The 57,340-nt window shown below is 65.0% G+C and carries 50 protein-coding genes and 1 pseudogene; 33 read left to right on the top strand and 18 right to left on the bottom strand.

Translation table 11 applies throughout. From position 1 onward, the window contains the following. A partial coding sequence (locus tag LU671_RS05415) for a retention module-containing protein (protein WP_232854962.1) occupies positions 1–1,692 on the bottom strand: 1,692 nt, incomplete at its 3' end. 350 nt (positions 1,693–2,042) lie between these two features. On the opposite strand from LU671_RS05415, the gene LU671_RS05420 reads away from it, so the two are divergent. The 7 genes from LU671_RS05420 (at position 2,043) to LU671_RS05450 (ending at position 10,972) form a co-directional block, all read left to right on the top strand. After that, positions 2,043–3,380, top strand: a complete 1,338-nt coding sequence (locus LU671_RS05420) for a TolC family outer membrane protein (RefSeq protein ID WP_110735609.1) — start codon at positions 2,043–2,045, stop codon at positions 3,378–3,380. A 45-nt stretch (positions 3,381–3,425) separates the two neighbouring features. After that, on the top strand, positions 3,426–5,582 hold the full coding sequence (locus tag LU671_RS05425) for a type I secretion system permease/ATPase (protein ID WP_203649469.1): 2,157 nt from the start codon (positions 3,426–3,428) through the stop codon (positions 5,580–5,582). Next, positions 5,572–6,948, top strand: coding sequence for an HlyD family type I secretion periplasmic adaptor subunit (locus tag LU671_RS05430; protein WP_186734130.1), 1,377 nt, complete (start codon positions 5,572–5,574; stop codon positions 6,946–6,948). The genes LU671_RS05425 and LU671_RS05430 overlap by 11 nt, the downstream gene beginning before the upstream one ends. A 339-nt stretch (positions 6,949–7,287) precedes the next feature. After that, positions 7,288–8,187 (top strand): TauD/TfdA dioxygenase family protein, encoded by a 900-nt coding sequence (locus LU671_RS05435; protein ID WP_232854963.1) that lies wholly within the window; start codon positions 7,288–7,290, stop codon positions 8,185–8,187. A gap of 18 nt (positions 8,188–8,205) precedes the next feature. Beyond that, entirely contained in the window at positions 8,206–9,225 is a 1,020-nt protein-coding gene (locus LU671_RS05440; protein ID WP_232854964.1) for an ABC transporter substrate-binding protein, read from the top strand. A 6-nt stretch (positions 9,226–9,231) separates the two neighbouring features. Continuing rightward, entirely contained in the window at positions 9,232–10,095 is an 864-nt protein-coding gene (locus LU671_RS05445) for an ABC transporter ATP-binding protein (RefSeq protein ID WP_028689252.1), read from the top strand. A 13-nt stretch (positions 10,096–10,108) separates the two neighbouring features. Then, the gene (locus tag LU671_RS05450; RefSeq protein WP_203649476.1) at positions 10,109–10,972 is read left to right on the top strand and encodes an ABC transporter permease; all 864 of its coding nucleotides are present in this window, start codon (positions 10,109–10,111) and stop codon (positions 10,970–10,972) included. 104 nt (positions 10,973–11,076) lie between these two features. On the opposite strand, the gene LU671_RS05455 is transcribed toward LU671_RS05450, so the two are convergent. Continuing rightward, positions 11,077–11,634 (bottom strand): WYL domain-containing protein, encoded by a 558-nt coding sequence (locus LU671_RS05455; protein ID WP_203649485.1) that lies wholly within the window; start codon positions 11,632–11,634, stop codon positions 11,077–11,079. Between the two features lie 206 nt (positions 11,635–11,840). Here LU671_RS05455 and LU671_RS05460 point away from each other — a divergent pair, with 206 nt between their 5' ends. The 6 genes from LU671_RS05460 to LU671_RS05485 all read left to right on the top strand — a co-directional run bounded on the left by LU671_RS05460 (position 11,841) and on the right by LU671_RS05485 (position 17,934). Continuing rightward, positions 11,841–12,653: a tetratricopeptide repeat protein gene (locus LU671_RS05460; RefSeq protein ID WP_203649487.1), complete on the top strand. Its 813-nt coding sequence runs from the start codon at positions 11,841–11,843 to the stop codon at positions 12,651–12,653. Between the two features lie 263 nt (positions 12,654–12,916). Next, positions 12,917–13,354: a MarR family winged helix-turn-helix transcriptional regulator gene (locus LU671_RS05465; RefSeq protein ID WP_028689248.1), complete on the top strand. Its 438-nt coding sequence runs from the start codon at positions 12,917–12,919 to the stop codon at positions 13,352–13,354. Next, the gene (locus LU671_RS05470) at positions 13,351–15,438 is read left to right on the top strand and encodes an FUSC family protein (protein WP_232854965.1); all 2,088 of its coding nucleotides are present in this window, start codon (positions 13,351–13,353) and stop codon (positions 15,436–15,438) included. Before LU671_RS05465 ends, LU671_RS05470 begins: the two co-directional genes overlap by 4 nt. Continuing rightward, positions 15,435–15,647 (top strand): DUF1656 domain-containing protein, encoded by a 213-nt coding sequence (locus LU671_RS05475; RefSeq protein WP_016392395.1) that lies wholly within the window; start codon positions 15,435–15,437, stop codon positions 15,645–15,647. The genes LU671_RS05470 and LU671_RS05475 overlap by 4 nt, the downstream gene beginning before the upstream one ends. Further along, entirely contained in the window at positions 15,644–16,519 is an 876-nt protein-coding gene (locus LU671_RS05480) for an efflux RND transporter periplasmic adaptor subunit (RefSeq protein WP_232854966.1), read from the top strand. The genes LU671_RS05475 and LU671_RS05480 overlap by 4 nt, the downstream gene beginning before the upstream one ends. After that, positions 16,516–17,934 carry an efflux transporter outer membrane subunit gene (locus LU671_RS05485; RefSeq protein WP_232854967.1) on the top strand — a complete coding sequence of 473 codons (1,419 nt, stop codon included), beginning with the start codon at positions 16,516–16,518 and terminating at the stop codon, positions 17,932–17,934. The genes LU671_RS05480 and LU671_RS05485 overlap by 4 nt, the downstream gene beginning before the upstream one ends. Before the next feature lie 136 nt (positions 17,935–18,070). Here the strand turns inward: LU671_RS05485 and LU671_RS05490 are convergent, their stop codons facing one another. Genes LU671_RS05490 through LU671_RS05505 form a run of 4 tightly spaced genes read right to left on the bottom strand, consistent with a single transcriptional unit; the run spans position 18,071 to position 21,201 of the window. Beyond that, a complete protein-coding gene (locus tag LU671_RS05490; RefSeq protein ID WP_232854968.1) occupies positions 18,071–18,814 on the bottom strand; it encodes a penicillin-binding protein activator LpoB in 744 nt (247 codons plus the stop codon). Between the two features lie 3 nt (positions 18,815–18,817). After that, the gene (lpoB, locus tag LU671_RS05495) at positions 18,818–19,405 is read right to left on the bottom strand and encodes a penicillin-binding protein activator LpoB (RefSeq protein ID WP_110735582.1); all 588 of its coding nucleotides are present in this window, start codon (positions 19,403–19,405) and stop codon (positions 18,818–18,820) included. A 21-nt stretch (positions 19,406–19,426) separates the two neighbouring features. After that, positions 19,427–19,795 carry a YcfL family protein gene (locus tag LU671_RS05500; protein WP_186716015.1) on the bottom strand — a complete coding sequence of 123 codons (369 nt, stop codon included), beginning with the start codon at positions 19,793–19,795 and terminating at the stop codon, positions 19,427–19,429. 14 nt (positions 19,796–19,809) lie between these two features. Then, entirely contained in the window at positions 19,810–21,201 is a 1,392-nt protein-coding gene (locus LU671_RS05505; RefSeq protein WP_203649491.1) for a COG3014 family protein, read from the bottom strand. A 289-nt stretch (positions 21,202–21,490) separates the two neighbouring features. On the opposite strand from LU671_RS05505, the gene LU671_RS05510 reads away from it, so the two are divergent. Together LU671_RS05510 and LU671_RS05515 are read left to right on the top strand one after the other, a co-directional pair. Beyond that, a complete protein-coding gene (locus LU671_RS05510) occupies positions 21,491–23,434 on the top strand; it encodes a cytochrome c/FTR1 family iron permease (RefSeq protein WP_232854969.1) in 1,944 nt (647 codons plus the stop codon). Between the two features lie 133 nt (positions 23,435–23,567). Continuing rightward, positions 23,568–24,020, top strand: a complete 453-nt coding sequence (locus LU671_RS05515) for a YaiI/YqxD family protein (protein WP_203649495.1) — start codon at positions 23,568–23,570, stop codon at positions 24,018–24,020. Between the two features lie 115 nt (positions 24,021–24,135). On the opposite strand, the gene elbB is transcribed toward LU671_RS05515, so the two are convergent. Next, complete coding sequence (gene elbB / locus LU671_RS05520) at positions 24,136–24,804, bottom strand: isoprenoid biosynthesis glyoxalase ElbB (RefSeq protein WP_232854970.1); 669 nt, start codon at positions 24,802–24,804, stop codon at positions 24,136–24,138. Positions 24,805–24,917: 113 nt separating this feature from the next. On the opposite strand from elbB, the pseudogene LU671_RS05525 reads away from it, so the two are divergent. Then, a pseudogene (locus LU671_RS05525) lies at positions 24,918–25,544 on the top strand (sterol desaturase family protein); the annotation flags it as partial. 501 nt (positions 25,545–26,045) lie between these two features. On the opposite strand, the gene LU671_RS05530 reads toward LU671_RS05525, so the two are convergent. Next, positions 26,046–26,690, bottom strand: coding sequence for a DedA family protein (locus tag LU671_RS05530; protein WP_203649500.1), 645 nt, complete (start codon positions 26,688–26,690; stop codon positions 26,046–26,048). Between the two features lie 207 nt (positions 26,691–26,897). On the opposite strand from LU671_RS05530, the gene hemB reads away from it, so the two are divergent. Together hemB and ppk1 are read left to right on the top strand one after the other, a co-directional pair. Continuing rightward, positions 26,898–27,908 (top strand): porphobilinogen synthase, encoded by a 1,011-nt coding sequence (hemB, locus tag LU671_RS05535; protein WP_198745209.1) that lies wholly within the window; start codon positions 26,898–26,900, stop codon positions 27,906–27,908. Between the two features lie 19 nt (positions 27,909–27,927). Beyond that, positions 27,928–30,168 carry a polyphosphate kinase 1 gene (gene ppk1 / locus LU671_RS05540; protein WP_203649509.1) on the top strand — a complete coding sequence of 747 codons (2,241 nt, stop codon included), beginning with the start codon at positions 27,928–27,930 and terminating at the stop codon, positions 30,166–30,168. A gap of 125 nt (positions 30,169–30,293) precedes the next feature. On the opposite strand, the gene ppx is transcribed toward ppk1, so the two are convergent. Next, positions 30,294–31,796 (bottom strand): exopolyphosphatase, encoded by a 1,503-nt coding sequence (gene ppx / locus LU671_RS05545; protein ID WP_203652575.1) that lies wholly within the window; start codon positions 31,794–31,796, stop codon positions 30,294–30,296. 244 nt (positions 31,797–32,040) lie between these two features. Here ppx and trxA point away from each other — a divergent pair, with 244 nt between their 5' ends. From trxA to LU671_RS05570, 5 genes are all read left to right on the top strand, one after another. Beyond that, positions 32,041–32,370, top strand: a complete 330-nt coding sequence (gene trxA, locus LU671_RS05550) for a thioredoxin TrxA (RefSeq protein ID WP_217867619.1) — start codon at positions 32,041–32,043, stop codon at positions 32,368–32,370. A 309-nt stretch (positions 32,371–32,679) separates the two neighbouring features. Then, positions 32,680–33,939: a transcription termination factor Rho gene (gene rho, locus LU671_RS05555; protein ID WP_011536308.1), complete on the top strand. Its 1,260-nt coding sequence runs from the start codon at positions 32,680–32,682 to the stop codon at positions 33,937–33,939. Positions 33,940–34,144: 205 nt separating this feature from the next. Further along, the gene (gene ubiD, locus LU671_RS05560; RefSeq protein WP_186660587.1) at positions 34,145–35,611 is read left to right on the top strand and encodes a 4-hydroxy-3-polyprenylbenzoate decarboxylase; all 1,467 of its coding nucleotides are present in this window, start codon (positions 34,145–34,147) and stop codon (positions 35,609–35,611) included. Continuing rightward, on the top strand, positions 35,611–36,579 hold the full coding sequence (locus tag LU671_RS05565) for a CDP-6-deoxy-delta-3,4-glucoseen reductase (protein WP_203649512.1): 969 nt from the start codon (positions 35,611–35,613) through the stop codon (positions 36,577–36,579). The genes ubiD and LU671_RS05565 overlap by 1 nt, the downstream gene beginning before the upstream one ends. A gap of 344 nt (positions 36,580–36,923) precedes the next feature. Continuing rightward, complete coding sequence (locus LU671_RS05570) at positions 36,924–37,574, top strand: gamma-glutamylcyclotransferase (RefSeq protein ID WP_232854971.1); 651 nt, start codon at positions 36,924–36,926, stop codon at positions 37,572–37,574. 16 nt (positions 37,575–37,590) lie between these two features. Here LU671_RS05570 and tcyN read toward each other — a convergent pair whose 3' ends face one another. The 3 genes from tcyN to tcyJ are packed head-to-tail and all read right to left on the bottom strand — an operon-like array spanning position 37,591 to position 39,825. Beyond that, the gene (tcyN, locus tag LU671_RS05575) at positions 37,591–38,352 is read right to left on the bottom strand and encodes an L-cystine ABC transporter ATP-binding protein TcyN (RefSeq protein ID WP_203649522.1); all 762 of its coding nucleotides are present in this window, start codon (positions 38,350–38,352) and stop codon (positions 37,591–37,593) included. Between the two features lies 1 nt (position 38,353). After that, entirely contained in the window at positions 38,354–39,022 is a 669-nt protein-coding gene (gene tcyL, locus LU671_RS05580; RefSeq protein ID WP_203649523.1) for a cystine ABC transporter permease, read from the bottom strand. Then, positions 39,019–39,825 carry a cystine ABC transporter substrate-binding protein gene (gene tcyJ, locus LU671_RS05585; protein WP_203649525.1) on the bottom strand — a complete coding sequence of 269 codons (807 nt, stop codon included), beginning with the start codon at positions 39,823–39,825 and terminating at the stop codon, positions 39,019–39,021. The genes tcyL and tcyJ overlap by 4 nt, the downstream gene beginning before the upstream one ends. 346 nt (positions 39,826–40,171) lie before the next feature. Here tcyJ and epsC point away from each other — a divergent pair, with 346 nt between their 5' ends. Then, positions 40,172–41,110: a serine O-acetyltransferase EpsC gene (gene epsC, locus LU671_RS05590; RefSeq protein WP_232854972.1), complete on the top strand. Its 939-nt coding sequence runs from the start codon at positions 40,172–40,174 to the stop codon at positions 41,108–41,110. A gap of 311 nt (positions 41,111–41,421) precedes the next feature. Beyond that, on the top strand, positions 41,422–43,383 hold the full coding sequence (gene betT, locus LU671_RS05595) for a choline transporter BetT (RefSeq protein WP_162232990.1): 1,962 nt from the start codon (positions 41,422–41,424) through the stop codon (positions 43,381–43,383). Positions 43,384–43,500: 117 nt separating this feature from the next. Here the strand turns inward: betT and tauD are convergent, their stop codons facing one another. The 4 genes from tauD to tauA all read right to left on the bottom strand — a co-directional run bounded on the left by tauD (position 43,501) and on the right by tauA (position 47,059). Beyond that, positions 43,501–44,334 (bottom strand): taurine dioxygenase, encoded by an 834-nt coding sequence (gene tauD / locus LU671_RS05600; RefSeq protein ID WP_232854973.1) that lies wholly within the window; start codon positions 44,332–44,334, stop codon positions 43,501–43,503. A gap of 124 nt (positions 44,335–44,458) precedes the next feature. After that, a complete protein-coding gene (gene tauC / locus LU671_RS05605; RefSeq protein ID WP_203649538.1) occupies positions 44,459–45,298 on the bottom strand; it encodes a taurine ABC transporter permease TauC in 840 nt (279 codons plus the stop codon). Then, the gene (tauB, locus tag LU671_RS05610; RefSeq protein ID WP_203649540.1) at positions 45,295–46,074 is read right to left on the bottom strand and encodes a taurine ABC transporter ATP-binding subunit; all 780 of its coding nucleotides are present in this window, start codon (positions 46,072–46,074) and stop codon (positions 45,295–45,297) included. The genes tauC and tauB overlap by 4 nt, the downstream gene beginning before the upstream one ends. A 13-nt stretch (positions 46,075–46,087) precedes the next feature. Next, entirely contained in the window at positions 46,088–47,059 is a 972-nt protein-coding gene (gene tauA / locus LU671_RS05615) for a taurine ABC transporter substrate-binding protein (RefSeq protein ID WP_232854974.1), read from the bottom strand. A 516-nt stretch (positions 47,060–47,575) separates the two neighbouring features. Here tauA and LU671_RS05620 point away from each other — a divergent pair. The 8 genes from LU671_RS05620 (at position 47,576) to LU671_RS05655 (ending at position 54,817) form a co-directional block, all read left to right on the top strand. After that, the gene (locus tag LU671_RS05620; protein ID WP_203649544.1) at positions 47,576–48,940 is read left to right on the top strand and encodes an OprD family porin; all 1,365 of its coding nucleotides are present in this window, start codon (positions 47,576–47,578) and stop codon (positions 48,938–48,940) included. 164 nt (positions 48,941–49,104) lie between these two features. Further along, a complete protein-coding gene (locus LU671_RS05625; RefSeq protein ID WP_028689219.1) occupies positions 49,105–49,743 on the top strand; it encodes a peroxiredoxin in 639 nt (212 codons plus the stop codon). A 344-nt stretch (positions 49,744–50,087) separates the two neighbouring features. After that, positions 50,088–50,681, top strand: a complete 594-nt coding sequence (gene ssuE, locus LU671_RS05630) for an NADPH-dependent FMN reductase (RefSeq protein ID WP_203649547.1) — start codon at positions 50,088–50,090, stop codon at positions 50,679–50,681. Between the two features lie 95 nt (positions 50,682–50,776). Beyond that, positions 50,777–51,742 carry a sulfonate ABC transporter substrate-binding protein gene (locus LU671_RS05635; RefSeq protein WP_232854975.1) on the top strand — a complete coding sequence of 322 codons (966 nt, stop codon included), beginning with the start codon at positions 50,777–50,779 and terminating at the stop codon, positions 51,740–51,742. Between the two features lie 60 nt (positions 51,743–51,802). After that, positions 51,803–52,951, top strand: a complete 1,149-nt coding sequence (gene ssuD / locus LU671_RS05640) for an FMNH2-dependent alkanesulfonate monooxygenase (protein ID WP_203649551.1) — start codon at positions 51,803–51,805, stop codon at positions 52,949–52,951. Between the two features lie 11 nt (positions 52,952–52,962). Then, positions 52,963–53,760, top strand: coding sequence for an aliphatic sulfonate ABC transporter permease SsuC (gene ssuC, locus LU671_RS05645; protein ID WP_232854976.1), 798 nt, complete (start codon positions 52,963–52,965; stop codon positions 53,758–53,760). Continuing rightward, positions 53,760–54,572 (top strand): aliphatic sulfonates ABC transporter ATP-binding protein, encoded by an 813-nt coding sequence (ssuB, locus tag LU671_RS05650; protein ID WP_203652577.1) that lies wholly within the window; start codon positions 53,760–53,762, stop codon positions 54,570–54,572. The genes ssuC and ssuB overlap by 1 nt, the downstream gene beginning before the upstream one ends. Before the next feature lie 29 nt (positions 54,573–54,601). Continuing rightward, positions 54,602–54,817 (top strand): TOBE domain-containing protein, encoded by a 216-nt coding sequence (locus LU671_RS05655; protein WP_008095172.1) that lies wholly within the window; start codon positions 54,602–54,604, stop codon positions 54,815–54,817. A 124-nt stretch (positions 54,818–54,941) separates the two neighbouring features. Here the strand turns inward: LU671_RS05655 and LU671_RS05660 are convergent, their stop codons facing one another. Next, positions 54,942–55,574, bottom strand: coding sequence for a TetR/AcrR family transcriptional regulator (locus tag LU671_RS05660; RefSeq protein WP_232854977.1), 633 nt, complete (start codon positions 55,572–55,574; stop codon positions 54,942–54,944). Further along, positions 55,574–57,151, bottom strand: coding sequence for a glutamate--cysteine ligase (gene gshA / locus LU671_RS05665; protein WP_232854978.1), 1,578 nt, complete (start codon positions 57,149–57,151; stop codon positions 55,574–55,576). The genes LU671_RS05660 and gshA overlap by 1 nt, the downstream gene beginning before the upstream one ends. Positions 57,152–57,340 lie beyond the last annotated feature (189 nt).

Here is a 57,340-nt window from a genome sequence, read left to right on the forward strand (position 1 = left end):
CGGGTTCGGCTCCAGTTTCTCGAAGTTGCCGCCCGTTGCCCCCGTGATCGTGGTGCTGACGGTGCTGCCATTGTTATAGACGTCATTGGCCGGGGTCTGGAAGTCGACACTGCCGGACGACTTGCCGGCCTCGATAGTGACGGTCTGGCCATTGGACAGGGTGACGGTGACCGGGGTCTGGGCCGGGTTGGTCAGGGTCACGGTGTAGGTGATCACACCGCCTTCGGTGACACTCGGGGTCGCGGTCAGGGTGGCGGTGGTGGTGTCGACCGAGTCGTTGATCACCGTTTCCGCTGGTGTCGGGTTCGGCTCCAGTTTCTCGAAGTTGCCGCCCGTTGCCCCCGTGATCGTGGTGCTGACGGTGCTGCCATTGTTATAGACGTCATTGGCCGGGGTCTGGAAGTCGACGCTGCCGGACGACTTGCCGGCCTCGATGGTGACGGTCTGGCCATTGGACAGGGTGACGGTGACCGGGGTCTGGGCCGGGTTGGTCAGGGTCACGGTGTAGGTGATCACGCCGCCTTCGGTGACGCTAGGGGTCGCGGTCAAGGTCGCCGTGGTGGTATCGACCGAGTCATTGATGACGGTCTGCGCTGGCGTCGGGTTCGGTACCAGATTCTCGAAGTTGCCGCCCGTTGCCTCCGTGATCGTGGTGCTGACGGTGCTGCCGTTGTTATAGACGTCGTTGGCCGGGGTCTGGAAGTCGACGCTGCCGGACGACTTGCCGGCCTCGATGGTGACGGTCTGGCCATTGGACAGAGTGACGGTGACCGGGGTCTGGGCCGGGTTGTTCAAGGTCACGGTGTAGGTGATCACACCACCTTCGGTCACGCTCGGGGTCGCGGTGAGCGTGGCGGTGGTGGTGTCGATGGTGTCGGTGACCTGGGTCACCGCCGGGGTAGTGCTTGGCGTGACGATCAGGCCGTTACCGCCAGTCGTGCCGGTAATGGTCGCGGAGATCTGGCCGCCATCGATGTAGGGCGTGTCGTTGGCCGGGATGTCGACGTTGACGGTGCCGGTGGTCTGGCCGGCCGGGATCACGATGACGGCGCCGTTGGACAGGGTCACGGTCAGGTTGGTCAGCGGTGGTTGGCCGACGGTGGCGGTATAGACGATGACGCCACCCGCCTCGGTGATCGTGGGGGTGGCGCTCAGGGTCAGCCCTGTGGTGAGCGGGACGTTGGTCGTGTTGGTGCTGCCAGCGTTGCCGTCCAGCCCGCCCAGCTCCTCGACCGCCAGGCCGTTGGCGAAGCCTATCGGGCCAGTGGGGAAGCCGATGCTCGGGTCGACCACCCCGGCGGTCTCCTCGAGCAGGACAAAGCTGTGTCCGCCGCCGACCGAGCCGCCGCCTGCCGCGGCCGGGCCGGCTGCGGTGGCTTCCAGCTCGGTGGTCGGGTCGACACCGGCGGCGATGGCCTGTTGCAGTTCTTCGACCGAGGGCGCTGCCTGGGCGGTGGCCTGGCTCAGGTCGGTGCTGCTGTCGGGCGCGTCGGCGCTCCACTGGGTGTCGCGGCCCAGGTCGAGCACACGGCCGTCGGCCAGCTCCAGGGTGACCGCGCCGCCCGCGCCGGTGTCTACCTGTTCACCTGCCAGCAGGCGATCGCCTTCGATCAGTACGCGCCGGATGCCTTCTGGGGAAACTGCGATGACTTGGCCAACAATGCTTTTGACGATGGCGACAACAGTGCTCATTGGACTCTCCGGGCTACCTGTTCAGTTGGCTTCCATGCCTGGCCGGCGTTCGAGGGCGGCGACTGATGGAATGTTTCAAATAATGTTTTTGACGCTGATTTGCGTCAATTTTACGTCTATAATTTCTGGCTATTAAGTTTATGCCAAACTATTGACCTTCTGGCTGCCATCCTAAACAATCGCCAAGGTAATGTCACATTGATATTTGGCCAGCTAAGCCCTTTCTTTTGTATTAATCGCACTGCCTATTCGGAAGCTTCCTACATACAGGATCAGGGTTTGCCATTTTCCAGGGCAGGCACGGCTTCGGCTGTGATTTGGGACAACAGCTCTCTCGGGAACCAGTAAAAATGCGTGCGTCACTGTTCACCGCTCTTCCTTTCGCTCTCGCCGCCACATTCGTTCAAGCACAAACCTTGCCCGAAGCCATGCAGAAGGCCCTCGAGGTCCATCCGGAAATCCAGGCCGGCGTGAACGCCCGCACGGCTGCGGACTATCAGCTGCGCGCTGCCCAGGGTGGCTATTTGCCGCGGGTCGACGTGACCGCCGGCTATGGTCGTGAGGGCACCGACAGCCCGAGCACCCGCAACCGCTGGGAGACCCTGAACCGTGGCGAGTCGGCTATCCGCCTGCGGCAGATGGTCTTCGACGGCTTCGCCACCTCCAGCGAGGTTGGCCGTCAACAGGCCACTGTCAACGCCCGCGCCTACTCCCTGCTGGGGACCTCCGAGCGCACCGCGCTGACCGTCGCCCAGGTCTACCTGGACGTGCTGTCGCGCCGCGAGATGGTGCGCCTGGCCGAAGACAACCTGCGCAACCACGAGCGCATCCTCGACCAGATCAAGCTGCGCACCAGCCGCGGCGTCGGTCGCCTGGCCGACCTCGACCAGGCCGAGGCGCGCCTGGCCCAGGCCCGCAACAACCTGATCACCGAGCAGACCAACCTGGCCGACGCCAACACCAACTACCTGAGCGTCGTCGGCCAAATGCCCGACGAGTTAAGCACGCCCGCGCCATTTGTCGACCTGCTGCCGGCCACCCTCGACGAGGCTCGCCACCAGTTGGTCGAGGAAAGCCCGATCCTGCGCTCGGCCGAGTCGGACATCGCCGCCGCCGAGAAGCAATACGAAGCGGCAAAGTCTACGTTCTATCCACGTTTCGATGCCGAACTCGGACGAACGGCCGACAACAACCTCGACGGCGCCGTCGGCCACAACAACGAATGGCAGGCCATGCTGCGCATGAACTTCAATTTGTACGCCGGTGGCAGCAACAAGGCCGACCTGGAATCGAAGTCGTACCTGGCCAACCAGGCCCTGGACATTCGCAACAACGCCTTGCGCCAGCTCAATGAGGAGTTAGGCTTGGCATGGAATGCTCTGGAGAACGCCAACGCCCAGGTGCCGATCGCCCAGCAGTATGTCGATCACAGCAACCGCGTGCGCAGCGCCTACCAGCAGCAGTTCGGCCTGGGCGAGCGTACCTTGCTCGACCTGCTCGACAGCGAGAATGAAACCTTCACCGCCCAGCGTCGTCTGGTAGAGGTGAAGAACACACAAATGTTTACTCAGTACCGAATCAAGGCGACCATTGGTCAACTGCTCAAGAGCCAGGGTGTCGTAGCACCGATGGCCTCCGTTGTGCAGAACGACCTGAAACCCAAGGTGAACCTGCCAGGCATGAACTGAAAGGCGCACCTTGAATCACCCCCGCAAGGATGAAGAGAGCGCCGCGTGGAATCCGAAGTCAGTCGAGTCCAACTCAGCCACGATCCACGCAGTCAGCATGACGACCCGCTGCTGGACAGTCTGCTGACCCTGTGTGTCCTGCACCAGAAGCCCGCCAGCCGGGCCATGCTGACCACCGGGCTACCCTTGCCCTCGCAGCGCCTGACCGCCGAACTGCTGCCCCGCGCAGCCGCCCGGGCCGGGCTGCAGGGGCGCCTGCTGCAGCGCAAGCTCGAGCAGATCCCCAGCATCGCCATGCCGGCGATGCTGCTGCTCAAGGAAGGCCGCTGCGCCGTGCTGCTCGGCTGGGAGAACGAAGACACCGCGCGCCTGCTGCTCAGCGAGAGCGACGGCGGCGAGGTGCATGTCACCCGTGAAGCGTTGCAGGGCGACTACAGCGGCAAGGTGTTCTTCGCCCAGCCGCAGCACAAGTTCGACGTCAACCACGGCAACCTGATCCCGCGCGCGCGCTCCTGGTTCCGCGACACCCTGCTGCGCAGCAAGTGGCTGTACATCGATGCCATCGCCGCCAGCCTGGTGATCAACCTGATCGCCCTGGCCGCGCCGCTGTTCGTGATGAACGTGTACGACCGCGTGGTGCCCAACCAGGCCACCTCGACCTTGTGGGTGCTGGCGGTCGGCATCGCCGGCGCCTATGTCTTCGACCTGATCCTCAAGGGTTTGCGCAGCCTGTGCCTGGACCTGGCCGGCAAGAAGACCGACCTGATCATCTCGGCGACGCTGTTCGAGCGCATTGTCGGGATGTCGATGAAGTACCGCCCGGCGCGGGTCGGCAGCTTCGCCCAGAATATCCACGAGTTCCAGGGCCTGCGCGACTTCCTCGCCTCGCTGACCCTGACCAGTCTGATCGACCTGCCGTTCACGTTGCTGATCCTCATGGTCATCGCCATCATCGGTGGGCACCTGGTGTGGATTCCGATCCTGGCCTTCCCGTTGGCGCTGGGTATCGGCTACGCCCTGCAGAAGCCGTTGATGGCGACCATGGAGCGCACCATGGCCCTGGCCTCCGAGCGCCAGTCGAGCCTGATCGAGACCCTCGCCGGGCTGGATGCGGTCAAGGTCAACAACGCCGAGAGCGAGCGCCAGTACATGTGGGAGCAGACCCTCGGCACCCTGAGCCGCCTGGAGCTGCGGGTGAAGGTGCTGTCGGGCCTGGCCATGAACATCACCGCGCTGATCCAGCAACTGGCCGGCGTGGCGATGATCTGCGTGGGCGTGTACCTGATCATCGACGGCAACCTCAGCATGGGCGGCCTGGTGGCCTGCTACATGCTCAGCGGTCGCGCCCTTGGCCCGCTGGGCTCGCTGAACGGCCTGCTGGCCCGCTACCAGCAAGCCAAGGTGACCATGGTCGCCACCGACCAGATGATGGAGCTGCCCCAGGAGCGCAACTTCGAGGAGCGCCCGCTGAGCCGCCAGGTGCTGCAGGGCGCCATCGAATTCCGCGGCGTCGAGTTCACCTACCCGAACCAGCAGAACCAGGCGCTCAAGGGCATCAACCTGAACATTCGCCCGGGCGAGAAGGTCGGCATCATCGGCCGCAGCGGCTCGGGCAAGAGCTCCCTGGCCAAGCTGATCGTCGGCCTGTACGAGCCGGACAACGGCTCGCTGCTGGTCGATGGCGTGGACATTCGCCAGATCGACGTCAGTGAACTGCGCCACAACATCGGCTACGTGCCCCAGGACATCCAGCTGCTGGCCGGTACCCTGCGCGACAACCTGGTCAGCGGTGCCCGCTACATCGAGGACGAGCTGATCCTCCAGGCCGCGGAGCTTGCCGGCGTGCACGAATTCGCCCGCCTGCATCCGGACGGCTACGAGCTGCAGGTCGGCGAGCGTGGCCAGAACCTCTCCGGCGGCCAGCGGCAGAACGTCGCCCTGGGCCGGGCACTGCTGCTCAACCCGCAGATCCTGCTGCTCGACGAACCCACCAGCGCCATGGACAACACCGGCGAGGAGCGTCTCAAGCAGCGCCTGGCCGCGGTGATCGAGAACAAGACCGTGCTGCTGGTCACCCACCGGGCGTCGTTGCTGTCGCTGGTGGACCGATTGATCGTCATCGATCGTGGACAGATCGTCGCGGATGGCCCGAAAGCCGCCGTCATGGATGCGCTGAAGAAGGGGCAGATCAGTGTTGCATAAGCTGGATATCGGGCGTTTCAAGGACAACCTGCGCCGCTACTTCAAGGGCTCCGAGTCGTTGGCCGGGCAGCCGTTGCCCGAGGTCAACAAGGCGCTGATCGAGGACGCGCCACGGGTGGTGCGCCTGACCATCTGGGGCGTGATCGCGTTCTTCCTGTTCCTCATCATCTGGGCCAGCGTCGCGCCCATCGACGAGGTGACGCGCGGCGAGGGCAAGGCCATCCCGTCTTCCAAGGTGCAGAAGATCCAGAACCTTGAGGGCGGCATCGTCGCCGAGATATTCGCCAAGGAAGGGGAGATCGTCGAGGTCGGCCAGCCGCTGCTGCGCCTGGATGAAACCCGCTTCGCCTCCAACGTCGACGAGACCGAGGCCTCGCGCCTGGCCATGGCCCTGCGCGTGCAGCGCCTGACGGCCGAGGTCGAGGACAAGCCGCTGCAGATCGACGAAGAGCTGCGCAAGGCCGCGCCGAGCCAGGCCGCCAACGAACAGTCGCTGTACCTGAGCCGTCGCCAGCAGCTGCAGGACGAGCTTGGCGGCCTGCAGCAGCAGCTGGTGCAGAAGCAGCAGGAACTGCGCGAGTTCAACTCCAAGCGCGCCCAGTACGCCAACAGCCTGCAGTTGCTGCGCCAGGAAATCGCGATGTCCGAGCCGCTGGTGGCCCAGGGCGCGATCTCCCAGGTCGAGGTGCTGCGCCTGCGTCGTGCCGAGGTCGAGAACCGTGGCCAGATGGACTCCACCGCCCTGGCCATCCCCCGTGCCGAGGCGGCGATCAAGGAAGTCGAGAGCAAGATCGAGGAGACCCGCGGCAAGTTCCGCAGCGAGGCGCTGACCCAGCTCAACGAGGCCCGCACCGAGCTGAACAAGGCCACCGCCACCAGCAAGGCGCTGGACGACCGCGTGCACCGCACCATGGTCATCTCGCCGGTGCGCGGCATCGTCAAGCAGCTGCTGGTCAACACCATCGGCGGGGTGATCCAGCCGGGCAGCGACATCATCGAGATCGTGCCGCTGGACGACACGCTGGTGGTCGAGGCGAAGATCCTGCCCAAGGACATCGCCTTCCTGCACCCGGGCCAGGAAGCCACGGTCAAGTTCACCGCCTATGACTACACCATCTACGGCGGCATGAAGGCCAAGCTCGAGCAGATCGGCGCCGACACCATCACCGACGAAGACAAGAAGACCACCTACTACCTGATCAAGCTGCGTACCGACAAGAGCCATCTGGGCACGGACGAGAAGCCGCTGTTGATCATCCCGGGGATGGTGGCCACGGTGGATATCATGACCGGCAAGAAGACCATCATGAGCTATCTGCTCAAGCCGATCATCAAGGCCCGCAGCGAGGCGCTGCGCGAGCGCTGACAGTCATTACGGGCCCCCTGTAGGAGCGGCCTTGTGCCGCGAAAGGGCTGCGAAGCGGCCCCAGGATTTCAGTATTGAGCAAAGATCGCCGGGGCCGCTTCGCAGCCCTTTCGCGGCACAAGGCCGCTCCTACAGGTCGGCGTATGGCCTGAAGTGCAACCCCTTCATATGGATATGCCGTAACGGTATTTAAAATACTGTTCTTATGACTTTATAGTCACTCCCACTGCGTACCCGCCGACCAATCGGCGCGCCGCACGACTCGAACCCACACGGGCAATCCCCGTGCGTTTCCGATCGTTGCGCGCCCTGAAGTCGCGCACTGCGTGGGAGTGAACAATGCCAGCCGCCTCGAACGCCTTGTCGACCATCGACAGCGCCCTGCCGCAAACCTTCGACATCCGCCCGTTCCCCGGCGCCGTCGGTGCCGAGATCATCGGCCTCGACCTGGCCCGTGCGGTCAACGCCGAGGATTTCACCCGTATCCACCGCGCCCACCTGGACCACCACGTCCTGGTGTTCCGCGACCAGCGCATCACCCCTGAACAGCAGATCGCCTTCAGCCGCCGTTTCGGCGAGCTGCAGATCCATGTGCTCAAGCAGTTCCTGCTCGCCGGCCATCCCGAGATCCTGATCGTGTCCAACATCGTCGAGGACGGCCGCAACGTCGGCCTGGGCGATGCCGGCAAGTTCTGGCACTCGGACCTGTCGTACAAGGAGCTGCCGAGCCTGGGCTCGATGCTGCACGCCCAGGAGCTGCCCAGCGAGGGCGGCGACACCTTGTTCGCCGACATGCACAAGGCCTGGGACGCCGTGCCCGAGGCCCTGCGTCGGGTCGTCGAGGGCCGCAGCGCCGCCCACTCCTACACCGCCCGTTACGCCGAGACCAGGTTCGAAGGCAACTGGCGCCCGACGCTGACCGCCGAGCAACTGGCCCAGGTCCAGGAGGTCATCCACCCGGTGGTGCGCACCCACCCGGAAAACGGCCGCAAGGCGCTGTTCGTCAGCGAAGGCTTCACCACCCGTATCGTCGGCCTGCCGGATGACGAGAGCCGCGACGTGCTGCAACAGCTGTACGCCCTGAGCGTGCTGGAGCAGAACATCTACCGCCATCAATGGCTGCCCCACGACCTGGTGTTCTGGGACAACCGCTCGCTGATCCACCTGGCCAGCGGTTGCCCCGCGCACCTGCGGCGCAAGCTTTACCGCACCACCATCCAGGGCGATGCCCCGTTCTGACGACTGAGGAAACACACCATGCGCAACTCCATCAGCCGCCTGGCGGCAAGTATCGGCCTGGGCGCCAGCTTGGTTCTAGGCAGCCTGGCGGCGCCGACCGTGGCCCACGCCGAAGGGCAGATCCGCATCGCCGAGCAGTTCGGTATCGTCTACCTGCTGCTCAACGTGGTCCGTGACCAGCAACTGATCGAGAAGCACGGCAAGGAGCAGGGCCTCGACATCAAGGTCGACTGGGCCCAGCTGTCCGGCGGCGCGGCGATCAACGACGCGTTGCTGTCCGGCTCGGTGGACATCGCCGGCGCCGGCGTCGGGCCACTGCTCACCGTGTGGGATAGAACCCGCGGCCGGCAGAACGTCAAGGCCGTCGCCTCGCTGGGCAACTTCCCGTACTACCTGGTCAGCAGCAACCCGAATGTGAAGACCATCGCCGATATCTCCGACAAGGACCGTATCGCCGTCCCGGCGGTGGGCGTGTCGGTACAGTCGCGCTTCCTGCAGTATGCCGCCGCCCGCCAGTGGGGCGACAAGGAGTACAACCGCCTCGACAAGTACACCCTGGCCGTGCCGCACCCGGACGCCACTGCGGCCTTGCTGGCCGGCGGCACCGAGCTCAACGGGCACTTCTCCAACCCGCCGTTCCAGGACCAGGTGCTGGCCAACAAGAACGTGCACGTGGTGCTCAACAGCTACGACCTGCTCGGCCCCAACTCACCGACCCTGCTGTTCGCCACCGAGAAGTTCCGCAAGGACAATCCCAAGACCTACAAGGCCTTCGTCGATGCCCTGGCTGAAGCCGCCGACTTCGCCCAGAAGGACAAGGCCGCCGCCGCCGACACCTACATCCGAGTGACCAAGGCCAAGATCGACCGCGAGGCGCTGATCAAGCTGATCGACAACCCGCAGTACGAATTCACCGTCACGCCGAAGAACACCTACAAACTGGCCGAGTTCCTCTACCGGGTCGGCGCGATAAAGAACAAGCCCGAATCGTGGAAGGACTATTTCTTCCAGGATGAACGCCCGTTGCAAGGGAGCTGAGCGCCGATGACCGCCCCATTGCCAGGCCACACGGCCAGCAACCTGAGCCGTGTCGCCACCCCACCGCTGCTGGCGGTGGACAACCTGAGCCTTGAATACCGCACCGCCCAGCGCGTGGTGCGGGCCACCCACCAGGTCAGCTTCGAGGTCGACCGCGCCGACCGTTTCGTCCTGCTCGGCCCGTCCGGCTGCGGCAAGTCCACCTTGCTCAAGGCCGTGGCCGGCTTCATCGAACCCCGGGAAGGGCAGATCCTGCTCCAGGGCCAGCCGGTGCGTGGCCCAGGGCCGGACCGTATCGTGGTGTTCCAGGAATTCGACCAGTTGCCGCCGTGGAAGACGGTGAAGCAGAACGTGATGTTCCCGCTGCTGGTGTCCGGCCAACTCAAGCGCGCCGAGGCCGAGGAGCGGGCGTTGCACTACCTGGAGAAGGTCGGCCTGGCCGCCTTCGCCGATGCCTATCCGCATACCCTTTCCGGTGGCATGAAAGCCCGCGTGGCCATCGCCCGGGCATTGGCCACGCAGCCAAAGATCCTGCTGATGGACGAACCGTTCGCCGCCCTCGACGCCCTGACCCGGCGCAAGATGCAGGAAGAACTGCTGCTGCTGTGGGAGGAGGTGCGCTTCACCCTGCTGTTCGTCACCCACTCCATAGAAGAGGCACTGGTGGTGGGCAATCGTATCCTGCTGCTGTCGCCGCACCCCGGGCGGGTGCGGGCCGAGGTGCACAGCCACCAGTACGATCTCGGCAGCCTCGGTGCCAGCGACTTCCAGGCCAGTGCCCGGCGCATCCACCGGCTGCTGTTCGACGAGGCCGATGCCTCGACGCCAGCGGACGATCTGGGCTTCAACGATATCCGTATCGCCTACTGACAGGAGCCAGGGCATGACAACGACACCTGTACGCCAGGAATACGAAGTGCAGCTGCAACCCCTGCCGGGTGTGCCGCTGGAGCGCGAGCTGCCGGCGGTGCAACGCTTGTGGCAGCAGGGCTGGCTGCGCAAGGCCGTGATCCTGGTACTGCTTGCGGTGGTCTGGGAGGCCGTGGCCCGCTATACCGGCAACGACCTGCTGCTGCCGAGCTTCCTGCAGACCGCCAGCGCGTTGTGGGACGGGTTGCTCAGCGGCGAGCTGCCGGCCAAGGTCGGCGTATCGCTGGTGGTGCTGCTCAAAGGCTATGTGCTGGGCATCGTCCTGGCCTTCGGCCTGACCAGCCTGGCCGTCTCGACGCAAGTGGGGCGCGACCTGCTGGGCACGCTGACCTCGATGTTCAATCCGCTGCCGGCCATCGCCCTGTTGCCGCTGGCTTTGCTCTGGTTCGGCCTGGGTGACAACAGCCTGATCTTCGTGCTGGTGCACTCGGTGCTGTGGGCGCTGGCGCTGAACACCTACGCGGGCTTTCTCGGCGTGTCCGAGACCCTGCGCATGGCCGGACGCAACTACGGGCTGCGCGGCCTGCGCCTGGTGCTGCACATCCTGGTACCGGCGGCGCTGCCATCGATCCTGTCAGGGCTGAAGATCGGCTGGGCTTTCGCCTGGCGCACGCTGATCGCCGCCGAGCTGGTGTTCGGTGCCAGCAGCGGCAAGGGCGGACTGGGCTGGTACATCTTCCAGAACCGCAACGAGCTGTACACCGACAAGGTGTTTGCCGGGCTGGCCGTAGTGATCCTGATCGGCCTGCTGGTGGAGGGGCTGGTGTTCAACACCCTGGAGCGGCTGACCGTGCGGCGCTGGGGCATGCAGCGCTAGATTCGTGCTGCCGGTGTTGCCTTCTTCGCGGGTAAACCCGCTCCCACAGGTTATGCATGGACCCTGTGGGAGCGGGTTTACCCGCGAAGAAGATCACGCAAAACTCAATCCCGATATTGCGCCGCCGCACTGGCCAATGTCCGCGCTATCTCCTCGCGCAACGCCTGCGGCGCTTCCACCACCAGCCCTTGCCCCTGGCTCAGCAACCACAACCGCAGGGGCCAGCCATCCGCCACCGTCGCCCGCAGCCGGTGCCCCTGCTCCAGGGCGGTCAGCTGCATGTCGGCGGTCAACGGCGCTTCGCGCAGCCGGCGGGCCAGCAGGTCGCTGATCCATGCCTGCAATTCGACGCCTTCCCCTTGCCCGGGCTGCAGCGTATCGCCGCGCAGATAACCCTGCAGATCGAAATTCCCACGCAGCTCGCCACCGGCATTGGCCGACCAGTGCCAGCCAAACGGGATGCTCTTGTCGTTGCGCTCCAACGGAAAGATCAGCGACAGCTCGTTGAGATCACGCTCGACCGTGCGTTTGCTGACGGTGAAGCCCACGTCACGCAGGCGCCACACCAGTTCGGCACTGGTGATCCCGGGGGAGCGGCTGGGCAACTGACGGAGCAGGGCCCATTGGCGGCTGAGGGTGGCGCGGGTGGTGGCGAACGGCAAAAGGAAACGTCCTTGTCTAGGCTTGCCGGCATAGGATGGCGGCACGGGTAGGGCATGGCAATTGGCCACAGCGTGCTCAGATCAAGGAAGATGCATTTGGTTGCCTGGGATCAATTCGTTCGCGACAGGTTTTGTCGTGGCGTCGCGCAGAATCACGCCTCACCACAGTGGAGGTTGGAGCTGTGGGTCGTTCAATGAGGATGAACATGTCTGCCGCCAGCAATATCCATTCGCTGCTCGCCCGGCTTCTCCCCGAGCGGATCGTCCCGGTCCCGGCACGCCCCGGGCAGCGCCACAGGCTGTTCGCCGGGATCGGCATGCCCAGCCAGCAGGCCCTGAGCGGCGAGCGCTTCGGCCTGACTGATCGGCTGGACGAGGCGGTCGACCTGCAGGCGGTCTACCATGACCTGTGCCGCCAGGCATTGCTGGGCAATGTCGGGGCGCTCAACGACCTGGGCTGGATCTGGCTCAACGGCAAGTACTGGCGTGGCGACACCGTGCTGGCCGGGCACCTGCTGCGCATGGCCGCCCTGCAGGGCAATGCCGCGGCCTGGTTCAACCTGGGCCAGCAGCATTACTTCGGCAAGGGCGTGGAGGTCTCGTACACCAACGCGGCCGAATACTACCGCCATGCCTTCGAGCGGGGCATGGTGCATGCCGCCGCGGCGCTGGGCGACTTGTACGAGGAAGAGGTGTGCGAGGGCGACCAGGTGTGGCAGGTCGACCTGCTCGAGGCCTACCAGTGGTTCCTGCGCGGTGCCCAGCGCGGCGAGACGCGCTGCCGCTTCGAGGTGGGTTACCGGTTGTTGCATGGGCTGTATGTCGAGGCGGACACCAAGGCCGGGCTGTATTGGCTGGAGCTGGCGGCGGCGACCGGCGTGATGCAGGCGGCCGAGGAGCTGGCCGTGCATTTCAGCAGCTGCGACGCGGCGCGCTACCTGGGCTGGCGCGACCAGGCGATCCAGATGGGCAGCACCCTGGCGCTGACCATGAAGCTGGAAGACCAGATCCAGCCGTGAGGCAAGGTTCAGCGCGGCCCCTGTAGGAGCGGCCTTGTGCCGCGAAAGAGCCGCGTAGCAGCCCCGGCGATATCAGCTTGATGCACGAAACATGGGGGCGCTTCGCACCCCTTTCGCGGCACAAGGCCGCTCCTACAGAGATCGTGATATCCGGGTAGATGAACAACCTTTCATCGTCTCCCTCCGTCACCCCCGGTTGACGACAGGGGTAGGGCAGGGCGTATATTGATAGTTAGCAAACTATGAATATCCTCGGTTCCCACATGTCTCTCGACGCACTGCACCTGAAAATCAGCAGCGGCATGGTCGTGGCCGCCCGTCACTGGCGTCGCCTGTGCCAGGGCGCCCTGACCGGCTACGGCATTTCCGAAGCCTGCGCCGTGCCGCTGCTGATGATCGTGCGCCTGGGCGACGGTGTGCACCAGGTGGCGGTGGCGCAGGCGGCCGGGCTGGAAAGCCCGTCGCTGGTGCGCCTGCTCGACCAGCTGTGCAAGGCCGGCCTGGTCTGCCGCAGCGAGGATCCTCTGGACCGCCGCGCCAAGGCCCTGAGCCTAACCGTCGAGGGCCGCGCCCTGGCCGAGTCCATCGAAGGCGAGCTGGTGCGCCTGCGCCGTGAGGTGCTCGGCGGTATCGACCAGGCCGACCTGGACGCCACCTTGCGGGTGATCCAGGCGTTCGAAGCCGCGGGCGTGATGCCATGAGCGGCTTCTTCAGCTCGGTGCCACCGGCCCGTGACTGGTTCTACGGCGTGCGCACCTTCGCCGCGTCGATGATCGCCCTGTACATCGCCCTGCTGATGCAGCTGCCGCGCCCGTACTGGGCCATGGCCACGGTGTACATCGTCTCCAGCCCGTTCCTCGGCCCGACCACCTCCAAGGCGTTGTACCGGGCGCTGGGTACGTTGCTGGGCGCCGGCGGGGCGATTCTCCTGGTGCCGCCGCTGGTGCAGTCGCCGCTGCTGCTGAGCATTGCCATCGCCCTGTGGACCGGCACCCTGCTGTTCCTTTCGCTGAACCTGCGCACGGCCAACAACTACGTGCTGATGCTGGCTGGCTACACCCTGCCGATGATCGCCCTGGCGGTGGTCGACAACCCGCTGGCAGTGTTCGATGTGGCTTCCTTCCGGGCCCAGGAGATCTGCCTGGGCATCGTCTGCGCGGCGGTGGTCGGCGCGATTTTCTGGCCGCGCCGGCTGGCACCGGTGGTGGTGGGCGCGACCGGCAACTGGTTCGCCGAGGCGATCCGCTACAGCGATACCTATTTGGCCCGCGAGGCCAGCGCCGACAAGGTCGGCGGCATGCGTGGCGCGATGGTCGCCACCTTCAATTCGCTGGAATTGATGATCGGCCAGCTCGGCCACGAAGGCGCCGGCCCGCACACCCTGAAAAATGCCCGTGAGCTGCGTGGCCGCATGATCCACCTGTTGCCGGTGATCGATGCCCTGGACGACGCCCTGATCGCCCTCGAGGGCCGCGCCCCGGCCCAGTTCGCTCAGTTGAAGCCGGTACTCGACGCTGCCCGTGAGTGGCTCAAGGGCACTGCCGACAGCGCCTCGGTGGCGCGCTGGACCGCCCTGCACGAGCAGATCGACCGTCTGCAGCCCGGCGCCGCTGCCATCGACCAGCGTGCCGAGCTGTTGTTGTCCAATGCCCTCTATCGCCTGACCGAATGGACCGACCTCTGGCAGGACTGCTGCACCCTGCAGCACGCACTGCGCAAGGACGACGCCACGCCGTGGCGCGCGGTCTACCGTCACTGGCGCCTGGGCCGGCTGACGCCGTTCTTTGACCGTGGCCTGATGCTCTATTCGGTGTTCTCCACCGTCACCGCCATTATCGTCGCCTGCGGCCTGTGGATCGGCCTGGGCTGGAACGATGGCGCCAGCGCGGTGATCCTCGCCGCGGTGTCGTGCAGCTTCTTCGCCGCCATGGACGACCCGGCGCCGCAGATCTACCGGTTCTTCTTCTGGACCCTGATGTCGGTGATCTTCTCCAGCCTGTACCTGTTCCTGGTGCTGCCCAACCTGCACGACTTCCCGATGCTGGTGCTGGCCTTCGCCGTGCCGTTCATCTGCGTCGGCACCCTGACCGTGCAGCCGCGCTTCTACCTTGGCACCCTGCTGACGATCGTCAACACCTCGACCTTCATCAGCATCCAGGGCGCCTACGACGCCGACTTCTTCACCTTCATCAACGCCAACCTGGCCGGCCCCGTGGGCCTGCTGTTCGCCTTCATCTGGACCCTGGTGGTGCGCCCGTTCGGCGTGGAGCTGGCGGCCAAGCGCATGACCCGCTTCACCTGGCGCGACATCGTCGAGATGACCGCGCCGGCCACCCTGGCCGAGCACCGCCAGGTCGGCGTGCAGATGCTCGACCGGCTGATGCAGCACCTGCCACGCCTGTCGCAGACCGGCCAGGACAGCGGCGTGGCCCTGCGCGACCTGCGCGTGGGCCTGAACCTGCTCGACCTGCTGGCCTACCTGCCGCGTGCCGGCGCCGAGGCCCGCGAGCGCCTGCGCACGGTGATCGAGGAGGTCGGCAATCACTACGCTGCCTGCCTGCGCGCCGGCGAGCGCCTGCATGCCCCGGCGGCGCTGCTGCGCAACATGGAGCGTGCGCGCCTGGCGCTGAACCTGGACGAGCTGTACGAACGCGGCGACGCCCGCACCCACCTGCTGCACGCCCTGAGCGGCCTGCGCCTGGCGCTGCTGCCGGGCGTGGAAGTGATGCTCGAGCCTGCCGAGCAAACGCAACTGCCCCCCGGGCTCGACGGAGCGCCCCTGTGATCGGTGAACTGGATATCAGCGGGGTATTCCTGCCCACGCTGCTGGTGATGATGTTTGGCACCTACCTGCTGTTCCTCGGGGTGCACGCGGTGCTGGTGCGCCTGCATTTCTACCGCCTGGTCTGGCACCGGGCGCTGTTCAACGTTGCCCTGTATGCCGTGCTGCTTGGCGCGGTGGACCACTTTTGCCGAAGCCTGATGCTGCCATGAAAAAACCTTTGCTGACCCTGGGCCGCGTGGTCCTGCCCTTGCTGGTAGTGACCTTCGCCGCCGTGCTCGTGTGGCAGATGGTGGTGTACTACATGTTCGCCCCCTGGACCCGCGACGGTCATATCCGCGCCGACGTGATCCAGATCGCCCCGGATGTGTCCGGGCTGATCCAGAAGGTCGAGGTGCGTGACAACCAGACCATCAAGCGCGGCGACGTGCTGTTCACCATCGACCAGGACCGCTTCACCCTGGCCCTGCGCCAGGCCAAGGCGACCCTGGCCGAGCGTCAGGAGACCCTGGCCCAGGCCTCCCGCGAGGCGCAGCGCAACCGCAAGCTGGGCAACCTGGTGGCGGCCGAGCAGCTTGAAGAGAGCCAGTCCCGCGAAGCCCGCGCCCGCTCGACGGTGAACGAGGCCCAGGTGCAGGTGGATGTGGCCCAGCTCAACCTCGACCGCTCGGTGGTGCGCAGCCCGGTGGACGGCTACCTCAACGACCGCGCCCCGCGCGCCCACGAGTTCGTCAGCGCCGGGCGCCCGGTGCTGTCGGTGGTCGACAGCGCCTCGTACCACGTTGACGGCTACTTCGAAGAGACCAAGCTGGGCGGTATTCATATCGGCGACGCCGTGGAGATCCGCGTGATGGGCGACAACACCCGCCTGCGTGGCCGCGTGCAGAGCCTGGCCGCCGGCATCGAGGACCGCGACCGCAGCAGCGGCGCCAACCTGCTGCCCAACGTCAATCCTGCGTTCAGCTGGGTGCGCCTGGCCCAGCGGATTCCGGTGCGCATTGCCTTCGACGAAGTGCCGCAGGACTTCCGCATGATCGCCGGGCGCACCGCCACGGTGTCGATCATCGAGGGCCAGCATCCATGAAACAGCTGATCCTGGCGGGGCTGTGCCTGTCCCTGGGCGCCTGCATGATGGTCGGCCCTGACTACGAGCTGCCCAAGGACGCCGCCGTGCAGCGCGGCGACCTCAATGGGCCGCTGCGCCAGGACGCCGACAGCGTGGTCTCGGCGCCGGTGCCCGAGGACTGGTGGCAGCTGTACCAGGATCAACGGCTCAACGAGCTGGTGCGCCAGGCCCTGAGCGCCAACACCGAACTGCGCGTGGCCGCCGCCAATATCGCCAAGGCCCGTGCCCAGGTGGAGGTGGCCGAGTCCCAGGGTGGTTTCAACGGTGGCGTCAAGCTGGGCGCCCAGCGTCTGCAGGAGTCCGGCGAGGCCTTCCTGCAGCCGGAGAAAGTGCCGGTGGCCAATATCGGCGAAGCGATCATCAGCGCCAGCTACCAGTTCGACCTGTGGGGTACCTTCAAACGCGGCACCGAGGCCGCCAAGGCCAACGCCGACGCGGTGCAGGCCGCCGCCGACACCGCGCGCATCACCCTGGTGGCCGATGTGGTCAAGGCCTATACCCAGGTGTGCTCGGCCAACGAGGAATACCACATCGCCCGCGAATCGCTGGACCTGCAGCAGCAGAGCGTGCAGCTGACCCAGCGCCTGCGCGACGCCGGGCGTGGCGACGAGACCCAGGTCACCCGTTCGCAGACCCAGTTCAAGTCCCTGCGCGCCGAACTGCCGCGCTTCAAGGCCGAACGTGAGGCGGGCCTCTACACCCTTGCTGCGTTACTGGCCAAGCCGGTCGAGCAATTGCCCGCCGGCACCGCCGATTGCGCCGAACTGCCCCATCTGTCGCAGCTGGTGCCGGTCGGTGACGGCGCGGCCCTGCTCAAGCGCCGCCCGGACGTGCGTCAGGCCGAGCGCCAGCTGGCGGCGGCCACCGCCAGCATCGGCGTGGCCACCGGCGCGCTGTACCCGGACATCAGCATCGGCGCCCAGGTGGGCACCATCGGCATTCTCGAGAACCTCGGCGAGCCGGCCACCAACCGTTGGGGCTTCGGCCCGCAGATCAGCTGGAACATCCCCACCAACGGTACCCGCGCGCGCATCCACATGGCCGAGGCCTCGACCCAGGCGGCGCTGGCGCATTTCGACGGGGTGGTGCTCAACGCCATTCGCGAAACCCAGACCCGCCTGGCGCAGTACAGCGCGTTGCTGGATCGACGCGACGCACTGGCCGAGGCGGAGCGCTCGGCCAAGGAGTCGGCGGACCAGACGCATCTGCGTTACCAGGTGGGGCGTGAGTCGTTCCTGGCGGATCTGCAGGCGACGCGGACCTATACAGACGTGCGGGCGCAGCTGGCGGCGGCCAACAGCCAGGTGGCGATGGGGCAGATCGGGGTGTTCCTGGCCTTGGGTGGCGGCTGGAAAGGCAGTGCCAGACCCTGATGATTCCCCTGTAGGAGCGGCCTTGTGCCGCGAAAGGGCCGCATAGCGGCCCTGGCAGCAGTAATGCATGAATCGCTGGGGCTGCTCTGCAGCCCTTTCGCGGCACAAGGCCGCTCCTACAGGGATTGCGTCTGGCTTAGTTCAGCACCTGCGCCGGCTCATCCGGCGGCAGGTTGTCCCGGCCGCGTGGCTGCTTCGGCTGCCCGGGCACGGAACCGCCCAACTGCTCGGCCAGCTGCTGCGCCACATCCTCGCCCAGCGCCTTCGACACATCCCGCACCACCCGCGGACGGTTCAGCGTCACGCGGCGGTCCTGGCCCTTCACCAACTTGGTGTCCTGCCCCTCACCCATGGCGGTGAACGCCGAGGTGATCTCGTAGGTGCGGGTGTTGATCAGGCTGAAGTCGGCGACCACGGTCAGGCCCAGCACCGCCGAGTAGCTGTCGGTGTGGTCCAGCGAGTTGATGTCCTGCTGGAAGTCGATGTCCGACAGGGTGCCGAACAGCACGTAGTCGGCACCCTTGAACGCGCCGTTCTTGATGCGGCGGATCACGTCGTAGACGTCTTCCTTCGAGTCGGCGGTATAAGGGCGGCCCTGGACCAGCTGGAACATGCCGGTCTTGAGGATCTCACCCTTGATGTCGCCACCGAACTTGCGCAGTTCGGTCTGCTCGATGTAGCTGTTGAGGCTCTCGTACTCGCTGTAGCTCGACTGGCCGCTGGCGTGGTACATGCCGGCCTGGCCGCTGCTCTGGGCGTTGATGGTGTGGATGTACTCCTCCACCTGCGCCTGGTAGGCCAGGTCGGTCACCGCCACCTTGGGGGCCGCCTGCGCACCGAAGGCGCAGGCCAGGCCGATGATTGCCATCCATGCACGCATCGATCAGCGCTCCGTGGTCTTGCGGATTTCTTTTTCGTCCATCCACTCGGCCAGGCCGCTTTCCACGTCGATCAGCTGCAGGCTGAACTTGTAGAACACGTCCTTGTAGTCGCTGCTGCGCTTGACGATCGAGCTGATCGAACCTTCCAGGCGGTACTTGGCGGCGATCATGTTGCCGGTCTTGGCCACGGTCTTCTTCTTGTACAGGCCGCTCTGGTTCTGCAGCTTGAGCTGGTCGACCTGGCTCTGCATCTCGGTGTTGTCGCTGGCGAAGCGGGCGGCGCCGGACTTCATCAGTTGGGTCTTGATCGAGGTGGTGATCTCGCGGGTATCGATGTACTCGCTGGTCTTGTTCTTCACGTCGTACACCTGCACCACCGGGCGGCCGTGCAGCACGCCGGACTGGGCCAGGGAGCGGGTCATGCTCTCGGCGATCATCTGCAGGTCGGTGGAACCGAACTCGTTGGTCACCAGCTCGACGGCCTTGCTGTCGCCGTAGCTGATGTTCTTGCCGCCGAGAACCGGCGACGGGGTGCTGCAGCCGCTGACCAGGGCGATGGCGATGGCGGCGAGGGAAAGGCGTGCAAACATGGAACGTGCTCCTGAATGGGATTACCGGGTGTGGACTTCGAGGCGGAAGTCGCGGGCAGCAGGGGTCGGGGCGATGGCGGGGAGGAACTTGGCCTGCTTGCCGTACAGCGGCAGGGCCTTCCAGCTCTCTTCGTCGGCCACCGGGAAGCCGTCGTTGCCCAGCCAGGCGAAGCGGTAGTAGAGCGTGCGATTGCTGCGGCTGGTGTTGGTCAGCGCCACGTTGACGGTGAGGTAGCCGTTTTCGCGGGCGACGCGCATCTGGCCGACTTCGATGTCATCCAGCTGGCCCATGGTCACCACCTTGCTGGCGGCGCTGCCGGGGGCAGGGGGCGGGGTGGCGCAGCCGGCCAGGAGGGCGACGGCGGCCAGGGCGAGGCATGTTCTGCGCATGTTCGATCCTTGGGTTACTTGAGGCTGGCGACAGCGGTGGCTGCGGCCTGCGGGGCGACGATGACGGCCGGGCCGCCAGCGAATACGCGGTTGCCGACCACGCGCAGGCTGATCACCTGGTAGGGACGATCGACCTTCACGGTGACCTGGGTGCCACCGAGGCTCGATGGCAGGCTCAGGTGGTGTTCGCCTTGCTTGAGGCGTACCCGGGCCACCTGGGTTTCGTCGGGCAGGGTGCGCCAGGTGCGGGTATCGGCGCCTTCCAGCACGGTGGAGGCGATGCCCACCACCAGCCCGGCCATCGGGTTGGCCTTGTTCAGGTTTTTCTGCGCCACGCCGCGGCTGATGGCGCGTACGCTGGTGCGCAGGATGATGCCCGGCATGTCGTCGCGCAGGGCGCGGCGCGACATGGCCGTGGTGCTGTTGAGCGCGGTCAGGGCCAGGGCCTTGTCGTTGAGCTGGATCTCGCCCACGTGCGCGGTCGAAGTGTCTTCCTTGATGATCGGGAACGACAGCGGGGTGATCACCAGGTTGTCCTGGATCGGCAGCGGCAGTGGGATGCGGATCGAGTCACGGGCCGGGGCCAGGCCGGTCTGCACCACGATCAGCACGTCGCTTTCGCCGGCCTTGGCGCTGTTCTTGTCCAGTTCGAGCAGTGCCTGGTCGAGCAGCGGCGTGTTCGGGCGCAGTTCGGCGGCCTTGCGATAACCCGGCGCGGCCAGGCCTTTCTCACCGAGGGCCTCGTAGACATAGCCGGACAGGTAATGGCTGAAGGCGCTCTGGTAGCTGTTCTTCAGGCCGACCACCTCAGGGGCGTCGAGGCTGGCGACCGGGTAACCCTGCAGGTCCTTGTACTCGGTCTTGATGCCTTCCTTCTCGGCCTGCTCCTCGCGCTTGAGATATTCCTTGTCGCGCAGCTCGGCGATGATCGCCTCGCGCTCGTGGGTCTTCTTGATCTCGGTGCGGGCACCGTCGAAATCGTTCTGTGCCAGCAGGTTCAGGGCCATCTGCGTGGTCAGCATGACTTTTTCGTAGTCATAGCCTTCGTAGCGACGGACCTTGTCGTTGACCAGGTAGCTGCCGAACTGGCTCAGGTACTTGTCGGTGTCGAGCTTGACCGACTCTTCCCACTGGAACACCACGCTGTCGGCCGAGCGCCAGGCGTCCTGGCTGCCCTTGAGGTCACCCTTGGAGCGCAGCAGCTCGCCTTTTTCGAAGTAGTAGAGCAGGTCTTTCTGCTCGCCCTTGTTATTGCTCTCGAGCAGGGCGAGGGCGGCGTCGACGTTGCCGGCGGCCAACTGCTTGTTGGTCTCCTGCAGTTCGCTGTCGTAGCTGCGGAACACCGAGCAGCCGGTGAGCTGCACGGCGGCGACCAGGGTCGCCAGGGTGAGGGCGCGGGATACCATCGGACTTTCTTCTTTCCCTGAAACGGTTGGCCGCGTGGGCGGGGGCGGCAGATCCCTCTGTTTTATCGCCAGAACCTCTCGATGGAGGCGCCTTGATTGCTAATGGCTATTACGGCGGCGCGGGATTATACCCAAAGTAGTAGCGGGGTGATGGCGAATTGCTTCGCATTTTTAGGTTGATGCCATCAGTCGGAAAAAACCGTTCCCAGCGGGTGTTCCGTCAATTTGTCTCAAGATTTTTCATGAAATCTGCCCCTGAGCCTTGAGCGGGGGAGAGTGGAAGTGAACAATGTTCTCTTTCGTATTTCCGTCGAGATTGGCCATGATTTCTCGTTTCCGTCTGCCTGCCTGGCTGCCTGCCCTGTTGCTTGGCCCGGTGCTGGCGCTGTGCAGCCTCCCGACGCTGGCCGAAGCGCCTGCCGAGGCGACCAAGGCGCTGCACCTGCTGGACTACATCGGTGCCGACTACCCGCCAACCGTGCGCGACGGCAAGGTGGTGGACGACGGGGAATACCGCGAGCAGCAGGAGTTCAGTGGCGTGCTGGCCGAGCTGGTCAAGGGGCTGCCCGAGCATGCCGAGCGCGGCGCCCTGGAACAGGGCGTGCAGAGCCTGCGTCAGGCCATCGACCAGCGTCAGGACGGTGCCGCCGTCGCCCGCCAGGCCCGGCAACTGGGTGCGCGCCTGGCAGTGGCCTACGAGGTCAGCCAGGCCCCGGTGATCACCCCCGATCCTGCTCGCGGCGCTTCGCTGTATGCGCAGAACTGCTCGATCTGTCATGGTGACACGGGCCTCGGCGACGGCCCGGCCGGGGTCGGCCTGGAGCCTGCGCCAGCCAACCTGCGCGATGCCGGGCGCCTCGACCAGCTGAGCCTGTTCGACCTGTACAACACCCTCGGGCTGGGCATCGAAGGCACCGAGATGCCGTCGTTCGCCGACCAGCTCGACGAGCGCCAGCGCTGGGACGTGGCGGCCTATATCGCCAGTTTCACCGCCGATCCGCAGGCGGCCAAGGGCGGCAAGACCTGGAACATCGCCGACCTGGCCCGGCAGACCCCGGCCGAAGTCGCCGCCAGCGAAGGCGCGGATGCCGTGGCCGCGTTCCGCGCCCAGCGGGCGCAGCCGCCGCAGGTCAAGCGTGGCCCGGCACAGCTGCTCGAATACACCTCCAGCACCCTGGACAAGAGTCTGGCGGCCTACCGCGCCGGCGACCATGACCAGGCCTACGACCTGTCGGTGGCGGCCTACCTGGAAGGCTTCGAACTGGTGGAAAGCTCCCTCGACAACATCGACGCCCAGGCCCGCAAGGACACGGAAAAGTCGCTGATGGCCTACCGTCAGTCGTTGCAGGACGGCTTGCCGGTGGCCCAGGCCGAACAGCGCCTGGCCGAGGCCAAGGCCAAGCTGGAGCAGGCGTCCAAGCTACTGGGCAGCGATGGCCTGAGCTGGTCGCTGAGCTACATTTCCGGCCTGCTGATCCTGCTGCGCGAGGGCCTGGAGGCGATCCTGGTGCTGGCGGCGATCCTGGCCTTCCTGCGCAACACCGGCCAGCAGTCGGCGGTGCGCAGCGTCAATATCGGCTGGGGCCTGGCGCTGGTCGCCGGTTTCGCCACCTGGGCCCTGGCGGCCTATGTGATCGACGTCGGCGGTGCGCAGCGCGAGCTGCTCGAAGGCTGCACGGCGCTGTTCGCAGCGGTGATGGTGCTGTGGCTTGGCGTGTGGATGCACGATCGCCGCCACGCCGCCGCCTGGCAGGACTACATCAAGAGCAGCCTGGTCAGTGGCGGCGGGCGTTTCGGTTTTGCCGTGCTGGCGTTCTTCTCGGTGTACCGCGAGCTGTTCGAGGTGATCCTATTCTACGAGACCCTGTGGCTGCAGGCCGGTCCGGCTGGCCATCAGGCGGTGCTGGCGGGCGGCGCCACGGCGCTGGTGCTGCTGGTGGGCCTGGCCTGGGTGATCCTGCGCGGCTCGGCCAAGCTGCCGCTGTCGTTGTTCTTCAGCATCAACGCCGCTTTGCTGTGCGCGCTGTCGGTGGTGTTCGCCGGGCATGGCGTCAAGGCGCTGCAGGAGGCCGGCGTGCTGGGTACGCGGCCGGTGGCGTTCTTCGAGTTCGACTGGCTGGGAATCCACGCCGACGCTTATTCGCTGGGCGCGCAGGCGGTGGCGTTGTTGGCCATCGTGTTCCTCTACGGGCGCAGCCGGTTGGCCGAGAAGCGCCGGGCGGCGGCCAGCTGAACCTGTACAGGGGCGCGTGGACGGGCTTGCCCCGCGATGACGTCGGGGCTGGCATAATGTCAGCCTGTTCAGGCGCTATCGCGGGGCAAGCCCGCTCCCACGACGTCATTGCCCGGAGTACAGGAATAATCCCATGCGTGTATGGATCGATGCCGACGCCTGCCCCAAGGCGGCCAAGGACCTGATCGTCAAGTTCGCCCTCAAGCGCAAGCTCGAAGTGGTGATGGTGGCCGGCCAGCCGCAGATCAAGCCGGCCTTCGCCTGCGTGCGGCTGATCGTGGTGCCCAGCGGCATGGATGCTGCCGATGACTACCTGGTGGAGAACGCCGAGCCCGGCGAACTGGTGATCTGCAGCGACGTGCCGCTGGCCGACCGGCTGATCAAGAAGGGCGTGGCGGCGCTGGATCCGCGCGGTCGCGAGTTCGACGAGCGCAACATGGGGGAGCGCCTGGCGGTACGCAACCTGTTCACCGAACTGCGTGAGCAGGGCCAGGTCGGCGGTGGCCAGGCGCCCTATGGTGAACGCGAGAAGCAGGCGTTCGCCAATGCGCTGGACCGGGTTATCACCCGATTGTCGAAGCTGTAGTTGCCCGGGCCTGCTGCGCCGGCCATCGCGGCACAAGGCCGCTCCTACAAGGAAACGCGATCCGCCTGTAGGAGCGGCCTTGCGCCGCGAAAGGGGTGCGTAGCGCCCCAGTGCCTTACTTATCGTTCTCGTGGGTCAGTTCCAGCACCCGATCCACCAGCTTGTAGATGCCGCCCGCCGCTTCGCTGATCGACTTGGCCAGCATGTACGCCGGGGTAGTCACCAGCTTGCGCTGGGTATCCTCGACGATATCGTGCACATCGCATTCCTCATGGGTACCGCCCATCTTCACCACCGCCGCGCTGGTGCCGGCGTCGTTGCCGATGGTGCAGACCACGCCTGGGCCGTAGATCTTCGCCGCAAGGGCCGGCGAGATGCAGATCAGGCCAACCGGCTTGCCTGCCTCGGCGAAGGCTTCGGCCAGGGCCAGCACGTCCGGCTGTACGCTGCACTTGTCGCCTTCGACGGCAAAGTTGGAGAGATTCTTGGCCGCACCGAAGCCGCCGGGAACGATGAGGGCGTCGAAGTCCTCGACACTGGCCTCGCGAATGTCCTTCACCTCGCCACGGGCGATACGCGCCGATTCCACCAACACGTTGCGCGACTCGGGCATCTCTTCCCCGGTCAGGTGGTCGATCACATGCATCTGCGCGATGTTCGGCGCGAAGCACTGCACCTGGGCGCCACGCTGGTCCAGGCGCAGCAGGGTGATCACGCTCTCGTGGATCTCGGCGCCGTCGTACACGCCGCAACCGGACAGAATCACCGCAACTTTTTTCGTCATGCTCAATACTCCAGTGTCGAGGCGCTAAATGTCCTCTAGTTTGGCAGATGTAGCCATGGGATTTGCCCTTCGGCGGGCCTAATCTTCGTGGACAACCTTGGAGGTGGCCGTTCATGGACCTGATTCTGCTGGCCGTGCCGTTCTTCTTCGTGCTGATCGCGGTGGAGCTGATCGCCGATCGCGTGCGCGTGCGGCGCAACTACCAGCTCGCCGACTCGATCAACAGCCTGAGCACCGGCGCGCTGTCCACCAGCACGGGGCTTCTGACCAAAGGGGTGGGGCTGGTCACCTATGCCGTGGCCTGGGAGCACCTGGCCTGGCTGCGCCTGCCCGCCGATGCCTGGTGGGTGTGGGTGGTCGCCTTCGTGCTCTACGACCTCTGCTACTACTGGCTGCACCGCCTGGGCCACGAGCGCAATGTGCTGTGGGCCGCGCACTCGGTGCACCACCAGAGCGAGGAATACAACCTCACCACCGCCCTGCGTCAGACCAGCAGCGGCTTCCTGTTCTCCTGGATCTTCTACCTGCCGCTGGCGCTGCTGGGCGTGCCGCCGCTGGTATTCATCACCGTGGCGTCGCTGAACCTGCTGTACCAGTTCTGGGTGCACACCCGCCATGTGCCCAAGCTGGGCTGGCTGGAGTGGATCTTCATCACGCCGTCCAACCATCGCGTCCACCATGCGCAGAATCCTCTGTACTTGGATCGCAACTACGGCGGCGTGTTCATAATCTGGGACCGACTGTTCGGCACCTTCCAGGAGGAGGACGAGCGCGAGCCGGTGATCTTCGGCGTGACCACGCCGCTGGCCAGCTGGAACCCGCTGTGGGCCAACGTGCAGTTCTACGCCCAGCTCTGGCATGACGCCCGTCGCGCCGGCAGCTGGTGGGACAAGCTGCGCATCTGGTTCATGCCCACCGGCTGGCGCCCGGCGGATGTGGCCGCCGCTTATCCACAGCCCAAGCAGGACCTGGCGGCGTTTCGCAAGTTCGCGATTCCCCTGGGCGGCGCGCGGCAGGTGTACGTCACCGTGCAGTTCGCGGTCTATGTGGCGCTGGGCAGCTATCTGATGGAGGTGGCGGAGCAGGTGGCGCCTGCAGCCCTGGTATTGGGCTGGACGGTGATGGCGTTCGGGCTGTTCGTGCTGGGGGCGGCGCTGGAGGACCGGCCCTGGGCAGGGCGCATGGAACTGGCACGGCTGCTGTCGAATGCGCCGGCGTTGTATCTGGCCGGCGCGCTCGGCTTAGTGTTGGTCACGCCCGTGTTCTGGTTGCTGCTTCTGGGCTACAGCCTGCTCAGCGTCGGCGGCCTGGCCTTCTGCCGCCGCGCGGCGCTCGGCGCGGAGGTTGCGAAAACGTCGGCGCAGCCAGAGCGCCAGGCCCAGCACCAGCAGGCCGCCGAGCACCCATAGCTCGTACTTCTTGATGCTGCCGAGCATGCCTTCGAGAATGGCGCCGAAGTGGTAGGCCGCCAGGCCCAGGGCCAGGGCCCACACCGCGGCGCCGATGCCGTTGAGCAGCAGGTAGCGGCGCGGTGGGTAGCCGGACAAGCCGATAGCCACCGGCATCACCGTACGCAGGCCGTAGACGAAACGGAAACTCAGTACCCAGATATCCGGATGGCGGCGGATGTGCTCCAGCGCCCGGTCACCCATGGCCTGCCAGCGCGGCTTGCGGGCAAGGATCTTGCGCCCGTGGCGGCGGCCCATGAAGTACCACAGCTGGTCGCCGGCGTAACTGCCGCAGAAGGCCACCAGGACCACCAGCTTGATGTCCATGTATTCGCGGAACGCAAGAAAGCCCGCGAGCACCAGGATGGTCTCGCCCTCGAAGAACGTGCCGAGAAAAAGGGCAAAGTAGCCGAAATCGTTCAGGAATTGTTGAAGCATTTTCTGGCGTGCTGGCGAAATGAACGCGCAGCCTACCCCTTCAGGCGCGCTGGGGAAAGTGTCCAAATGTGTCTCGACGTGAAGATTCCCTGCAACGACAATGGCTGCGGCCACAAGTCGCAGGGTTGCCTAAGGATGTAACACAGGCGTCATAATGGCCGCTTATAACTGTCGCGCTGCCCGCCCGCGCGGGCTCAGGAGTCTGCCGTGAGCTTTACCCCCGCCAACCGTCTGTTTCCTGCCACCCGCCTGCGTCGCAACCGCCGGGATGAATTTTCCCGTCGTCTGGTTCGCGAAAACACCCTGACCGTCGATGACCTGATTCTTCCGGTATTCGTGCTGGACGGCGAGGGCCGTCGCGAAGAAGTACCGTCCATGCCGGGCGTAGAGCGCCTGTCGATCGACCTGCTGCTGGAAGCCGCACAGGGCTGGGTGGAGCTGGGTATTCCAGCGCTGGCGCTGTTCCCGGTGACCCCGACCGAGAAAAAGTCCCTCGACGGCGCCGAAGCCTGGAACCCGGACGGCATCGCCCAGCGCGCCACCCGCGCCCTGCGTGCCCGCTTCCCGGAGCTGGGGGTGATCACCGACGTCGCTCTGGACCCGTTCACCACCCATGGTCAGGACGGCATCCTCGATGAAGAGGGCTACGTGCAGAACGACATCACCGTCGAGGCCCTGGTGCGTCAGGCGCTGTCCCACGCCGAGGCCGGTGCCCAGGTGGTGGCCCCGTCGGACATGATGGACGGTCGCCTTGGCGCGATCCGCCAGGCCCTGGAAGAGACCGGCTACGTCAACGTGCGCATCATGGCCTACTCGGCCAAGTACGCCAGTGCCTACTACGGCCCGTTCCGCGACGCGGTCGGCTCGGCGCTGAACCTGGGCAAGGCCAACAAGGCCTCCTACCAGATGGACCCGGCCAACAGCGACGAGGCCCTGCACGAAGTGGCCACCGACCTCGCCGAAGGCGCCGACATGGTCATGGTCAAGCCGGGCATGCCGTACCTGGACATCGTTCACCGAGTGAAAGCCGAGTTCAAGGTGCCGACCTTCGCCTACCAGGTCAGCGGCGAGTACGCCATGCACATGGCCGCGATCCAGAACGGCTGGCTCAGCGAGGCCGTGATCCTCGAATCCCTCACCGCTTTCAAACGGGCAGGCGCTGATGGCATCCTGACCTATTTCGCCGTGCGTGCCGCTCAATTGATGAGAGGGCAGTAACGCCCTCCAGGAACGTCAGATGAATAACGAAGTGCTAACCCCTGTCGAGATCAAGGATGCCCAGGCCGTGCCCGAAGAGATGGTGCAGACCCCGCCCGACCTGCCAGCGGTAGTGGAACCGGAAGCGGTCGCCGAAGCCGCCCCGGCACCCGCGCCGGCTCCGGCTCCGGCGATCGCCGTGCCGAGCCTGGACGACAGCAGCCTGTACATTCATCGCGAGCTCTCGCAGCTGCAGTTCAACATCCGCGTGCTGGAGCAGGCGCTGGATGAGTCGTATCCGCTGCTCGAGCGCCTGAAGTTCCTGCTGATCTTCTCCAGCAACCTCGACGAGTTCTTCGAGATCCGCGTGGCGGGCCTGAAGAAGCAGATCAACTTCGCCCGCGAACAGGCCGGCGCCGACGGCCTGCAGCCGCACCAGGCGCTGGCGCGCATCAGCGAGCTGGTGCACATCGAGGTGGACCGCCAATATGCGATCCTCAACGACGTGCTGCTGCCGGAGCTGGAGAAGCACGCCATCCGCTTCATCCGCCGGCGCTACTGGACGCCCAAGCTCAAGACCTGGGTACGCCGTTACTTCCGCGACGAGATCGCGCCGATCATCACCCCGATCGGCCTCGACCCGACCCACCCGTTCCCGCTGCTGGTGAACAAGAGCCTGAACTTCATCGTCGAGCTCGAGGGTGTCGACGCCTTCGGCCGCGATTCGGGTCTGGCGATCATCCCGGCACCGCGCCTGCTGCCGCGGGTCATCCGTGTGCCGGAAGAGGTCGGCGGCCCGGGCGACAATTATGTGTTCCTGTCGTCGATGATCCACGCTCACGCCGATGACCTGTTCCAGGGCATGAAGGTCAAGGGCTGCTACCAGTTCCGCCTGACCCGCAACGCCGACCTGGCGCTGGACTCCGAGGAAGTCGACGACCTGGCCCGCGCCCTGCGCGGCGAGCTGTTCTCGCGCCGCTACGGCGATGCCGTGCGCCTCGAGGTGGCCGACACCTGCCCGAAACACCTCTCCGACTACCTGCTCAAGCAGTTCAGCTTGAGCGAGAGCGAGCTGTACCAGGTCAACGGGCCGGTCAACCTGACCCGCCTGTTCAGCATCACCGGCCTCGACAGCCACCCGGAGCTGCAGTACACGCCGTTCACCCCGGCGATCCCCAAGCTGCTGCAGAACGCCGACAACATCTTCAGCGTGATCGGCAAGCAGGACGTGCTGCTGATGCACCCGTTCGAGTCGTTCACCCCGGTGATCGACCTGCTGCGCCAGGCCGCCAAGGACCCGCATGTACTCGCCGTGCGCCAGACCCTGTACCGCTCGGGCGCCAACTCGGAGATCGTCGACGCCCTGGTGGACGCGGCGCGTAACGGCAAGGAGGTCACCGCGGTGATCGAACTGCGCGCGCGTTTCGACGAAGAGTCCAACCTGCAGATGGCCAGCCGCCTGCAGGCCGCTGGTGCGGTGGTGATCTACGGCGTGGTCGGCTTCAAGACCCACGCCAAAATGATGCTGATCCTGCGCCGCGAGCAGGGCGAGATTGTCCGTTATGCGCACCTGGGCACCGGCAACTACCACGCCGGTAACGCCCGCCTGTACACCGACTACAGCCTGCTGACCTCCGACGACGCCCTCACCGAGGACGTCGGCAAGCTGTTCAGCCAGCTGATCGGCATGGGCAAGACCCTGCGCATGAAGAAGCTGCTGCACGCGCCCTTCACCCTGAAGAAGGGCATGCTCGACATGATCGCCCGGGAGACCCAGTTCGCCCTGGAAGGCAAGCCGGCGCACATCATCGCCAAGTTCAACTCGTTGACCGACGCGAAGATCATCAAGGCGCTGTACAAGGCCAGCCAGTCGGGCGTGCGCATCGACCTGGTGGTGCGCGGCATGTGCTGCCTGCGTCCGGGCATCCCGGGGGTGTCGCACAACATCCACGTGCGCTCGATCATCGGCCGCTTCCTCGAGCACACCCGGGTGTTCTACTTCCTCAATGGCGGCGAGGAGCAGATCTACCTGTCCAGCGCCGACTGGATGGAGCGCAACCTCGACAAGCGCGTCGAGACCTGCTTCCCGGTGGAGGGCAAGAAGCTGCTGTTGCGGGTGAAGAAGGAGCTGGAGGGTTACCTGACCGACAACACCCAGGCCTGGACCCTGCAGCCGGACGGGCGCTACGTGCGCAGCACGCCGACCGGCAACCAGAATCCGCGCAGCGTGCAGGCGACGCTGCTGGAGCGGCTGAGCAATCCGGTGCTGAACGTTCGGTAGTACCGATATGGGGGCCGCTTTGCGGCCCTTTCGCGGCACAAGGCCGCTCCTACAGGGGCCACTATCGCCTGTAGGAGCGGCCTTGTGCCGCGAACACCGGCGCAGCCGGTGCCATGCCCCGCGGTTTACCGGACGCTGAGAACAAAATTGACCCGCGCCAGCCACTCCGCCTCGTTGGCAAAGTCAGCCTGGGTCAGCTGGTTCTGCTCCAGCCAGCCACTCGGGAATACCACCTCCAGGCTGTTGTCGCCGGCCTGCAGCTCCACCTTGGGCATCTGCTGGGTGCCGCGGATATGGTGGAACAGGATGGCGAAGCGCAGCAGCACGCACAGGCGGATCAGCTTGACGCCTTCGTCGCCGAACTCGGCAAACTTGTCCTTGGGAATGTTGCGGCGGTGGCCACGCACCAGCAGGGCCATCATCTGCTGGTCCTCGCGGGAGAACCCTGACAGGTCGGAGTGCTCGATCAGGTAGGCACCGTGCTTGTGGTAGTGGTAATGGGCAATATCCAGTCCGATTTCATGGATTTTCGCCGCCCAACCCAGCAGATCACGCCAGTTTCCGTGCTCCAGGTCCCACGCTGCGGCCACCTGGTCGAAGGCGTGCAGTGCCTTGCGCTCCACGCGCGCGGCCTGGCCCTGGTCGACGTGGTAGCGCTCCATCAGCGAGTTCAGGGTGCGTTCGCGCACGTCCTCGTGGTGATGGCGGCCCAGCAGGTCGAACAGCACGCCTTCGCGCAGGGCGCCGTCGCAGTGGTCCATGCGCTGCAGCTCCAGGGCGTCGAAGATCGCCTCGAGGATGGCCAGGCCCGCCGGGAAGATGGTCCGCCGATCGGGCTTGACCCCTTCGAAGTCGATCTTGTCGGTCTCGCCGAGCTTGAACAGCTTGCGCTTGACCGCCGCCAGGCCCTCGGCGTTGACCTCGCCGCTGCCCTGGCCGATGGCCTTGATCGCCGCGGCGATGGCGCGGATGGTCCCGGACGAGCCGATGGCCTCGTCCCAGGTCAGGCGGTGCAGGGCGTTCTCGATGCTCATCAGTTCCAGGCGCGCGGCAGTGTAGGCCTGGGCGTAGCGCGCCGGGGTGATCTTGCCGTCACGGAAGTAGCGCTGGGTGAAGCTCACGCAGCCCATCTGCAGGCTTTCGCGCAGCAGCGGCTCGAAACGCTGGCCGATGATGAACTCGGTGCTGCCGCCGCCGATGTCGGCAACCAGGCGCTTGCCGGGGGTGTCGGCCAGGGTGTGGGACACGCCCAGGTAGATCAGGCGCGCCTCTTCACGGCCGGAGATGACCTCGACCGGGTGGCCGAGAATGGCTTCGGCGCGCAGGATGAATTCATTGCGGTTGCGCGCTTCGCGCAGGGCGTTGGTGCCGACGATGCGCACCGAGCCCTGGGGCATGCCGTTGATCAGCTGGGCGAAGCGCTTGAGGCATTCCAGGCCGCGCTCCATGGCTTCTTCGCTGAGCTTGCGCTCATCGTCGATACCGGCGGCGAGCTGAACCTTTTCTCCAAGCCTTTCGAGGATGCGGATTTCCGTGTGATGGGCCTTGGCCACGACCATGTGGAAGCTGTTGGAGCCCAGGTCGATGGCGGCGATCAGAGACAGGTTCTTCGCGGTGGTGTGCGGCATGGTCTGGAGGTTCTCGGTCGTTAACCCGGCAATCGTGCCACGATCGCGGGCATACGCCAACGAGCGGCACGGCAAGGCTTGATGCATGGCAATGTCATAGCAATGTTATGACCGTGACATGACGGTTTCGATTCGTGGCGTCTTGCACAACTATAGTTACACTCAATCAGCTGTGGCTTCCTGTCGCGCCAGGGTGCGGCTATGATGGGCAACGTTTTTTTATGCTTACGACCTGGAGATATCCATGAGCAGCGATCTTATCAAACATGTCACCGACGCCAGCTTCGAAGCCGACGTACTCAAGGCTGAAGGCGCGGTGCTGGTCGACTACTGGGCTGAATGGTGCGGCCCATGCAAGATGATCGCTCCGGTGCTGGACGACATCGCCTCTGAATACCAGGGCAAGGTGACCATCGCCAAGCTGAACATCGACGAAAACGCCGAAACCCCCGCCAAGCACGGCGTGCGTGGCATCCCGACGCTGATGCTGTTCAAGAACGGCAACGTCGAGGCCACCAAGGTCGGCGCGCTGTCCAAGTCGCAGCTCAAGGCGTTCCTCGACGCCAGCCTGTGATGTGACAAAGCCCCGCAAATGCGGGGCTTTTCTTTATCTGTTGTAGGCATTTTCCCTGAGGGCTGGCGAGCCCCGCTATCGCGCCCATCCAGACGGATAGCCCCGGAAAACGGTGGTCAAAACCACTAGACGTCGAAAAAAGCAAGTGTTACATTCGGCCTCGCACTGCTTCTCCAGTGCCCTCTGCACGCCGTCGCCGAAGCATCCCTAATTCGAATCAGTACGCGATCCTGTCGCCATCTAGCGGCGCGGCCTCATTAAGCCAACGCTTAATTTCTCCCTTCCTTACATGATTACGTCACTCCCCTTATGAACCTGACAGAACTCAAGCAAAAGCCGATTACCGATCTTTTGGAAATGGCCGAACAGATGGGCATCGAAAACATGGCCCGTTCGCGCAAACAGGACGTGATTTTCGCCCTGCTGAAAAAGCACGCGAAAAGCGGCGAAGAGATCTCCGGTGACGGCGTGCTGGAGATTCTCCAGGATGGTTTCGGTTTCCTGCGCTCGGCGGATGCCTCCTACCTGGCCGGCCCTGACGACATCTATGTCTCGCCCAGCCAGATCCGTCGTTTCAACCTGCGCACCGGCGACACCATCGTCGGCAAGATCCGTCCACCGAAGGAAGGCGAGCGTTACTTCGCACTGCTGAAGGTCGACACCATCAACTTCGACCGTCCGGAAAACGCGAAGAACAAGATTCTCTTCGAAAACCTGACGCCGCTGTTCCCCAACAAGCGCCTGAAGATGGAAGCCGGCAACGGTTCCACCGAAGACCTCACCGGTCGCGTCATCGACCTGTGCGCCCCGATCGGCAAGGGCCAGCGCGGCCTGATCGTCGCCCCGCCGAAAGCGGGCAAGACCATCATGCTGCAGAACATCGCGGCCAACATCACCCGTAACAACCCCGAGTGCCATTTGATCGTCCTGCTGATCGATGAGCGCCCGGAAGAAGTGACCGAGATGCAGCGCACCGTGCGCGGCGAAGTGGTTGCCTCGACCTTCGACGAGCCGCCGACCCGCCACGTGCAGGTCGCCGAGATGGTCATCGAGAAGGCCAAGCGCCTGGTCGAGCACAAGAAGGACGTGGTCATCCTGCTCGACTCGATCACCCGTCTGGCCCGTGCCTACAACACCGTGATCCCGAGCTCCGGCAAGGTACTGACCGGTGGTGTCGACGCCCACGCCCTGGAGAAACCGAAGCGTTTCTTCGGTGCCGCGCGTAACATCGAGGAAGGCGGCTCGCTGACCATCATCGCCACCGCGCTGGTCGAGACCGGCTCGAAGATGGACGAAGTGATCTACGAAGAGTTCAAGGGTACCGGCAACATGGAGCTGCCCCTGGACCGTCGTATCGCCGAGAAGCGTGTGTTCCCGGCCATCAACATCAACAAGTCCGGTACCCGTCGCGAAGAGCTGCTGACCGCCGACGACGAACTGCAGCGCATGTGGATCCTGCGCAAGCTGCTGCACCCGATGGACGAGATCGCCGCCATCGAGTTCCTGGTCGACAAGCTCAAGCAGACCAAGACCAACGACGAGTTCTTCCTGTCGATGAAGCGCAAGTAAGCGTTTCAGGCCGGAACTGATAGGGGCTGCTGCGCAGCCCATCGCGGCACAAGGCCGCTCCTACAGGATTATCCATCCCCCTGTAGGAGCGGCCTTGTGCCGCGATGGGCCGCGAAGCGGCCCCTTTTCATTTTTGCCCCCAAACAAGGCGTGAACGGCGCTACACTCTGCACCCCGACCGATACGCCCAACACGAGGCCCTTGCATGCAGTATCGCGATCTGCGCGACTTCATCCGTGGCCTGGAACAGCGCGGTGAACTCAAGCGCATCCAGGTTCCCATCTCCCCCGTACTGGAAATGACCGAAGTCTGCGACCGCACCCTGCGCGCCAAGGGCCCGGCGTTGCTGTTCGAAAAGCCCACCGGCTTCGACATCCCGGTGCTGGGCAATCTGTTCGGCACTCCCGAGCGGGTGGCCATGGGCATGGGCGCCGAATCGACCGAGGAACTGCGCGAGATCGGCAAGCTGCTGGCGTTCCTCAAGGAGCCCGAGCCGCCGAAGGGGCTGAAGGACGCCTGGTCGAAACTGCCGATCTTCAAGAAGGTCGTGTCCATGGCGCCGAAGGTGGTCAAGGACGCGGTGTGCCAGGAAATCGTGGTCGAAGGCGACGACGTCGACCTGGGCCAGTTGCCCATCCAGCACTGCTGGCCGGGCGACGTGGCGCCGCTGATCACCTGGGGCCTGACCGTCACCCGCGGGCCGAACAAGGACCGCCAGAACCTGGGTATCTATCGCCAGCAGGTGATCGGCCGCAACAAAGTGATCATGCGCTGGCTGAGCCACCGTGGCGGCGCGCTGGACTACCGCGAATGGTGCGAGAAACACCCAGGCCAGCCGTTCCCCGTGGCCGTTGCCCTGGGCGCAGACCCTGCGACCATCCTCGGCGCCGTGACCCCTGTCCCCGATACCCTTTCCGAATACGCCTTTGCCGGCCTGTTGCGCGGCAACCGTACCGAACTGGTCAAATGCCGTGGCAACGACCTGCAGGTGCCGGCCACTGCCGAGATCATCCTCGAAGGTGTGATCCACCCGGGCGAAATGGCCCCGGAAGGCCCGTACGGCGACCACACCGGTTACTACAACGAAGTGGACAGCTTCCCGGTGTTCACCGTCGAGCGCATCACCCACCGGCAGAAACCGATCTACCACAGCACCTACACCGGCCGACCGCCGGATGAGCCGGCGATCCTCGGCGTGGCGCTGAACGAAGTGTTCGTGCCGATCCTGCAGAAGCAGTTCCCCGAGATCACCGACTTCTACCTGCCGCCGGAAGGCTGCTCGTACCGCATGGCGGTGGTGACCATGAAGAAGCAGTATCCAGGCCACGCCAAGCGCGTCATGCTGGGTGTGTGGTCGTTCCTGCGACAGTTCATGTACACCAAGTTCGTTATCGTCACCGACGACGATATCAACGCCCGCGACTGGAACGATGTGATCTGGGCCATCACCACGCGCATGGACCCCAAGCGTGATACGGTGATGATCGACAACACCCCGATCGACTACCTCGACTTTGCGTCGCCGGTGTCGGGCCTGGGGTCGAAGATGGGCCTGGACGCCACCCACAAGTGGCCGGGCGAGACTACACGCGAATGGGGCCGGGTCATCGTCAAGGACGAGGCCGTCACCCGCCGTATCGATGAGCTGTGGGACCAGTTGGGAATAGATTGATGCAGGTAACCTTGCAGCCTTCCGGGGCGGTACTGGCGGTCGAACCGGGTGAAAGGATTCTGGATGCGGCGCGGCGCCTGGGCTACGACTGCCCAAGCAGCTGCCGCAACGGCAACTGCCATGTGTGTGCCGCGCTGCTGGTGGAAGGCAGTGTTCGCCAGGAAGGCCAAGTCCGCGATCACGGTGAACTGTTCACCTGCATCGCCGAGCCGCTGGAGGACTGCGTGTTGCTGTGGGATGGTGTGCTGGCCCTGGGCGAGCTGCCGGTGCGCAAGCTGGCCTGTACCGTGAGCGAATGCGTCGAGGTCGGTGGCGACGTCTGGCGCGTGCGCCTGCGCGCGCCTGCCGGCAAGCCGCCGCGCTATCACGCGGGGCAGTACCTGATGATCGAGCGTGAGGGCATGGACAAGGCGGCCTTCTCCCTCGCCTCGGCGCCCCATGGTGGGCGCGACCTCGAGCTGCACGTGCTGGCGCGGGAAAGCAGCGCGGTGCAGTTGATCCAGCAGTTGCAGCGCAATGGACTGGCACGCATCGAACTGCCGTTCGGCGACGCCCACCTGGCGGAGCTGCCCGATGGCCCTCTGGTACTGATTGCCGCCGGCACCGGCATGGGCCAGATGCACAGCCTGCTCGAGCACTGCCGCGCCCAGGGCTTCAAGCATCCGGTGCACCTGTACTGGGGCGTGCGCCGGCCTGAAGATTTCTACGAGATCGAGCACTGGGACGAGTGGCAGCGCCTGCCCAACCTGTTCCTGCACAAGGTGGTCAGCGACCTGTGCGGCTGGGAAGGACGCTGTGGGCTGCTGCACGAGGCGGTGTGCGAGGACATCGGCGACCTGAACCAGGTGCATGTCTATGCCAGCGGCTCGCCGAACATGGTCTATGCCACCCTCGATGCGTTGGTCGAGGCCGGCATGGATGCCCACCGCATGCGCGCCGACGTGTTCGCCTACGCGCCGCGCGGCTGAAACAACCCGCACGCTGCAAGGGCGTGCCGGGTTTAATAACCAAGTATTTTCCTGTTGATTATAGGGCGGGGATTATTACCGGTGCGGGTAATAAGTTTCGCTATACTCGGATTATTAGTTTCCGTTCAGCGGAAGGTTGAATGAAATTGTGTCTTCCGGCTTGAGTCGCAAGTGTCTTATCCCTTACGTTAAGCGCCAGGGCCTTCGCGGGTAAACCCGCTCCCACAAGCCCTGCACACCTCCTGTGGGAGCGGGTTTACCCGCGAAGACGTAGGGTCAGGCCCTGCATCAACAGCAGTGGAACGCGCAACTTTGTAGTTCACAGGAATTAATGGCGGCAGCTCATGTCGACACTTGAAAGTTTATCCTGGCAAATAGCCTATCCGCCGTCACTCGACTTCGGGCAACAGTTGTCCCGCGAACAACTGCAGCGCTCGATGCAGGAAACCATGTCCCAGCACGAAGGCGGCCCGGTCTGGCTGTTTGCCTACGGCTCGCTGATCTGGCGCCCCGAATGCAACTCGGTCGAGCGCCAGCGGGCACGGGTGCATGGCTACCACCGCGGCTTGTACCTGTGGTCCCACGAGCACCGTGGCACCCCGGAGTGCCCGGGCCTGGTGTTCGGCCTGGACCGTGGCGGTTCCTGCAGCGGTTTCGCCTACCGTCTGGACGAAAGCAACCTTGACGATTCGCTGATGGCCCTGTGGATGCGCGAAATGCCTTTCCCGGCCTATCGCCCGCACTGGCTCAGCTGCCGTCTGGGCGACGGCAGCAAGGTCCAGGCCCTGGGCTTCGTGCTGGAACGGCACCTGCCATGCTACGCGGGCAACCTGCCGGACACCTTGCTCAGCCAGATCCTCGCCAGCGCCAAGGGGCGCTATGGCACGACACGCGATTACGTGGAGCAGACCCTCAACGCCCTGCGCAGCCACCAGATGCCCGATCGCAACCTGGAAGCCCGTTTCAGGCGTTGCCACAACCTGCGCGAGGTGTGAGCCCCGCGCATCGGGCTCATTCCTGGCCGGCGGCGGTGCCGAGGAACTTGCGCAGGAACTGGCGGGTGCGCTCTTCCCGCGGATTGGCGAACAGCGCCTTGGCCTCGCCTTGCTCGACGATCACCCCCTTGTCGAAGAAGATCACCCGGTTGGCGACATCGCGGGCGAAGCTCATCTCGTGGGTGACGATGATCATGGTGCGCTTTTCCTCGGCCAGGCCGCGGATGGTTTCCAGCACCTCGCCCACCAGCTCCGGGTCGAGCGCCGAGGTAGGCTCGTCGAACAGGATCACCTCGGGTTCCATGGCCAGGGCGCGGGCGATGGCCACCCGCTGCTGCTGGCCACCGGACAGGCGGCGCGGGTAGGCGTCTTCCTTGCCCGCCAGGCCGACCTTGGCCAGCAGGCGCCTGGCCAGCTCGATGGCCTTGTCGCGGGGCGTCTTCTTGACGATCACCGGCCCCTCGATGACGTTCTCCAGGGCGGTGCGGTGGGGAAACAGGTTGAAGTTCTGGAACACGAATCCGGCCTGCTGGCGCAGGCGGCGGATCGCACCCTGCTGGCCACCCAGCGGGCGATTGGCATCGATGCTGATGTCGCCGATCTGGATGCGTCCGGCATCGGGGGTTTCCAGCAGGTTCAGGCAACGCAGGAACGTGGTCTTGCCCGAGCCGCTGGGGCCGATGATGGCGACCACCTCGCCGGGTTGCACGGTCAGGTCGATGCCGTTGAGCACGGTATGGCCCTTGAACTGCTTGGTCAGGCCTTGTACTACGATCATCTCATTGCTCCTGGTCGTGCTGGTTGACCCGCGCTTCCATGCGGTTCTGGAAGTGCGCCAGGATGCTGCAGAGGATCCAGTAGACCACCGCGACAGCCAGGTACATGGTGAAGACCTCGAAGGTCCGGGCGGTGATCAGCTGTGCCTGGCGGAACAGCTCGGGCACCTGGATGGTCGCCGCCAGGGCGGTGTCCTTGACCAGCGAGATGAAGCTGTTGCCCAGCGGCGGCAGGGCGGTGCGCAGGGCCTGCGGCAGGATCGCCCGGCGCATGGCCTGGGTGCGGGTCATGCCGATGCTGGCCGCCGCTTCCCACTGACCACGGTCGATCGAAGAGATCGCCGCGCGGAGGATTTCGCAGATATACGCCGCCATGTTCAGCGACAGGCCGATCAGCGATGCCGGGATCGGATCAAGCTCGATGCCGATCTGCGGCAGGCCGAAGTAGATCACGAACAGCTGCACCAGCAGCGGCGTGCCGCGGAAGAACGACACGTAGATGCGGGCGAGCCAGTCCAGCGGCAGGATCTTCGACAGGCGCATCAGTGCCAGGGCGAAGCCCAGCACCAGGCCGAAGAACATGCCGCCGACACTGAGCAGCACGGTATAGCCCGCGCCCTTGAGCAGGAAGGGCGCGGAATCGACAACGAGTTGCAGGCTTTCAGCGATCATTTGGTGACATCGGCACCGAAGTATTTCTCGGACAGCTTGGCCAGCGTGCCGTCGGCCTTGAGCTTGTCGATGGCCTTGTTCAGCGCCGCGAGCAGTTCAGGCTCGCCCTTGCGCAGGGCAACGCCCGACTCCAGCTTGGAGAATTTCTCGCCGGCCAGCGCGGTGGGTTTCTTGTCCTTGGCGGTTTTCTGCACATACTCGAGCGCGGCCAGGCGGTCGATCAGGATGGCGTCGATACGGCCGTTGCGCAGGTCGGCGAATTTGGTCGGGTCGTCTTCATAGGTACGGACATCGGCTGTCGGCACGTCCTGTTTCACCCACTGCTCGTAGTTGGTGCCCAGGCCGACGCCGACCTTCTTGCCACCGAGGTCGGCGGCGGTCTTGATGTTCTTCTCGTTGTCGCTGCCCTTGAGCACCAGGGCCTGGATGCCGGAAACCGTGTAGGGCTCGGAGAAGTCGTACTTCTTCTTGCGCTCTTCGGAGATGGTCACCTGGTTGATCACCACGTCCAGGCGCTTGGACTCCAGGGCGGCGAGGATACCGTCCCACTTGGTCGGCTGGACCTTGGCCTTGACCCCCAGTTCCTTGGCCAGCAGTTCGGACAGTTCGACCTCGAAGCCGGCCAGCTTGCCGTTCTCGTCCTGGAAGCTGAACGGTGGGTAGGTGCCTTCCAGGCCGACGTTGATCACGCCCTTCTCCTGGATGGTCTTCAACTGCTCGCCGGCGAAGGCCTGGCCGAGCAGGCCGGCACCGAGCAGGAGCGCCAGGCTGGCGTTGAGAAGGGGTTTGGCGAATTTGGTCATGGCAGGCCCCGCGCTTGTTGTGGAAGTAGTGAGGTGGCGACTATAGAGGTGGGCTTCATAGGCCGGGAAATAATAAAAAATCATGTTGTTATTCCCGTTTCTGCATTTTGCAGCCGCTTATGCCCGACTTAGCTCAGGATGGAATAAAGCGTTGTTTTTTCCAAGAGGCAGATTTGACGTATCGTTGATCGCATCCATCCAATGCTGGCCTCTTCGCGGGTAAACCCGCTCCCACAGGTCCAGCGCAAGCCTCAAGGGCAATACGGTCCCTGTGGGAGCGGGTTTACCCGCGAAGGGGCCCTACCCGGCGATAAAAACAGTTGGCCTATCCGGCAGGAGAAACACCGTGAGCGAACAACCATCAACCGGGCACTGGCAACTGCAGGGCATCGTCAGTGGCCTGCGCAGCGCCCGTGAGCAGTGGCGCAGCAACAACGGCCGCAGCAGCGGCGAGCAGGGCGGGCGCGAGCTGCCGTCGCGCGAGGCGCTGCGGCAGATTCTCGAGCAGCTGTGCGGCGCGCTGTTCCCCATGCGCCTGGGCCCGGTGGACCTGCGTGAAGAGAGCGAAGACTTCTACGTCGGCCACACCCTCGACGCCGCGCTCACCGCGCTGCTGGCCCAGGCCCGCCTGGAGCTGCGCTACGCGGCGCGCCATGGCAAGACCGATGTGGTCGATGTCGATGGCCATGCCCTGCGCCTGATCCAGGACTTCGCCGCGGCCCTGCCGGCCCTGCGCGTGCTGCTGGACACCGACGTGCTCGCGGCCTTCCACGGCGACCCGGCGGCGCGCAGCGTCGACGAGGTGCTGCTGTGCTACCCGGGCATCCTGGCGATCATCCACCACCGCCTGGCCCACCACCTGTACCAGGCCGGCCTGCCGCTGCTGGCGCGGATCAGCTCGGAGCTGGCGCACTCGGCCACCGGCATCGACATCCACCCCGGCGCGCAGATCGGCCCGAGCTTCTTCATCGACCACGGCACCGGCGTGGTGATCGGCGAGACCGCGATCATCGGTGAGCGGGTGCGTATCTACCAGGCCGTGACCCTGGGCGCCAAGCGCTTCCCCAGCGACGAGTCGGGCAACTTGCACAAGGGCCTGGCACGCCACCCGATCGTCGAGGACGACGTCGTCATCTACGCGGGTGCGACCATCCTCGGGCGGATCACCATCGGCAAGGGTTCGACCATCGGCGGCAACGTCTGGCTGACTCGCAGCGTGCCGGCTGACAGCAATATTACCCAGGCTAACCTGCAGTTGGATTGCGAGGGCAAGAAAGCCCTCTAGCATCGAGTGTCTGGACCGTGGGAGCGGGCTTGCCCCGCGATGGCGACGTCAGTTCAACCATCGCCATCGCGGGGCAAGCCCGCTCCCACGTGCTAGACACTCGATGCCCCGCCCAGCGTCATCGGGTCGCATTGAAACTCGATCCATGTTTAACTTGAACGCTTGTTCAACGAAAAACGCTGGTCCATTGCCGGTGTTCAAAAGGAGGAATCGCCTTTGCTGAACCCGTTCAATCCGAACCTCACGTCCTTCGACGAGGTGCCTGTTCAATGAGTGCACCGACCCCCGACCTTGCCCACGGCAAGATCCGCATGAACCCCCCCGTGTTCTACTTCGCGGCAAGCTTCATCCTCCTCTTCGGCCTGGTCGTCATCGCCCAGCCCCAGGCGGCCGGCGACTGGCTGCTGGCGGCGCAGAACTGGGCGGCCAACACCGTCGGCTGGTACTACATGCTGGCCATGACCCTGTACCTGGTCTTCGTGGTGGTTACCGCCCTGTCCGGCTACGGCAAGATCAAGCTTGGCGCCGACCACGACGAGCCCGAGTTCAGCTACCTGTCCTGGGCCGGCATGCTGTTCGCCGCCGGCATCAGCATCACCCTGTTCTTCTTCTGCGTCTCCGAGCCGCTGACCCACATGCTCCAGCCGCCGCAGGGCGAGGCCGGCACGGCCGAGGCCGGGCGCCAGGCGATGCAGATCCTGTTCCTGCACTGGGGCCTGCACGGCTGGGGCGTGTTCGCCTTCGTCGGCATGGCGCTGGCCTACTTCGCCTACCGGCACAACCTGCCGCTGGCCCTGCGCTCGGCGCTTTACCCGCTGATAGGCAAACGCATCAACGGCCCGATCGGCTACGCGGTGGACGGCTTCGGCATCATCGCCACGGTGTTTGGCCTGGGGGCCGACATGGGCTTCGGCGTGCTGCACCTGAACGCCGGCCTCGACTACCTGTTCGGCATCAGCCACAGCCAGTGGGTGCAGGTGATCCTCATCACCCTGATGATGGGCGCGGCGGTGGCCGTGGCGGTCGCCGGGGTGGAGAAGGGCGTGCGGGTGATGAGCGACATCAACCTGTTCCTGGCCTGCGCGCTGCTGCTGTTCGTGCTGTTCGCCGGGCCCACCCAGCACCTGTTCAATACCCTGATCCAGAACCTCGGTGACTACCTGGGCGCCTTGCCGCGCAAGAGCTTTGATGTGTACGCCTACGGCGAGCAACGCGACTGGCTGGGTGGCTGGACGGTGTTCTATTGGGCCTGGTGGATTGCCTGGGCGCCGTTCGTGGGGCTGTTCATCGCGCGGATTTCGCGCGGGCGCACCATCCGTGAGTTCGTCTTCGGCGTGTTGCTGATCCCGCTGGGCTTCACCCTGGCGTGGATGTCGATCTTCGGCAACAGCGCCCTGGACCAGGTGATCAACCACGGCATGACCGCCCTCGGCCAGTCGGCCATCGACAACCCGTCGATGAGCCTGTACCTGCTGCTGGAAACCTACCCGTGGAGCAAGACGGTGATCGCCGTGACGGTGTTCATCAGCTTCGTGTTCTTCGTCACCTCGGCCGACTCCGGCACGGTGGTGCTGTCGACGCTGTCTGCCAAGGGCGGTGGCGCCGACGAGGACGGCCCGAACTGGCTGCGCATCTTCTGGGGCGCGATGACCGCGCTGATCACCAGCGCGCTGCTGTTCGCCGGCAGCATCGATTCGCTGAAGTCGGCGGTGGTGCTGACCTCGCTGCCGTTCTCGCTGATCCTGCTGTGCATGATGTGGGGGCTGCACAAGGCCTTCTACCTGGAAAGCCAGCGGCAGATCGCGCAGATGCATTCGCTGGCACCCTTCGCCCAGTCCCGGCGTGGGCGTGGCGGCTGGCGCCAGCGCCTGAGCCAGGCCGTGCACTTCCCGTCGCGGGACGAGGTGTATCGCTTCATGGACGACGTGGTGCGCCCGGCGATCGCCGAGGTGCGCGAGGTGTTCGAGCAGAAGGGGCTGGTGCTGATCACCCAGGACGATCCGAGCCATGACAACGTCAGCCTGAAGATCGGCCATGGCGAGGAGCAGCCGTTCATCTACCAGGTGCAGATGCGTGGCTACTTCACGCCGTCGTTCGCGTTGGGTGGGTTGGGTACCCAGGAGTTGAAGAACCGTCGCTACTACCGGGCGGAGGTGCACTTGAGCGAAGGTAGCCAGAACTATGATCTGGTGGGCTACAGCAAGGAGCAGATCATCAACGACATCCTCGACCAGTACGAGCGGCACATGCAGTACCTGCATCTGGTCAGGTAGATCGCTGTGGCCGCTTTGCGGCCCTTATCGCGGCACAAGGCCGCTCCTACAGGGGAATGTGATCTCCTGTAGGAGCGGCCTTGCGCCGCGAAAGGAGGCCAAAGGCCTCCCTGGGGCTCAGAACGGCGCATCCCCCAGGATGGTCGCCCGGTGCATCACCCGCCGATTGGGTCGGTAATCATCCACAGCAAAATGCTGCGTGACGCGGTTGTCCCAGAACGCCACGTCATTTTCCTGCCATCGCCAGCGAATGCTGAACTCCGGCCGCGTCGCATGGGCGAACAGCAGCTTGAGCAGCGCCTCGCTCTCCTGCTCGTTCAGCTCGTTGATCCGCGTGGTGAAACCTTCATTGACGAACAGCGCCTTGCGCCCGCTGACCGGGTGGGTACGCACCACCGGGTGCGACAGTGGCGGGTTGTTGCGCCGGGTGGCTTCCCAGCGCGCCAGGTCTTCGGCGGTGGTGCCGAAGCGCTCCAGCGGGAACGACTTGGTGAAATCGTGGGTGGCGGTCAGGCCGTCGAGCATCGTGCGCAGCGGCGCCGACAGCGCCTCGAACGCGGCGATCCCGCTGGCCCACAGGGTGTCGCCGCCAAAGGCCGGCAACTGCTTGGCGCTGAGCACCGCGCCCAGCGCGGGAGTCGGCAGGAAGGTCACGTCGGTGTGCCAGACGGCGTTGTCGCGCACGTCGGTGACCGCGGTGTCGAGGATCAGTACCTGCGGCGTCTGCGGCACATTGGGGTAGATCGGGTGGATGTGCAGGTCGCCGAAGCGCGCGGCGAAACGGGCCTGTTGCTCGGGGGTGATCGGCTGGTCGCGGAAGAACAGCACCTGGTGTTCGAGCAGCGCCTGCTCGATGGCATCACGCTGTTCGAGGGTGATGTCGCGGCTGATGTCCACGCCGCTGATCTGCGCGCCAAGGGCCGGGCTGAGAGGGGTGATGGTCAGGCTCATGTCGGTCTCGCTTGAAGGTTCGTTTCTCGTGCAGGCCGAGAAGTTCTATCGCGGGGCAAGCCCGCTCCCACGAGGTGAGACGGCTGCGTGGGAGCGGGCTTGCCCCGCGAATGGTCGTGACGGATCAGTGGCTCTGGCCATGCCAGGGCACCAGCTTGCGCTGCAGGGCGCGCAGGCCCATTTCCAGGGTGAAGGCGATCAGGGCGATCAGCAGGATCCCCAGCACCACCACGTCGGTGACCAGGAACTGCGCCGCCGACTGCACCATGAAGCCCAGGCCGCTGGTGGCGGCGATCAGCTCGGCGGCGACCAGGGTCGACCAGCCCACGCCAAGGCCGATGCGGATGCCGGTGAGGATGTCGGGCAGGGCGCTGGGCAGGATCACATGGCGGATCAGTTGCGCCCGGGTGGCCCCCAGCGACTGCGCGGCGCGCAGCTTGGCCGGGTCGACGGTGCGCACGCCGGTGGCGGTGGCGATGGCGATCGGGGCGAAGATCGCCAGGTAGATCAGCAGCACCTTCGACAGCTCGCCGATGCCGCACCAGATGACGATCAACGGCAGGTAGGCCAGCGGCGGGATCGGCCGGTAGAACTCGATCAGCGGGTCGAGGATGCCACGGGCCACGCGGTTGTAGCCGATGGCCAGGCCGACGGGGATGGCGGTCAGGGTCGCCGCCACCAGCGCCAGGCCGATACGGCCCAGGCTTGCGCCCAGGTGCTGCCACAGGCTGGCATCCATGTAGCCCTGGGTAAGCAGCGTCCAGCCCTTGGCCAGGATATCGGCGGGCGAGGGCAGGAACAGGGGTTCGACCCAGCCGGCGGCGGTTACCAGCCACCACGCCAGCAACAGGGAGGCCAGGGTGAGGGTGCTGATCCAGCGGGTCGGCAAGGGCTTGCGGGTTTTCACGACAGGAGGCGTGCGTGGTGCCCGCTTGGCGGCGGCCGGCAATTCGATACTGCTCATGCGGACTCCTGACGTTGCGAGAACACCCGCGCCAGCACGTGCTCGCGGGTTTCGATGAAGCGGGGATCGGACTTGATCGCCCGGGCCGACTCGCCAGCGGCGTAGCGCTGGCCGAAGTCCAGTTGCAGACGCTCGACCACACGCCCCGGATTGGGCGCCAGCAGCACCAGCTCGGTGGCGAGGAACACCGCCTCTTCGATGTCGTGGGTGATCAGGAACACTGGTTTGGCGGTGCGCTGCCAGACCTGCAACAGCAGCTCCTGCATCTGTTCGCGGGTAAAGGCATCGAGGGCGCCGAACGGCTCGTCCATCAACAGCACCCGCGGGTCGGCGGCCAGCGCCCGGGCCAGGCCCACGCGCTGCTTCTGCCCGCCGGACAATTGCCAGATACGCCGCTCGCCGAAGCCGGCGAGGTCGACCAGCGCCAGCATCTCGCGGGCCTTGGCTTCACGCTGGACACGGGGCACGCCGGCCAGCTCGAGGCCGAAGGCGACGTTGCCGAGCACGTCCTGCCAGGGCAGCAGGGCATCGTCCTGGAACACCACGCCGCGATCGGCGCCAGGGCCTTGCACTGGCGCGCCGTCGAGGCTGATGCGCCCGCCGCTGGGGGCAACGAAGCCGGCGATCAGGTTGAGCAACGAGGTCTTGCCGCTGCCGGACGGCCCGAGGGCCACCAGCAGCTGGCGCGGGCCCAGGCTCAGGTTGATGTCGGCCAGCACCGGGGTAGCGGCGCCGGGGTACTGTGCGCTGATGCGCTCCAGTTCGAGCAAGGCCATGACGGGCTCCGGATCAGTTGGGCAGGTATTGGGCGCTGACGTAGGGCGAGTAGTCGGGCAGCACGGCGTCGACCTTGCCCTGTTGCTTGAGGAAGGTGGCGGTGTCGGTCAGTGCCTGGGTGGTCGGCTCGCGCAGTGCGCTGGCCTGGTCGGCGGCCAGCGGATAGACGTTGCCCTGCAGCAGTACCGGGATATCGGCAGGCTTGGCGCCGGACAGCTTGACCAGCTTGGCGACGTTGTCCTTGTCGGCCAGCCAGGCTTTCGGGTCCTTGCGGTAGTCGGCGTAGGCATCGAGGGTGACCTTGGCGAACGACTTGACGATCTCCGGGTGCTTGGCGGCGAAGTCCTTGCGCACGATCCAGGCATCGAAGGTCGGCGCGCCTTTCTCGGCCAGCTCGCCCGAGGTGATCAGCACCTTGCCGTTTTCCTTGGCCACGCCCAGGGCCGGGTCCCAGACGTAGGTGGCGTCGATGTCGCCGCGCTTCCAGGCGGCGATGATCGCCGGTGGCGCGAGGTTGAGGATCTGCACTTTCGACGGGTCGATGTTCCAGCTCTTGAGCGCGGCCAGCAGGCTGTAGTGGCCGGTGGAAACGAACGGCACGGCGACTTTCTTGCCGATCAGGTCCTGCGGGGTCTTGATGTTGTCACGGGCGACCAGGGCCTCGCCGGCGCCGATCTGGGTAGCGATCAGGAAGGTCTCGACCGGCAGCTTGCGAGTGGCGGCGGCGGCCAGCGGGCTGGAGCCGAGGTAGCCGATCTGCACGTCGCCCGAGGCGACGGCGGTGATCACATCGGCGCCATTATCGAACTTGCGCCAGTCGATGCTGGCCTTGCTGTCCTTTTCATAGGTGCCATCGACCTGGGCCACCTTGGCCGGGTCGACGGTGGTCTGGTAGGCGACGGTCAGGTCGGCGGCCTGGGCCAGCCAGCTGGCACTGGCGAGGGTCAGGGCGGCGAACAGGCGCAGCGGAGCATGCGGGATCATGGTTGAACCTCTCGTCAGGCATTCTGGGATGGATGGCGAGAAGACTAGATGATCTAAGAAATAGTAAATAAATAACTTTTTAGAATTAGCTTAAAAGCCAAACGCTCTGAACCTGCGCGGTTTACGGGCTCGCTCCCACACGAGGTGGGAAGCTGGCGGAATCGCTCAAGACGGCTAGTCTTGTTCGGTTCCTGCGGGGGTACCATCGGTCGACAGCTCGGCAAACGTTTGCACATAACCTAAAGGTATGATTGACGGCGTCGATACAGCGTTTCGTAGGAATGGTTCCGATGTTATTCCGTAAAAATCTTACAGATTCATAAAACGGTCATTTTGGATTTATAGGATTGTCATTATCCTGTAGCGCAGGTCGGCGGGTTAGACCAAAGTCGCAGATCGACCGTTAGCGATTGACTTGGCGGTCACGCATTGGTGCTAAATCGCCAATCCGGGTGAGTGGGGCAGCAGACTCCGCCGCTTGAGACGCACAAAAATTAGAACGTAGAGGAGCAAAACATGTACAAGTCCAGCCTGGCCCTGGCCGTGGCACTGGGGGTTCTCGCCCAACAAGCAGGCGCTGCCGGTTTCATCGAAGACAGCAAGCTGTCCCTGAGCTCGCGCACCATGTACTTCGACAACAACAACCGCGAAGCGCACGCCACTCCGGCAACCGCGACTCGTCCGGCCGGCAAGCGTCCGGATCAGCGTGAAACCGGTCAAGGTTTCAAGCTCGACTACATCTCCGGCTTCACTGAAGGCACCGTAGGCTTCGGTGTCGATGCCCAGGCCGTGTGGGGTATCCACCTCGATGGTGGCAAGGGCTACCACAAGTCCGGCTTCCTTCCGGACGATACCGACGGCTCTTCGGTAAGCCAGTGGGCACGCGTTGGCGCCAACGCCAAGGCCCGCTTCTCCAAGACCGAAGCGCACTTCGGTAGCGCCCTGGCACCGATGCTGCCGATCCTGGTCTCCAACGACGGTCGTCTGCTGCCGCAGACCTTCGAAGGTGCAACCATCACCTCGAAGGAAATCGACAACCTGACCATCAACGCCGGTCAGCTGACCCACGCAATGGGTCGTGCCTCGAGCAACCGTACCGGCCTGTCGGTCAACGGCGCGACCGCTGACAGCAACAAGTTCCGCTACGGTGGCCTGGACTACAAGCTCACTCCAGACCTGACCCTGCAGTACTACTACTCGAACCTGGAAGACTTCTACAAGCAGAGCTTCCTGGGCGCCACCCACGTCTTCAAGATCGCTGACGACCAGTCGTTCAAGACCGACCTGCGCTACTTCGACAGCAGCAGCGATGGCAAGAACGGCCACGGTGGCGGCTACAACTTCAACAACAACGGCGGTTATGCCAAGGAAACCGGCAAGGTCGACAACAAGACCTGGTCCGCCATGTTCACCTATACCCTCGGTGGCCACGCGCTGATGCTCGGCCATCAGCAGGTCAACGATGATGGTGGCTTCGTCTGGCTGAACCAGGGCGGTGTCGTTGATGGCAACGGCCGTGCCGAAGGTGCGGGCGGTGCCAGCTTCTACCTGTTCACCGACAGCATGATCAACCAGTTCGCCAAGGCCGGTGAAAACACCACCTTCGGTCAGTACTCCTACGACTTCGCCCGCCTGGGCGTGCCGGGCCTGAAGGCTTCGGTAGCCTACCTGCGCGGTCAGGATGGTCGTAACACCGACGGCCACGGTACCTTCAGCGAGTGGGAGCGTGACGCTCGCGTCGACTACGTTCTGCAGGAAGGCACCCTCAAGGGCCTGGGCTTCAGCCTGCGCCAGGGCGTCTACCGTGGCACCGGTTCGGGCGCTGCGAACGACCAGGATCAGACTCGCTTCATCGTCAACTACACTTACGCCTTCATGTAAGTCGTAGCTGCAACGAGAAAGCCTCGCCTAGTGCGAGGCTTTTTTGTGTCTGCGAATCCGTATGCTTAATGGTTATAAATAAATCGATATTTATTCTTTTTATTTTTATTCGGAAGCAGGCACATTGAACCCACAAGGCCAGACACAGCACAGGAGCCGCTTTCATGAGCCTCAAACTCGGCGATATCGCCCCCGATTTCGAACAGGATTCCAGCGCCGGCAAGATCCGTTTCCACGAATGGCTGGGCGACAGCTGGGGCGTGCTGTTCTCCCACCCGGCCGACTTCACCCCGGTGTGCACCACCGAGCTGGGCCTAACCGCCAAGCTCAAGGAAGACTTCGCCAAGCGTGGCGTGAAAGCCATCGCCCTGTCGGTGGACCCGGTCGACTCGCACCACAAGTGGATCGATGACATCAACGAGACCCAGAACACCGTGGTCAACTTCCCGATCATCGCCGACGCCGACCGCAAGGTCTCCGACCTGTACGACCTGATCCACCCCAACGCCAGCGACACCCTGACCGTGCGCTCGCTGTTCGTCATCGACCCGAACAAGAAGGTGCGCCTGACCATTACCTATCCGGCCAGTACCGGGCGCAACTTCAACGAGATCCTGCGGGTGATCGACTCGCTGCAGCTGACCGACAACTACAAGGTCGCCACGCCAGGCAACTGGCAGGACGGCGACGAGGTAGTGATCGTGCCTTCGCTCAAGGACGAGGACGAAATCAAGCGGCGCTTCCCGAAAGGGTACCGGGCGGTGAAACCCTATCTGCGACTGACCCCGCAACCAAATCGATGAGGTATTGCTCGTTGCATTGCTCTTAGCCAAGCAGGGATCTTCGGGCCGTTTCGACGGCCCTTTTTTATGTCTACCGAAAGCCTGTAGGAGCGGCCTTGTGCCGCGAAAGGGGTGCGCAGCACCCCCAGGATTTTCAGCGTCAATGCACTTATCGCCGGGGCCGCTTTGCGGCCCTTTCGCGGCACAAGGCCGCTCCTACAGAGATAAATCTGAATATCTCTATATGGAATAAATAAATACGAAAATATGATTTCTAGATATATATGACTAACTGTTAATGTCACTTCCATCCAGCGGGGACAACCCCTCGCGGCCCTGCAATCGAATCGAAGGAAGCGCTTTCAATGCTGGTTGTTTCTGTCGGTGGTAGCCCCAGTCTTCGTTCACGCTCCGGCGTGCTGCTAGAGCGCTCGCGCGACTGGCTGCAGGAGCGCGGCGTCGAGGTGGTGACCTTCCAGGTGCGGGAATTCCCCGCCGAGGACCTGCTCCACGCGCGCTTCGACAGCCCGCAGGTGCGTCACTTCAATGAGCTGGTGGCCCAGGCCGATGGCCTGGTGGTCGCCACACCGGTGTACAAGGCGTCGTTCGCCGGCGCCCTGAAGACCTTGCTCGACCTGCTGCCCGAGCGTGCCCTGGAACACAAGGTGGTCCTGCCGATCGCCACCGGTGGCAGCATCGCCCACATGCTGGCCGTGGACTACGCCCTCAAGCCCGTGCTGTCGGCCCTCAAGGCGCAGGAGACCCTGCAGGGGATCTTCGCCGACGACAGCCAGATCGCCTACGGCGAAGGCGCCAGGCCCGCGCAACTGGCCGCTGCCCTGGAGCAGCGCCTGCAGGATTCGCTGGAAACGTTCCACAGCGCCCTGGCGCGCCGGCCTCGGCCGGTGGTACCGGGCGAACTCAACGAACGCCTGATCAGCGCCCGTTGGAGCATCTGATCCCTCGCTACACCGCTTGACCGTTTTTCCCACCTTACTCGCCCGTCAACGAGGCAAGCAGGTGCTACCCGAACCCATTCGCACAGGAGAGCGCCATGCGCACAGTCTTCTTGCGTCGCGGTCTGGTCGCCCTGTTTGCGGCGGCTGTGTCCTTCGGCGCCATCACTCAAGCCCAGGCCGAGAGCCTGCGCATTGGTTACCAGAAATACGGCACCCTGGTGCTGCTCAAGGCCAAGGGCTCGCTGGAAAAGCGCCTGAAGGAACAGGGCATCGACGTGCAATGGACCGAGTTCCCCGGCGGCCCGCAACTGCTCGAAGGCCTCAACGTCGGTTCCATCGATTTCGGCGTGACCGGCGAAACACCGCCGGTGTTCGCTCAGGCCGCGGGGGCCGACCTGCTGTATGTCGCCTATGAGCCGCCAGCTCCGCACAGCGAGGCGATCCTGGTACCGAAGGGATCGACGATCCAGTCGGTGAAGGAACTCAAGGGCAAGAAAGTCGCCCTCAACAAGGGCTCCAACGTGCACTACCTGCTGGTGCGCGCCCTGGAGGACGCCGGCTTCAAGTACACCGATATCCAGCCCGTCTACCTGCCGCCGGCCGACGCCCGCGCCGCCTTCGAGCGCGGCAGTGTCGACGCCTGGGTGATCTGGGACCCGTACCAGGCCGCCGCCGAACAACAGCTGCAGGCACGCACCCTGCGTGACGGCGAGGACCTGGTCGACAACCACCAGTTCTACCTCGCCACCCGCAGCTATGCCACCCAGCACCCGGCGGTGATCAACACCCTGGTCGAGGAAGTGCGCGCCGTGGGCGAGTGGTCCCGGGCCAACCCGCAGCAGGTCACCGACCAGGTCGCGCCGCTGCTCGGCCTGCCCGCCGACATCACCCTGACCTCGGTGAAACGCCAGGGTTACGGCGCCGCGCCGCTGACCCCGGACGTGATCGCCGCGCAGCAGAAGATCGCCGACACCTTCCAGGCCCTGAAGCTGATTCCCAAGCCCTTGAGCATCAAGGATGTGATCTGGACACCCCCGGCCAAGGTCGCCAGCGCGCCTTGAACGATTCGCCTGCGCCGGGGCGTCGCCCCGGCTTGAGCCACCCTTGAGGAGACAACTCCAATGAGCCTTAACATCTTCTGGTTCCTCCCCACCCACGGTGACGGCAAGTACCTGGGCACCAGCGAAGGCGCCCGCGCCGTCGACCACGGCTACCTGAGCCAGATCGCCCAGGCCGCCGACCGCCTGGGCTTTGGCGGCGTGCTGATCCCCACCGGACGTTCCTGCGAGGACTCCTGGCTGGTGGCGGCCTCGCTGATTCCGGTGACCGAGCGCCTGAAGTTCCTGGTGGCCCTGCGTCCGGGAATCATTTCGCCGACAGTGGCCGCCCGTCAGGCCGCCACCCTGGATCGCCTGTCCAACGGCCGTGCGCTGTTCAACCTGGTGACCGGCGGTGATCCGGACGAACTGGCCGGCGATGGCCTGCACCTGAACCACCAGGAACGCTACGAGGCGTCGGTGGAATTCACCCGCATCTGGCGCAAGGTGCTCGAAGGCGAAACGGTCGACTACGACGGCAAGCATATCCAGGTGAAGGGCGCCAAGCTGCTCTACCCGCCGATCCAGCAACCGCGCCCGCCGCTGTACTTCGGTGGTTCCTCCGAGGCCGCCCAGGACCTGGCCGCCGAGCAGGTCGAGCTATACCTGACCTGGGGCGAGCCACCGGCGGCCGTCGCCGAGAAGATCGCCCAGGTGCGCGAGAAGGCTGCGGCCCAAGGCCGCGAAGTGCGCTTCGGCATCCGCCTGCACGTGATCGTGCGGGAAACCAATGAAGAGGCCTGGGCCGCCGCCGACAGGCTCATCTCGCACCTGGACGACGACACCATCGCCCGTGCCCAGGCGTCGCTGGCGCGCTTCGACTCGGTCGGCCAGCAACGCATGGCCGCCCTGCATGGCGGCAAGCGCGACAAGCTGGAAGTGGCGCCGAACCTGTGGGCCGGTGTCGGCCTGGTGCGTGGCGGTGCCGGCACCGCGCTGGTGGGCGATGGCCCGACCGTCGCGGCGCGGGTCAAGGAATACGCCGATCTTGGCATCGACACCTTCATCTTCTCCGGTTATCCACACCTGGAAGAGTCGTACCGGGTCGCCGAGCTGCTGTTCCCGCACCTGGACGTGCAGCGCCCGGAACAACCGAAGACCGGTGGCTACGTGAGCCCGTTCGGTGAAATGGTCGCCAACGACATCCTGCCCAAGTCCGTGTCGCAGAGCTGAGGACCGGGGCCATGAGTCGAGCATCCCCAACCACCTGGTCGAAGCGCCTGGCGCCCTGGGCCCTGCCGATCCTGCTGCTGGCGGTATGGCAGCTGGCGGTCAGCGCGGGCTGGCTGTCGACACGCATCCTGCCGGCGCCGAGCGCGGTGGTCAGTGCCGGTGTCGAGCTGGTGCGCAGCGGCCAGCTCTGGACCCACCTGGCCATCAGCGGCTGGCGTGCCGGCCTGGGCTTCGTGATCGGCGGCAGCCTCGGCCTGTTGCTGGGCTTCGTCACCGGCCTGTCGAACTGGGGCGAGCGCCTGCTCGACAGCTCGGTGCAGATGATCCGCAACGTGCCGCACCTGGCGCTGATCCCGCTGGTGATCCTGTGGTTCGGCATCGACGAGTCGGCAAAGATATTCCTGGTGGCGCTGGGGACGCTGTTCCCCATCTACCTGAACACCTACCACGGGATCCGCAACGTCGATCCGGCGCTGGTGGAGATGGCGCGCAGCTATGGGCTGTCGGGCTTTGCGTTGTTCCGCCAGGTGATCCTGCCGGGGGCGCTGCCCTCGATCCTGGTCGGCGTGCGCTTTGCCCTGGGCTTCATGTGGCTGACGCTGATCGTCGCCGAGACCATTTCGGCCAACGCCGGCATCGGCTACCTGGCGATGAACGCCCGCGAGTTCCTGCAGACCGATGTGGTGGTGCTGGCCATCGTCCTGTACGCGGTGCTCGGCAAGCTGGCCGACCTGGCCGCCCGTGGCCTGGAGCGGGTGTGGCTGCGCTGGCACCCGGCGTACCAGGTGGCGAAGAAGGAGGGCGCATGATGACCGTGCTCAAGGAACAGCCGCCACGCCTGCTGCGTGGCATCCCCCTGGCGGCCCGGGACCTGCGTCGCACCTTCGGCCAGCGTGAAGTGCTGCGCGGCATCGACCTGCACATTCCGGCCGGCCAGTTCGTCGCCATCGTCGGCCGCAGTGGCTGCGGCAAGAGCACCTTGTTGCGGCTGCTGGCCGGGCTCGACCAACCCAGCGCCGGCCAACTGTTGGCGGGGGCCGCGCCGCTGGCCGAGGCCCGCGAGGATACCCGCCTGATGTTCCAGGACGCGCGCCTGCTGCCCTGGAAGAAAGTGATCGACAACGTCGGCCTGGGCTTGTCCGGAAACTGGCGGCCCCGCGCCCTGGAGGCATTGGCGGCGGTCGGCCTGGTCGATCGCGCCAACGACTGGCCGGCGGCGTTGTCCGGCGGCCAGAAGCAGCGGGTGGCCCTGGCCCGGGCGCTGATCCACCAGCCGCGCCTGCTGCTGCTGGACGAGCCATTGGGCGCGCTGGATGCCCTGACCCGTATCGAAATGCAGCAATTGATCGAGCGCCTGTGGCGCCAGCACGGTTTCACCGTGCTGCTGGTCACCCACGACGTCAGCGAAGCCGTCGCCGTGGCCGACCGGGTGATCCTGATCGAAGACGGCGCCGTCGGCCTGGACCTGGTCGTCGACCTGCCCCGGCCACGGGTGCGGGGTTCGCACCGCCTGGCGGCGCTGGAAAGCGAAGTGCTCAACCGTGTTCTGTCCGTCCCGGGCACGCCGCCCGAGCCGGAGCCTGTAGCCCCCTTGCCCACGCAGTTGCGTTGGGCTCACTGAATCCTCGAAGCCGCAAAAGGAATGACGCCATGACCATCAAAGCCATCAACGTTCGCAACCAGTTCAAAGGCACCGTGAAGGAAATCCTCGAAGGCCCGGTACTGTCGGAAATCGACGTGCAGACCGCCTCCGGTATCGTCACTTCGGTGATCACCACCCGTTCCGTGAAGGAGCTGGAATTGCAGGTGGGCAGTGAGGTGATCGCCTTCGTGAAATCGACCGAGGTGTCCATCGCCAAGTTGTGATGGTCTGGATAGAGGGCGCTGTGCGCCCTTTTCGCGGCACGAGGCCGCTCCTACAGGGGATCGCATAACCCCTGTAGGAGCGGCCTCGTGCCGCGAAAAGGGCCGCAAAGCGGCCCCAGGGATCTCAAGCCGACCGCTTGGCCAGAAACGGCGGCAGATACAGCCCCAGATACGCCTCGAACACCCGCATTCCCTCTTCCGCCATGCGCGGCGTGATCGCTTCATGCAGCTGCATCGAGCGGGCATACACCCGGTCGCTCAGCTCCATCGCCAACGCGAACACATCCACATCTCGAGGCATCGTAGGCAGCTGGAAATGCCGATCGAACAGCCTGTGCATCAGCTCGCCCAGCTCCAGGTCGTGCTGACGGTCGGCCTGTACCACTTCGCTCAGCCCATGCTGGGCCAGGATCAGCTGCCGCGCTGCGGCATCTTCGGTGTAGATGTCGAGCATGCGCTGCTCGATCAGCCTCGACAGTTGCGGCCAGGTACTGAATGCAGTGCTGTCGATGGGTGCGTTCAGGGCCTCGCGAAAAGCCCGATGCACGTCGGCGGTCAGTGCCTCGAGCAAGGCTGGCACGCTGGCGAAGAAGTGATACACCGAAGACGGCGGAATTTGCGCCCGTTCAGCCACGCTGTAGATCGACAGCGCCGCCACCCCTTGTCCGGCCAGCAGCTCGCGGGCCGCAGCGAGGATCGCTTCGATCCTGGCCTGGCTGCTGGCGCGTGGCTTGCGCGGGGTGGCGGGGCGGGTCATCAGTTGCTGATCGCCAGGATGCTGGCCTGGTAGGCACCGACGAACAGGTCGAAGTCACCCACTTCCTGCTGCTCCAGGCGCGACTGCTCGGCCAGGGATTCGCGGGCGAGGGTCTCGAAGGCCTGCTGGCGCTCGGTGGGCAGCGGCTGCTCACGGAAGGTCTCGGCGTGGTTCCGGCTTTGGCGCAGGGAGAACTCGATGAAGCTTTCGTTGTGTTCGGCCATGCGTGCCAGCACCTGGGCGGATGGCGTCAGCGAGGCGTCATCGACCTTGGCCTGTTGCGCTTCCAGAGCCTTGGCATGTTCGTCGCCACCTTGGGCATGGTCGAGCAACTCGGCCAACTGCCCGATGCGGCCGATCAATTCGCTGGCCCACACTTTCAGCTCGATCGGCTGGCCGTCACGGTGCAGTTCCAGGCCAGGCCGGCGGCCTTCCTTGACCACGGTGAGGAAGTTGTCGGTGCACTGGCCGCACTCGCCGTTGTCCAGTTGCGGGCTCTCTTCCAGCGCGCAGAACAGCAGGAAGGCGTCGAGGAAGCGCGCTTCGGTCAGGTCGATACCCACCGGCAGGAACGGGTTGATGTCCAGGCAGCGTACTTCCACGTACTGCACGCCACGGGAGGTCAGGGCCTGGATAGGCCGCTCGCCGGTATAGGTGACGCGCTTGGGGCGGATGTTCGAGTAGTACTCGTTCTCGATCTGCAGGATGTTGGTGTTCAACTGCACCCACTCGCCATCCTTGTGCGTGCCGACCTCGACATAGGGCGGGTAGGGCGTGCCCACCGCCTTGCGCAGGCTGTCGGTGTAGCTGGCGAGGTTGTTGTAGCAGGGCGTCAGGCCTGCCTGGGCGTTGCTCTGGTAACCCAGGTCGCTCATGCGCAGGCTGGTGGCGTAGGGCAGGTAGAGCGTCTCGGCATCCAGCTCTTCGAGCTGGTGCGCACGACCGCGCAGGAAGCCTTTGTCCAGGGCCGGGGACGCGCCGAACAGGTACATCAGCAGCCAGCTGTAGCGGCGGAAGTTGCGGATCAGCGCGATATAGGCCGAGGACTGGTAGTCGCGGTCGTCCTGCTCGCCGCCTTCGGCGTCGCGCAGCAACGGCCACAGCGCCTCGGGCAGGGAAAAATTGTAGTGGATGCCGGCGATGCACTGCATGGTACGGCCGTAACGCAGGGCCAGGCCCTTGCGATAGACGTGCTTGAGCTTGCCGATGTTCGAGCTGCCGTATTCGGCGATCGGGATGTCTTCCTCGGCCGGCAGCGCGCAGGGCATCGACGGGCTCCACAGGTATTCGTCGCCCAGCTTGGTGTAGACGAAACGGTGGATCTGCTCGAGGCTCTCGAGCACCTTGGCCGGGTCGGCCAGGGCCGGGGTGATGAACTCCAGCAGCGACTCGGAATAGTCGGTGGTGATCTGCTCGTTGGTCAGCGCCGAACCCAGGGCTTCGGGGTGCGGGGTCTGGGCCAGGCGACCGTCGTGGGTCACCCGCAGGCATTCGCGCTCAATGCCGTGCAGGCACTGCTTGAGCAGGTCGATATTGTCGCCGAGCAGGCTCAGGCGGCGGTTGAGGAGGTCGCTCAAGATGGATTCCTTCACGCGTCAGTCGCCCCAATATGGGGGTAGGGATGACGGTCTACAAGGGTAGTTGGGAAAGGAACTGGCGTTGTCGCCTGGTTTACGCGGTTCCGTCGCTGGCCTATATCCGCCTGATCGCGGGGCAAGCCCGCTCCCACGAAGCCTGTGAGCGTTCGTGGGAGCGGGCTTGCCCCG

The sequence above is a fragment of the Pseudomonas sp. NMI760_13 genome, assembly GCF_021283245.1.
Lineage (GTDB): Bacteria > Pseudomonadota > Gammaproteobacteria > Pseudomonadales > Pseudomonadaceae > Aquipseudomonas > Aquipseudomonas peradeniyensis.

Coding starts and splice junctions, on each gene's coding strand:
- LU671_RS05490 (WP_232854968.1), bottom strand. CDS start 18,814: ATGCGTGCATGGATGGCAATCATCGGCCTGGCCTGCGCCTTCGGTGCG.
- LU671_RS05480 (WP_232854966.1), top strand. CDS start 15,644: ATGAAAAAACCTTTGCTGACCCTGGGCCGCGTGGTCCTGCCCTTGCTG.
- tcyJ (WP_203649525.1), bottom strand. CDS start 39,825: ATGACCAAATTCGCCAAACCCCTTCTCAACGCCAGCCTGGCGCTCCTG.
- tcyL (WP_203649523.1), bottom strand. CDS start 39,022: ATGATCGCTGAAAGCCTGCAACTCGTTGTCGATTCCGCGCCCTTCCTG.
- LU671_RS05445 (WP_028689252.1), top strand. CDS start 9,232: ATGACCGCCCCATTGCCAGGCCACACGGCCAGCAACCTGAGCCGTGTC.
- ssuC (WP_232854976.1), top strand. CDS start 52,963: ATGAGTCGAGCATCCCCAACCACCTGGTCGAAGCGCCTGGCGCCCTGG.
- tauA (WP_232854974.1), bottom strand. CDS start 47,059: ATGATCCCGCATGCTCCGCTGCGCCTGTTCGCCGCCCTGACCCTCGCC.
- ssuB (WP_203652577.1), top strand. CDS start 53,760: ATGACCGTGCTCAAGGAACAGCCGCCACGCCTGCTGCGTGGCATCCCC.
- elbB (WP_232854970.1), bottom strand. CDS start 24,804: ATGACGAAAAAAGTTGCGGTGATTCTGTCCGGTTGCGGCGTGTACGAC.
- ssuE (WP_203649547.1), top strand. CDS start 50,088: ATGCTGGTTGTTTCTGTCGGTGGTAGCCCCAGTCTTCGTTCACGCTCC.
- LU671_RS05435 (WP_232854963.1), top strand. CDS start 7,288: ATGCCAGCCGCCTCGAACGCCTTGTCGACCATCGACAGCGCCCTGCCG.
- LU671_RS05470 (WP_232854965.1), top strand. CDS start 13,351: ATGAGCGGCTTCTTCAGCTCGGTGCCACCGGCCCGTGACTGGTTCTAC.
- LU671_RS05420 (WP_110735609.1), top strand. CDS start 2,043: ATGCGTGCGTCACTGTTCACCGCTCTTCCTTTCGCTCTCGCCGCCACA.
- LU671_RS05440 (WP_232854964.1), top strand. CDS start 8,206: ATGCGCAACTCCATCAGCCGCCTGGCGGCAAGTATCGGCCTGGGCGCC.
- LU671_RS05450 (WP_203649476.1), top strand. CDS start 10,109: ATGACAACGACACCTGTACGCCAGGAATACGAAGTGCAGCTGCAACCC.
- LU671_RS05530 (WP_203649500.1), bottom strand. CDS start 26,690: ATGCTTCAACAATTCCTGAACGATTTCGGCTACTTTGCCCTTTTTCTC.
- LU671_RS05620 (WP_203649544.1), top strand. CDS start 47,576: ATGTACAAGTCCAGCCTGGCCCTGGCCGTGGCACTGGGGGTTCTCGCC.
- LU671_RS05465 (WP_028689248.1), top strand. CDS start 12,917: ATGTCTCTCGACGCACTGCACCTGAAAATCAGCAGCGGCATGGTCGTG.
- LU671_RS05625 (WP_028689219.1), top strand. CDS start 49,105: ATGAGCCTCAAACTCGGCGATATCGCCCCCGATTTCGAACAGGATTCC.
- LU671_RS05570 (WP_232854971.1), top strand. CDS start 36,924: ATGTCGACACTTGAAAGTTTATCCTGGCAAATAGCCTATCCGCCGTCA.
- LU671_RS05565 (WP_203649512.1), top strand. CDS start 35,611: ATGCAGGTAACCTTGCAGCCTTCCGGGGCGGTACTGGCGGTCGAACCG.
- ppk1 (WP_203649509.1), top strand. CDS start 27,928: ATGAATAACGAAGTGCTAACCCCTGTCGAGATCAAGGATGCCCAGGCC.
- ubiD (WP_186660587.1), top strand. CDS start 34,145: ATGCAGTATCGCGATCTGCGCGACTTCATCCGTGGCCTGGAACAGCGC.
- tauD (WP_232854973.1), bottom strand. CDS start 44,334: ATGAGCCTGACCATCACCCCTCTCAGCCCGGCCCTTGGCGCGCAGATC.
- ppx (WP_203652575.1), bottom strand. CDS start 31,796: ATGCCGCACACCACCGCGAAGAACCTGTCTCTGATCGCCGCCATCGAC.
- tcyN (WP_203649522.1), bottom strand. CDS start 38,352: ATGATCGTAGTACAAGGCCTGACCAAGCAGTTCAAGGGCCATACCGTG.
- LU671_RS05655 (WP_008095172.1), top strand. CDS start 54,602: ATGACCATCAAAGCCATCAACGTTCGCAACCAGTTCAAAGGCACCGTG.
- LU671_RS05635 (WP_232854975.1), top strand. CDS start 50,777: ATGCGCACAGTCTTCTTGCGTCGCGGTCTGGTCGCCCTGTTTGCGGCG.
- LU671_RS05460 (WP_203649487.1), top strand. CDS start 11,841: ATGTCTGCCGCCAGCAATATCCATTCGCTGCTCGCCCGGCTTCTCCCC.
- rho (WP_011536308.1), top strand. CDS start 32,680: ATGAACCTGACAGAACTCAAGCAAAAGCCGATTACCGATCTTTTGGAA.
- betT (WP_162232990.1), top strand. CDS start 41,422: ATGAACCCCCCCGTGTTCTACTTCGCGGCAAGCTTCATCCTCCTCTTC.
- tauC (WP_203649538.1), bottom strand. CDS start 45,298: ATGAGCAGTATCGAATTGCCGGCCGCCGCCAAGCGGGCACCACGCACG.
- lpoB (WP_110735582.1), bottom strand. CDS start 19,405: ATGTTTGCACGCCTTTCCCTCGCCGCCATCGCCATCGCCCTGGTCAGC.
- tauB (WP_203649540.1), bottom strand. CDS start 46,074: ATGGCCTTGCTCGAACTGGAGCGCATCAGCGCACAGTACCCCGGCGCC.
- LU671_RS05500 (WP_186716015.1), bottom strand. CDS start 19,795: ATGCGCAGAACATGCCTCGCCCTGGCCGCCGTCGCCCTCCTGGCCGGC.
- LU671_RS05660 (WP_232854977.1), bottom strand. CDS start 55,574: ATGACCCGCCCCGCCACCCCGCGCAAGCCACGCGCCAGCAGCCAGGCC.
- ssuD (WP_203649551.1), top strand. CDS start 51,803: ATGAGCCTTAACATCTTCTGGTTCCTCCCCACCCACGGTGACGGCAAG.
- LU671_RS05510 (WP_232854969.1), top strand. CDS start 21,491: ATGTTCTCTTTCGTATTTCCGTCGAGATTGGCCATGATTTCTCGTTTC.
- LU671_RS05505 (WP_203649491.1), bottom strand. CDS start 21,201: ATGGTATCCCGCGCCCTCACCCTGGCGACCCTGGTCGCCGCCGTGCAG.
- trxA (WP_217867619.1), top strand. CDS start 32,041: ATGAGCAGCGATCTTATCAAACATGTCACCGACGCCAGCTTCGAAGCC.
- LU671_RS05515 (WP_203649495.1), top strand. CDS start 23,568: ATGCGTGTATGGATCGATGCCGACGCCTGCCCCAAGGCGGCCAAGGAC.
- LU671_RS05485 (WP_232854967.1), top strand. CDS start 16,516: ATGAAACAGCTGATCCTGGCGGGGCTGTGCCTGTCCCTGGGCGCCTGC.